The organism is Bremerella sp. P1, assembly GCF_028748185.1.
Lineage (GTDB): Bacteria > Planctomycetota > Planctomycetia > Pirellulales > Pirellulaceae > Bremerella.
Genome location: NZ_CP118164.1, coordinates 864,306 through 921,976, shown reverse-complemented (window position 1 = coordinate 921,976; position 57,671 = coordinate 864,306). Strand labels below are relative to the sequence as shown.

Here is a 57,671-nt window from a genome sequence, read left to right as displayed (position 1 = left end):
GCGTGTTTGCCAACCCGGCCACTGATGCCTCGCGCGAACGTTTAGAAGCATTTGCCGGAACAACCGATGGGTTCGAGTTGGCCGAAGTCGACTTCAAGCTTCGCGGCCCCGGCGACTTGTTTGGCTGGAAGCAACACGGCATGCCTCCACTTCGGATCGCGGACCTACAGCGCGATGGCGAGCTGCTGGCCAAAGCCCGCGAGGATGCGTTTTCGATCACCGATACCGATCCGAACCTGGCTGGCGCGAAGTGGGAAAAGCTGCAGAGGATGGTGCTCACCCGTTACGGCAAGTCGCTTGATATTGGTGACTTGGGCTAGGTGCCTCGCGCAAAGTTGAGTCCCGATTGAGAGCTGGTATACTGCTGGGATACCAGCATTTCCCAGGCACTGAGCTTCTTCCATGTCCAAAGCAATCTTCGCTGCTCTGGCAGCTTTTTTATCGATCACCACAGCCGTGCCTGCCGTGGCGGCGAAGCCGAACATCATTATCGTGTTGACCGACGATCAAGCACCGTGGGCATTTGGTTCGGCGGTTCGCTCGGGACAGTACCGCGAGGTTCCCGCCGCGGCGACACCGAACATCGATCGACTCGCCAGTGAAGGGGCTGTTTTTCGTAACTTCTTTTGCACGACGCCCGTTTGTAGTCCGGCTCGGGCATCGTTCATGACAGGGCGGTATGCCAGCGAATTGGGGATTCCCGATTTCATTCCTCAGCCAGGGCACAAGCTGTACGATCCCAACGACGAAGTTCGTTTGGACCCGGACAGTACGATGACGATCGCAGAACTTTTACAATCAGCCGGCTACCGCACGGGACTGGTTGGCAAATGGCACTTGGGAGACTGGACGGCACCAGGCAATGAGAAGTTTCATCCTACGAAGCATGGGTTTGACTACTTCATGGGACTGACTGGTGGCGGAACGACGCCTGATAATCCCACGCTGGAAGAAGACGGAGAAGTTCGCCAATTCGAGGGACTGACGACCGATATCCTGACTGACCGGGCGATTGATTTCATCCAGCGAAACAAGCATCGACCCTTCTTTCTTTGCCTGGCCACCAGGGCACCCCATGGCCGCTGGCTTCCCGTGGCGCCGGAAGATTGGAAGCCCTATGCCGAGTTGGATCCGACAATTCCAGACTATCCCGGCCTCGACATCACGCGGGTCAAGAAGATGATGCGCGAGTATCTCGCCAGCACGTCAGGCGTCGACCGAAACCTGGGGCGACTGCTCGATGCGTTGGATAAAAACCAGCTGGCGGCGAACACCATCGTGATTTTCACTTCCGATCATGGATTCAACATGGGGCACCATGGAATCTGGCACAAAGGGAACGGCCTATGGGCGACGAAGAAACAGCCCCCTGGTGAGTATCACAACGGGGTGCGTGTGATCTCCAAAAAGTATCGCCCCAACCTGTATGACGAATCTCTTCGCGTTCCAGCCGTCGTGCGTTGGCCCGGTGTCGTGGCTCCTGGTACGGTCGTCTTGAGAACCGCATCGTCGCTCGATGTGTTCCCCACACTGGCGGAAGTTGCCGATGTGAATGCCGATCCGAAACTGAAAGGGCGTAGCCTCTTGCCGCTGTTACGGGGCGAGCAGCCGGACAAGTGGAACAATGACGTCTTTGCCGAATATGATATGATCCACTACGCGACCGCTTCGCTGCGATGTTATCGGACCGATCGTTACAAGCTCGTACGCAATAGCCATAACGAAGGCTGTGACGAGTTCTTCGATTTGGTAGATGACCCCAGCGAGAATAACAATTTGATCAATGATCCACGGCCTGAGATTCAACAGAAGATTAAAGAGCTGGATACGTTGCTGAGGCAACAGGGTGCTGGCAAGTAACGCGGTCTACGTCGGGCAGTCGACATCGTCCCAGTCGGCATTCTCGAATCGAATCAGCCAGTTGAGTGCGACGCGGCGTTCTTGAATCACGCCGATGTCGAGTCCTGCTGGAGCTGGGTGGCCTTTCTGGTCCGCCTGACGGGCAATCCAATGCAAGCGAAAGTGCAGATCGACTTCGTCGAGGATTTCCTTCGTCGGACGCAGCTTGGCCTCGGCGATCATCTCGTCTCGATCGCGGTGCAGGATGTCGCCTGCGACTTCTGGCACGTCACAGATCGCGGAAGGAAAATGAAGCTCGTCGAAATGTCCAAGTGCCCACTGTAAGACGAACAAACACTCGTACCGCCAGGCATGATTGATGACCGACTGCTGGTCTGGCGAATCGTTATCCATGAATGCTTGTTCGACCGGCGTAAAAACCTCGAAGGCTTGGGGAAGACGTTCGCGAATTTCTGCGACTGGAATCGGTTCGCCCGAGGCCAGCCCTTCCGCTCGAACCGCCACCGCCATCAGTGCGATCGCTCGGCGGGCCACTTCTTTGGCCGATCTCAGGTCGACCTCGTTCTCGCCAATCACTGGGGGCAGCCCTTCGTATGGCTGCAACTTCAGGTCACTTAGATCCTGGGAAATCGCTTGTTTGCGATGATGGGCGTCTTCGGGGTAGGGGACCTGGGCTTCTGGATCGCTGCCACCATCTTCCGGCGAAACCAGCACGTTACCGTTGGGATCACACACCGATCCATCGGGCAGAAACACAATCGCATTGGCGTCCCACGCCCACGAGGCAAACGCATCGAGGTGATCGTCTTCGACTTCCAGGCTCAGGTGATTCTTGACACGCTCGATATGGCGATAAACGTGATACAGCGTTTGCGTCATCTCACGCTCACCACCTTGCATGATGAAACCGATTAACCCATTTAGGTGCTCGGCCAGTTCCGGATCCGAAAGGTCTCGGCTTCCGATCAAATCGTGAGGGAATTCCAGCGCAGGCGGATTGCGATGCGTGCAGTAGGCGTTGATCAGCATGGCAGCACGATGGGGCGAGGGTTAACAGACGAGATGAGAGCAATGAGCGAATTCTAACGAAAGCGAATCGCCAATGCGCTCAAAATCCAGGCTACTTGTCCTTCTTGCCTGAGCCAAACTTAATGGAGGGAAGCCTCCAGCCCTGTTTCTTTTCGTCCTGAGCCTCGGCATCTGGCTCAGCGGGTAGCGGTGCATCGGCCGCTTCATGCTCGGCAAGTTCATTGGCGTTGGGAACCTGCTCCTGTAGTTCTAGTTCGGCCTGATTTTGGTTCTCTTCAGCTTCCTTGGCAAAGAATTTCTCAAACTTTCCGACTGCCTTATCGACGAGATGGTCTCGGATCTCTTTCGCATTCGTCTTGTGGTAACGAACGGCTGCGATGTCGTCACCAGAGTTAGGCTGGCCGTCCGGACCATTCGAACGAACGACCACCTGGGTTCCGACGACGAAATCATTCTCTTGCAAAACGATTGCATTATCCCAAGCGTCGTGGTGACCAGAAGGACCAGGCACAAGGTCACCTTCTTTGTTCTCCAACTGCGCAATATAGGCATCGGCCAGTGCGTCAACTTGGTCCTGCGTTGTGACTGTGCGGGAGTGCTCGATTCCGCTGCGAATCAAAAACGTTAGGCCGACAGCGACAAATATTACGAATCCAATTGAGCAGATCACCGTCATGACGGGACCAGGTTCCCGTGAAGCCTTACGAGGTCCTTCACGGAAACGTTGCTTGGCCGGCGTAATTCCCTTGAACAATGCGAGGAGCAGAAGTTCGAAAAAGAATCCGACGATCTCACCCACGATTGTGGCAACCGCGCAAATGAGCCCAGCTAAGGCCTCGAAGAATGCCACCACTGGTGCAAAGAATAATTCAAACAGACCTTCCACAAGTGATGCTCCACATAGTTCCGGATGGGATGCATCAATTATGGGAACAATCTTGGTCGGGGGTCAACTTAACCCACTTCCAACGGTTCGCCTGTCGTCCACTCCGACATATTCTGCGGATCGCGAATCACGCGGTTGTAGACGGTGTCGCGTTCGACTGGTTCTCGGCCTGCTTCGACAATCAGACGCTGGATGTCTTCGACCGACATGACTTCCGGCGTGGTGGCGCCAGCGTCGTGGTAGATCAGTTCATGACGCACGGTACCGTCGATGTCGTCGGCTCCGTAAGACAGGGCCGTTTGAGCCGTGCCGATGCCGAGCATGATCCAGTACGCTTTGATGTGCGGGAAGTTGTCCAGCATCAGACGCGAGACGGCCATCGTTCGCAGGTCCATTACCACCGATGGCTTCTTCAGCTTTTTGAGTTCGGCCAGTTCTGTGTTATCCGGGTGGAAGGCCAGCGGAATGAACGTCTGGAAGCCGCCGCTGACGTCTTGCGTTTCTCGCAAGCGAATCAAGTGATCGACGCGGTGATAGGCGTTCTCGATGTGACCGTACAGCATCGTGGCGTTCGTCTTGATGCCCATCTCGTGAGCCGTGCGATGGATCTCGTGCCACTTGCCGGTGTCGGCCTTGTGTTCGCAGATCTGATCACGAACTTCGCGGTGGAAGATTTCGGCACCGCCGCCTGGCATGCTGCCGAGGCCTGCGTCACGCAGCACTTCCAGCACTTCGCGAACCGACTTCTTGGTAAGGAACTCGAACCAATTGATCTCAACCGCGGTCCACGCTTTGAGGTGAAGCTTGGGGAACGCGTCGTGCAGGATCTTCACGACGTTGACGTACCAGTCGAACTTCTTCTGGTGATGAAGACCACCAACGATATGCATTTCGGTGCAGCCATTGTCGACCGCTTCCTGACCACGAGCGAGAATCTGCTCGTCGCTCATCAGGTATCCGCGTGGGTCACGAAGGTCGGCGCGGAATGCACAGAAGTTACAGCGGTAGACGCAGACGTTGGTTGGGTTTAAGTGCGTATTAATATTGTAATACGCGTAGTTGCCGTTCTTCCGCTCGCGAACCATGTTAGCCAGCTCGGCGACTTCGTTCAACGGAACGTCGTCCTGGTACAGGAAGACCCCTTCGTCCAGATTCAGGCGTTCGCCATTCTCGACCTTCTTACCGATGGTATCCAACGAAATCTTGTCTGCTCGAGTCATTCCAGGTCGCTTGGCTCAGTAAAGGGGCGAATGTTCTTATGTTGTTGGAACCGCACTGCCGGCGCGATTCTTAACGTTTATGGTCGCGATTTGGGCGTCACGCCGCAAGGTGGGTCAATTCCAAAGGAGATCGATACTGGTAAATGCCAGAACTCCAATCCCGATGATCGTATTCACATTGAAAAACGCCAGGTTGACCTTCGATAGGTCGTTAGGGCGAACCAAAGCGTGTTCGTACAGCAGCAGGCCAGCCACCGCGGCTAATCCAATCCAGTAGATGATTCCCAGCGACGACGCCGTGAAGGGCAGAGCAGCGAATGCCAGCACAGCCAGAAAATGGCTGACCGCGGCAATCCGTAAAGCTCCTGGTACACCGAACTTAGCTGGTACACTACGAAGCTTGGCATCACGGTCGAATTCGGCATCTTGGCAGGCATAAATGATGTCGAAGCCGGCGACCCAGAACAGAACGCCCAGGCCCAGCATCAATGCTGGCAAGATATCGGCCGGATGGGCCAGAACCACTTCGCCGCGAATCGCGACCCAGGCACAAATGGGGGCAAGCATCAGCGAGATGCCAAGCCAATAGTGGGCCAGCGAGGTGAATCGCTTCGTGTAGCTGTATCCGCACAAAAACGCCAACACTGGCACCGACAACGCCAGCGGAAGCCAGTTGGGCCAGAACAATAGCGTAGAGGCCACAAAGCCGATGCTGCAAATGACCGTGAACAAAATGACGCTCTTCACCGAAAGGATGCCTGCTGGCAAATGCCGAGTGGCGGTCCGTGGGTTCTCGGCATCAATCTTCCGATCGACCAGCCGATTGAACGCCATTGCCGCGCTGCGAGCAAAGACCATGCACAGCACAATTCCCAGGCATGCTTGCCATGTGAGTGTGACCGTTTCGCTTCCCGGAGCCGGCAGGCACCAGGCCATGATCGTCGCCAATACGGCAAACGGCATGGCGAAGACCGTATGGCTGAAGCGGATCATTTCCAGAATATGACGAAGTCGCTCAGGCATCTTCTCCCCAGCGTTGCATCAAAGCGTGTGGTATTTCCAACTGATCTAAAATCCGGGCCACCATGAAATCGATCAGGTCGTTTAGTGAGTTCACCCCGTGATACCAACCCGGCATGGCCGGCATGACAACGGCACCTGCTTCGGTCGCCCGTTTCATATTATCGATGTAGCCCAAGGAAAGGGGCGTCTCGCGCGGAACGAGGATCAGCTTGCGGCGTTCCTTCAAATGGACTTCGGCCGCCCGCTGAATGAGATTGGTACACGTCCCACCGACAATGCCGGCCAAGGTGCCGCCAGAGCAAGGACAGACGACCATGCCTGCCGAACGTGCCGAACCACTCGCCATCGGAGCCATGAAATTGGCAAAGTGGAAATACTGGAAGTCGCCGGGCTTGGTCGCCTGATTGAGAGCAATCGTTTCCAGCAGTCGCCTATCTTCCGCGTCGACCGTCAGTGGAATGATCGTTTCGGGATCGAAATTGTCGAGTTCAAGCTGGATGCCCATTTCCTGCTGCAGCACAATCTTTCCCGAAGGACTGATCGAGAGCTGTACGTCGTAACCACTGTGGTGCAGCACGTTCAGAAGCCGCTGGGCATAGACGGCCCCGCTTGCTCCGGTGATTGCCACGACAACGGGCAGGCTCATTTCGTCCCCACGTACAAAGTTGCAACACCAAAGGTGAACGGCTTGAAGAAGACATCCTTCAGGCCTGCACCACGCATCCGCTCGGCCAATGCTTCCCCGTGGGGGAATTCACCGACGCTGTCTGGCAGGTACTTGTAGGCATCTTGTTTGTTCCTGGCCAGGGCCTGACCGACTCGGGGAAGAATGTTTTTGAAGTAGAACTGGTACACGCCTCGGAACGGCTGATATCGGGGCTGCGAGAATTCCAGCACGGCGACCTTGCCACCGGGCCGACAAACACGAGCCATCTCTTTCAGACCCAGATCGGTATCGGCGACATTCCGCAGACCAAAGGCGACCGAGACAATCTGAAATGTGTCGTCTTCAAAGGGAAGATGCTGAGTGTCAGCCTCTTGGAAGCGAACCTGACCGTTGATGCCGAGCTTCTGTTTCTTGACCTCGCCCACCTCGAGCATTTCGGGACAGAAGTCGGTCGCTTCGACTTGGACCTTACCGCCGGCGGCTTTGTAGTAAGCCAGAGCGAGATCACCCGTGCCCGTGCAGACATCCAAGATGGGGCTATCACCAGTCGGAGGGACGATCTTAACGGTTCGCCAACGCCAGTACTTGTCGATATTCATCGACAAGAGATGATTCATGCGGTCGTAGTTGCCCGCAATTTCCGAGAACATCTGCCGAACGCGTGTTCCCGATTTGTCGATCGCCATGCGTGCTTGGGCCTGAATTGTCTTAAGCCTAACGGGGTAAACTATTTAATTTACCGGAAATCGTTTCGCTTGGTAACATGCCTCCGGCGTCGATTTTCCGTGCGTCCCCTCGATTGGGATGCGGGGGCCAAGCTTATTCTACCCAGTGCAACACGTCGCGAATTACGCACCAGCGTGGTGACTCTTCGCTGGCAACTTGGCCGATAATCCACTTGTCGTAATGCCGGGAAAGGGTCCCGTTAGTCTCCTGGAGGGCCAGCCACGCATTGAAGAACTTCTCGAGTCCTCGCTCGTCCGATGGGATCGCGAAGGCCACGCTCCCTTTGAACTGCGGCTTGGGAATCGCCACGTCGTAGCCTGGATACAAGATGGTGTACGCTGATCCTCCTTCGGCGGTCATTAAGATCGCGTCGAACGGTTGTTTCGGCTCGTGAAAGAAATCGCGGGGTGAGTCGACATACACGACATCGGTTTCTGGCAGGTGGCGTTTGACATTCTGCGAAAGACGCCGGCCAGTGGCAGCCAGTCGAAATCCGTCGAGCTCTCGTAGATCGTCCCAGGTACCGACCGCGTCGCGTCGGTGATCCTCGATGACAATCGCAGCTGTGATGGTCATATAAGAATCAGTTAGTGCCATGCGGGCGAGCCGCTCCGGGGTCACCATCAGGCCGCCGATCGCGACATCGATCTGACCGCTCTTCAGTTGATCGTCGCGCGTTTCGTAAGTCCAGGGAATGAACTCCAGTTTCAGGTCGAGCGTTGATGCAAGTTCGTGCATCAACGCGACATCGTATCCAACCAGCTGATCGCTGTCGTTGAAGAAGCAGAAGGGGTACATGTCGGGGTGGTAACCGACACGCAGTACACCACGGTTCAGGATCTGATCCAGCCGTGATCCTTCGCCGGTGGTAGGTTCCGTCTCGTTGGCGATACGCAGAACACGCGTTTCGACATCGGACTTCACCTGCATCTGCATGAGTGTTTCTTGCGCGATGTCTGACTTGCCCATGATCGAACTGAACCCAACACGCGCGGCCAGCAATACGGCGACGGTCAGCACCGTTGCGGTAGTGCCCAGGATCACGCACTGACGCAGCTTGATCTTTAGGTTGCCTGTCGCGGCCGACGTGGCGATCAGGGTGAATGCGAACAGGTTCATTGTTGCCAGCAGCGTGGCGAACCATCCATTGACGACCCCAGTTACCACGTAAAGTTGATACGTATCCGAGGGGATTCGCATCTGATCCAAGAGAAACGGAAGGGCCAAGTCGACGCCGCCGAAAAGGGAGAAAAGCCCGAGGACTGAGAAGGTGGGGTACTCGGAGAATCCAACTTGGTTGCCGGTATACCAACCGGCGAACAGCACGAACGCAAGCGTCAGCAGTTTCCCCAGGTTCGGGAAATTAAACGAGACCGGAATGAGCACTTCGATGTAGCTGTCGGTATCGTCGGTCCGAAGTCCTGCGCGTTCAAACAGCATTTTTCCATGTTCGATCAGAAGTGGCAAAACGATGAACAAGTTTCCGGTTACGAAGCCGGTCAGCATTGCCGATCGCGATGCTCGCAGGACATCCCCAAATCGAAATGGCGTGAAGATCGCCACCATGGCTGGCATGACGAAGAAGGTAAGCAGCAGCGTCAGCAGGATGAACGAGCCGATATAAACCTGAAGACGTCCTAGTTCTTGAATGGTCATCGTTCCGGCCGCATTTGCGGCGATGGCGAAAAGCCCGAACGGAGCCAGGCGAACCACCAGCACGGCAACCCGGGTGAGCACCATCGACGCGACAGAAAGCAGGTCGAGTAGCACTCGTTTCTTATCGGTTTCGATACCAATTAGCGCGACGCCCACGACCACGCTGAATACGGCGACCGCTGGCACGATCGTTTCGGCCATCGAGCGAAACGGATTGATGGGAATGTAGAGATTGATGAAGTCGATCTCTTTCACTTGCGTCATGCTCGGGCTGAAGAACGAGCCTGCTTCCACCACGGGGTACGCCAAAGGGGCAAGAAAGACGCAGATGAACGCCAAGATCCACGATCCCAGCAGCACCAGGCCGGCGGTCAGTGCCAGGCGGATAGCCTTCGCGGCGACTAAGGTCCCAATGCCGCCGATCAGCGAAACCATCATGTAAGGGAGGATCGACATCTGAAGCAGCCCGACGTAGGCTCGACCGATTATGCCCAGCCAGGCACACGATTCGCCGAAAAAGACTCCACAGAGGATCCCCAGCGTCAGTCCGATCAGGATACTCGTCGAGAGATTTAAGCGGAACTTCCGTTTCTTCTTAGGTTGGGCATCTTCTGGCTTCGTGACGTTCGGCGATGTTAGTTCATTCATCAGCTGGGTCTTGGTTCATTTCCAGGACTTTATTGGGTCCCCTCATCTCCATTACGAGGGGAAGCCTCTCTTCACGTCTTTTGGGAATAGGCATAATGCATGCCGGGATGCCGTGGACGAGCCTCGCGAATAGATGCAAGTCTTTTATTACGAGTGGGTTGGAAAGAATAGTGGCGAGGTGGCAGCCGTGAAGAAGGATGCCGACAACATGGGCACTTTGCCTGTGGATGAAGCGAAAAGCGTGATCGCGAGGGAAAAAGCGCCTGGGTAAGGATTTAGCAGTGCTATCTGCGATTGCCCATTGTCGATGCCGGCTCTATAATCGTAGGTTTTCCAGCACATCAAGGGAACGGACCGGCGCAGGGCTCGTCCGCGAACTTGCCACGGAGTGAAGGTCAATGAAAGAAAACATCCATCCCAAATACAACGAAACCGTAGTGAAATGCGGTTGTGGCAACTCGTTCACCACGCGAAGCACCCGCAAGGAAATCGTGGTCGACGTTTGTAACGTGTGCCACCCTTTCTACTCCGGTAAGGAACGCTTCGTCGACTCGGGCGGCCGTATCGAGAAGTTCAAGAACAAGTTCGCCGGCAACTACGCAAGTCTGTCGAAGAAAAAGAAGAAGTAGCTTCTTCCATTTTGAACGCCATCATCACGCGAGTTTCCTGGCACTGGGGACTCGCGTGTTTTCGTAGAATCCCGCAATCGGCCTGACGTTGGAATCCATCGGTCAGGTTATCTCTCAGGACGAAGCCTCTCATGCGCGAGATTTTGGAAGAAAAGCTTGCTCGCTTCGAGTTTCTCGAAAAGCAAATGAGCGATCCGGACGTGTTGTCGAACTCGTCCCAAATGGCCAGCGTTGCCCGCGAACACGGTTCGTTGGCTCGTACCGCCACGCGCTATCGTCAGTTCAAGGACGTGGTTCGAGAGATCGAAGATGCTCGGGAACTGATGGAAGGGGACGATGCCGAGATGGCCGAATTGGCCGAAGCGGATCTCGTCGACCTCAAGGCAAAGCGAGAGAAAATCTGGCGCGACCTCTTGGACATGACCATCGGTGGCGAGGATGCTGACCGCGATAAGATTGTCCTGGAAATTCGCGGTGGTACCGGCGGTGACGAGGCAGCCCTCTTCGCTCGCGACTTGTATGAAATGTACAAGCGTTTCGCCGAATCCAAGAAGTGGAAATACGAGATCATGGAGTCCAACCCGACCGAGTTGGGCGGGTTCAAGGAAGTGATCATTTCGGTCCACGGCGAAGGTGCCTACCGCGAGATGCAATACGAAAGTGGCGGCCACCGCGTCCAACGCGTTCCGGAAACGGAAACCAAGGGCCGCGTGCACACCTCGGCGGCAACCGTCGCCGTGATGGCCGAACCGGAAGAAGTGGAATTCGATCTCAGCCCCGATAGCTACACGGTCGAGCGTTACGCGGCCAGTAGCGGTCCCGGCGGGCAGCATGTTAATAAGACGGCATCCGCCGTGCGTCTGATTCACCAGGAAACAGGCATCATCGTTCAGTGCTGTGAAGAACGAAGTCAGCACAAGAACCTGGATCGAGCTCTGCGTCTGTTGAAGACGAAGCTGTACGATAGCCAGCGTGAGAAGGAAGCCAAGGAACGTGCTGACGAGCGGAAGAGCCTCGTCGGGTCTGGTGACCGAAGTCAGCGTATCCGCACGTACAACTTCCCGGAAAACCGCATTACCGACCACCGTATCAATTTGACGTTATATAAGCTCGATCAGGTGATGGCCGGTCATTTGCAGCCAGTCATCGACGCGCTGATCGATCACGATCGTGAGCAGCTTCGTGGCGAGATGGGAGATCTCGACTAAGCCGCGAACTGCCGTCGGTCCCAACCCTTTCTTCAAGGCGAATTTGCCCGCATGTCGACTGCCGAACCATGGACGATTGGCCGTCTCTTGAATTGGACGACGGAGTACCTGGAATCGAAGGGTAGCGAAGAGGCTCGGCTCGAAGCTCAACTGATGCTAGGCCATGCCCTGAGTTGTCCCAAGATTCAGCTCTATGCCCGGTTCGAGGAAGTCGTAGACGAAGAAAAGCGTGCAAAGTTTCGAGAACTGGTCAAGCAGCGAGCCGCCGGCAAACCGGTCGCCTATGTGCTGGGGACCAGTGAGTTCTACTCGATGGAATTCATGGTCACGCCGGACGTTCTCATTCCGCGGCCTGAGACCGAGCACCTGGTGATCGAAACGCTTGATCTTCTCAAGGGGCGTTCGGCCGATCAGTCGGTCAGCATTCTCGATATCGGAACCGGTAGCGGGATCATCGCGGTCACCATTGCCAAACAGCTTAAGCACACAAGTTTGCTGGCAACCGACATCAGTGACAAGGCGTTGGCCGTCGCGAAGCTAAATGCCGAGAAACACGGCGTGAGCGAGCGACTCGAGTTTGCCGTCGGCGATCTGTTCCAGGCGGTGCCCAGTGGTTCCCGGTTTGATGTCATCGTCAGCAATCCGCCCTACATCGCCCAATCGGAACGGCCCTTGATGGATGCCCATGTGATCGAGCATGAGCCGCACGTTGCTTTGTTCGCTGAAGAGGAAGGCACCGCCGTTCTCAAGCGAATCTTGGAAGAAGCTGCCGGCTATCTGAAGCCCGATGGATGGCTGCTGTTGGAATTCAGTCCAATGGTTGCTAAACGCGTTGCCGAGATGGCCGAAGCGACCGGGTTCTACGAGAAGGTATCGATTGGTAAAGACCTGGCGAAGCTCGATCGATATTTGATTGCCAAGAAGGCCGCTTAACATCGCGATCTACTTGCCGATCGTAATGACCTTGTCGCGAATCTGATAGGTCGGCGGATCGATTGGCTTGGGGCCCTGGCCTTCGTCGATGAACGTGCGATTGCGGCCATTCTTTTTCGCCGTCCGCAAGGACGTGATCGCTCGCGTGAACAGCTTAGGGACGGTATCGTCAGGCTTAGCTTCCGTGACGCCGGCACTGACGCTGATTTCGAGTTCTTCGCCATCGTACTCAAAGAACGTTCCGTCAATTGTCTGACGAATACGTTCAACGGCGCTGGTTGCCCCGCGAGGGCCGACATCGCCGAAGAAGAGCATGAATCGTTGACCTTCCAGACGCATGGCATATTCAAAGCCGCGTTCTGTTCGCATGCAGTCGGCAAGGTATTTCCCGACCGAGCCGATGACCATGTCACCCACTTCCGTCCCGAGGCGTTCGTTTAACTTGCGAAACTCGTCGATGTCGACCGCGGCAAGGCTCAACGCGCGTTCTCGACGAATGTCATCTCGCCACCACTCAAAGATCTGGCATTCAAGGCCTGTGCGATTCTTCAAGCCAGTTAGCGAGTCGAACTTCATGCCTTTGTCGACCGTGCCCAGGCGCTTCTCGGCTCGCAAGACGGTGACGATCGTTTCGGTCATCTTGTCACGCAGATCATGGCATAGATCGACCAGTCGAGCGATTTCCAATACCAGCTTGCGACATACATCGTTCAGGTTGTCTTGGAAATCGATCTGCTGCAGGTTGCTAAGCGTGGTTTCGATTTGGGCCGTTTGCTCGAACAGCGTATCGCAGAGACGGCTGCCGATATCGCTATAGGCACCGAGGCCTGACTGGCTGTTGTCCAGGTGCTGGGCGGCTTCTGCTTGTTTGTCGAGCCAATCGATGTTGACCGTATCCAGCTGCTCGGCAATTTCGTGCAGGGCATCTTCGGTCGGTTGGTACCACGTCTCGCGAAGCTTGTTCTCAATTTCGATCAGCCGAGCTCGATACTTGCCGACTTCCAGGCGAAGAACTTGGGCTGACGCTTCGACCAGGCTGTTGGCGACGACGGACTCTTCTTCCAGGGCGGAAAGGTATTCGTATGGGATGACTTCTTCGGCTTCCGGCTGCGGTTGCTCTGGCTTGGCTGCATCGGTGTTCTCGTCAGCAGCCGCCTGGTTCTCGAAATCGTTGAGAAAGACTTCTTCGGTCTCGACTGCGACGATGGAAGGTTGGCTTTGGATCAACTGACGGACGCGCACGGCGGCGCAGAATCCGATCAACAGATTGGCTCCAATCATCAGCAGCAGAAACAGAAACATCCAGTCAGCCCCAGTGTATTTGTGTACCCCTTACCAACCAACCGTTGGATGGGTCACGTAAACGTAGGCTACGGTGAATGGTTGTCGAAAAACGCAGAAGAAATATTTTGACGACTATGACGGGTCTTCCGGTTGCGAGGGCAAATCCCCCCGATAGACACGTCGCCCAAACGGGTTGCTCTTAGGCACGAAGGGGGTCCCGTCATCCTGCTGCTGACAGGCCTTGGCCAGACGAAAGATGTTTCCGTCCAGTTCATCGGCCCAGTAGATCAAGTTGGCCTCCCAAGTCATGGGTGCCTTGGGGCTTCCATTGGCGGCCGTTCCTTGGTGGCTGAGAACCAGATGTTCCAAGCGAAGCAGCCACGGCGAATTGAGTTCAATGCCAAGATCGCGAGCAGTGTCTCGTACCAGGTCGCGTCCTAAAACGATGTGCCCTACCAACTCACCTTCCGGCGTATAGGCAGTGTTGGCAACCTCGCCATCCAACTCGGCTAGTTTACCGATGTCGTGCAGCAGGGCACCTGCGATGGTTAACTGCCGCGTGATCGGTTCGCGAAGCGAAGAATGCTGCCCACGGTAGGTATTCAGCAAGTACAGAACGTTTTGGGTCACGCTGTAGATGTGTTCCAGGAATCCGCCGGCATACGCATGATGGTGATGCAGGGCACCAGGCAGCGTTTCAATACGCTCGCGATTCGTTTCTAGAATGGTTGTGACTAGGGAGTGAAGCTCCGGAGTATCGATCTCTTGATCGACCAAATCCAACACGCGGTCGAACAACTCTTGGGTATCCGCCTCGGATGATGGTTGGCATGTCGCGGGATCGAAGCCACTTTCATGATCGCCTTGTTCCACGGGGCGAAGGAGCTTGATCTCGATCTTGCCACCGTGAATCGTCTCTTGGAACGTGCCTCGGATCTTGTAGAAGTGTCCGACCGTCCATTGATCGCGGCAAGCCGACTCGTGGCTTGAGCCTTCCCAGATTGTCGCTGCGATATTGCGAGAGCGATCCCGGAACTCGAGAAGATAGAAGGGACGCCCCTGTCGTGTCAGACGAAGGTCCTTCTGAAAAAGTTGAGCAAAGAAGTCGGCCTCTTGGCCATGCCGCAGCTCTGCTAAGCGATCGACCTGGTTCACTGGACGTCCCCCAAGTAGTCCTCTGGTGGTGGGTGGCTGGTCCCATCTTATTAGGGGGCTTGGCGGATTCCAACCAAATTACTCGGAACCGTAGATTTTCGATTCTTTGGAGAGTTCGGTCATCTTGGCCTGAAGACGGTCGCGTAGCTGCGACATGAGCGGATCTTCATCTCCCTTGGGGCGTCGTTCATCGGTGACCAAAATCGGTTCTTCGACGTCGATGATTACCTTTAACGCTCCATGAACGGTTGTGGTGTCCTTCAGGTCTTCTTCGTACCGCTCGACCGTTTCCAGCAGGCGATCGATGCTCGGATAGTCTCGCAGGTAATTGGGGATATAACACGAGATCTGCTGCGCGACGTAGATGTCTTCCAATTGCATCCAACGACGCGAACGCTCTTCAGGCGAGAGTTTCCCTTCGATCATATCCGGCAGCATGCGCGAGCGAAGGGCCTTGATTCGCGGCAAGATATTGCCAGTCGATTCGACCTTCAGCCACTCTTTCTCAAGTGGATGCAGGATGCAATCGATCAATCGCGACGTGCGAGTAGCCATATCGTCGCCTGAGTAGGCACGTCCCGCGTAACGAATTTCTTCCAGTGCGAACAAGCCTTCGCCCATGCGTTCGACGCGTTCGAGCAGGCGAAGTTCCTCCGAGGTTCGCCAGCCAAGCCGTTGTTCGATCTCGTGCAGCACGGGGCGGACCGTCGCATCGATGTCACCTTGAAAGACGTACTTAATGCCGATCGGATGGATCACCGTGTCGCCGCGCCCCTCCTTGATGCGTCGCTTGGCGGCCGAACGTGCGACGAAGGCTACTCCGTCCAAAAGCGCGTGCAGGTGATCGTTGGTGCGAGTCGTGGAGCCCTCGGGGAAAACGACCAGCGGACGATCGGCCTCGACCATGGCATCAACGGCTGTTGCCAGGGACTTTCGGTCGACCCCTTCGCGATAGATGCTGAAGCCACCCATCACGCGAATGGCCCACGCCTTGAACCATCCCTGGTTGAACAGGTGCCAACTGGCCATCGAGTAGAGGTTGCAGTCGACTTCTTTGGCCAGAAAGCCGAGCACCAACGGGTCGGACATGCGGGAATGATTGGGAGCCAACAGAATACCGTGCTTGGCATCCAGTGACTTCTTCAGTCGATCTGCGTTGCGGACCTCGTAAGACTTAACGCCTTCAAAGTGCTGGAGGTACTTTCCGTAGAGATTGAATTTTTGGATGAACGCAGGCCAGCGAGTTCCGCGATGCGGCGGAACAAATCGGTATGGCTTTTCAATGATGATATTCTGCATGGGTTCGCGGAAATCCTTTCGGACTCACCGCATTTCTGCTACTGGGCGAATCCGTGAGGATGCGATTGATGCCATCGCCAGGCAGTTTCAATCGTTTCGCGGACGTCCATGTACTTTGGCTGCCAATTAAGAATTCTATGGGCCTTATCGGCGTTGGCTACCAGGGCAGGGGGGTCTCCCTCGCGTCGGGGGCCAATTTCTGCAGGAATATCCATGCCAGTGACTTCTCGGCAGGCCTGAATGATCTCCTGAACGCTGACTCCGCGCCCCGTTCCCAGGTTGAGCTTCAGGCAATTGTCCGACGAAATCTGCTGCATGGCCGCCAAGTGAGCGTCGGCCAGATCGTCGACATGAATGTAATCGCGGATGCAGGTCCCGTCGTCGGTGGGGTAATCGTCACCGAAAATGCTAATCGACTTACGTTGCCCTAAAGCGACCTGCAAGACCAAAGGGATCAAGTGCGACTCAGGCGAGTGGTCTTCGCCAATATCCCCTTCTGGCGAAGCCCCTGCCGCGTTGAAGTAGCGAAGCGCCGCAAACGCCATCCCATAGGCATGGGCATAGTCCTGCAAGGCTTGTTCGATTGCCAATTTGGTGAAGCCATATGGGTTCACGGGTGCCTGCGGAAAGCTTTCGTCGATCGGCGAAGATGCCGGAATACCATAGGTGGCACACGTGCTGGAAAAAACAATCCGTGACACGTCAGCAGCCCGCATCGCATCGAGCAGGCTCAGCGTGCCGACCACGTTGTTTTGATAATACTTGGCTGGGTTGGTGACCGATTCGCCCACCAGGGCGAACGCAGCAAAGTGGATCACCGATTCTATGTTGTATTCTTTCAGGGTGGTGGTCAGCTTTTCGCCGTCGTGGAGGTCTCCGACCACCAGGGGAAACTTGCCGACTGCGCCGCGATGACCAGCGGACAGGTTGTCGAAGACCACAACGTCATGTCCCTCAGCCGCCAGTTTTCGGGCTGTGTGCGAACCGATGTAGCCTGCTCCGCCAGTGACAAGAACGCGCATCTTCTTTTCCTCGAATGCCTTAACCAAAAATGCCGGGACCGCATTTGCCACGATTCTGTCGCATTGCGTCCCTACGATCAATACGACCTGAATCTTCGTCAGCAACGTGCGACGGCCCCAGTCGAATGCCGAAAACACCTATACGGTGGATAGTCTCTCCTAAAAATAGCTTGGGATCTCGATGCCCCGAAAATTAAAACTAAAACTCAAACGGCCGCTGCCCCAACCCGAAGGGGAACGAACGGAACGGCTGATCGCGTCGATGGTGACGTATTTGACCACCGAATGTCATCTGTCGCCCAATACGATCCAAGCTTATTCGCGAGATTTACAACGATTTCGGACATGGCTGGGGCCCAAAAATCCCACCACGCTAACCATTGCCCAGCTTTCCGATTACGTGGCATGGCTCCACTCGCAAAACCTGGCTCCCGCATCCGTTGCCCGGCACATCATCTCGCTGAAGGTCTTTTTCCGTTACCTTCAGCTAGAAGGGGTCATGCAGGACAACCTGGCGGAACTGCTGGGCTGCCAAAAGCTATGGCAGAAGATCCCGTCTGTGATCCCTCCCTATCAGATCGATGACTTTCTGACGGCCCCCTGGAGCGAAGATCCTTACTGGCGGCGGGATCGGGCGATCTTGGAAGTCTTATATGCTTGTGGATGCCGAGCCTCCGAGATCGCGGGCCTCGATGCAAAGAACGTTCACCTAAACGAAGGGCATTGCCGGCTGCACGGGAAAGGGAACAAGCAGCGGATCGTTCCGCTTGGCAAGAAGGCGATTGCTGCCTGTCGGCTCTACCTAGAAAAAGAACGTCCCAAGCTGGCTGCCCGAGGCTTCGACTCGCCAGCGTTCTTTCTGACCCGAACGGGTCGGCCCTTGCGGCGTGAAGCGATCTGGGAACTGGTGAAGAAGTATGCCCGCCGTGCCGGGATCGACCCAGCCGTCAGTCCGCATACACTACGGCATAGCTTCGCCACCCATCTGCTGGCCGGCGGTGCTGATCTGCGGCAAGTTCAAGAACTATTGGGGCACGCGAGCATCGCGACGACCCAAATCTACACGCACGTCGATCAGACGCGCCTAAAAAAAGTTCACGCCGCGTTTCATCCGCGAGCGTGAACTTTGCGTGCGTCTAGTTGCGAGGCGAGGCGATTTAACCGCCAGCCCCGGGTGCGAACTTGATCTTCTCGATCAGCTTCTGCACTTCGCCAGTCTTGGGGTCAATCCGACCAGTGACGGCGGTAATGGCTTCAATGACGTAGGTGTATTGAAGTTGGTAATCGGCATCGATTTCGATTTCCGATTCTTCCTGTGCCGAGCTGGGGCCATCTGCGACACCGATTTGCTCGACGATGGCATCCTGCAGTTGGGCAAACTTTTCTCGGGCACTTCCATTGAAGGACGTGTTGTTGAGTGCCACCGATTGCAGGGCACCATTCGGACCGGCACGCAGCTTCAGCTTCATAGGAACCTGAAGGCTTGTGCTCGGGGCACCTGCCGCTGCCTGTGGCATGTTGATGTTGAAGTCCCCTTCCATCGCGACGATTTTGAACGTCATGATAAAAAAGACGAGGAGCTGAAACACGATGTCAATCATCGGTGTCATCGGCACGTCGATCTTTTCGCGTCCGTGGACTTCGTTCTTGCGAAGTTTCATGAACCTAACCGTATACCTTAGTTGGGAGCTTCTTCTTTAGCCCTGAGGGCGAACTTTTCAAAGCCGACATCCTGGCAAAGCTTGATCATCTCTTGCACTTTGCCGGTCGCCACTCGGCCGTCACCACGAATGATAACAGTCACACTCTTGGCACCACCTATGTCGGCTTTGAAGTCGTCGGCAATTTGCTTTTCGACGACCAACCGTTGCCGCAGCGCATCCATGGTGTAGTCGTTGCCATCGAAATATGCCAGACCATCCTGGTACATCTGCAGGGTAATGGCGTTTTCGAAGGGAACTTCCGGCGGCTTCGCCAGTTCACTCTGCGGGAGCTGAATCTTTTTGTTCTGATCGGCCTGGGTAAAGTTGATCAGCACCATAAAGAATGCGATCAACTGAAACGTCATGTCGATCATCGGGGTAAGGTCCCCCTCGAGCATCTCCCGTTTCTTCTTCTTGATCTTCATTAGCTACATCTTTTCGCGAAAGAGATCACATGGAAATGAGGGAGCTTACTTGCCGACGTTTTGGAAACGGCTCATCAGGCCTTCGCCGGTGATACCGACTTCCAATGCCAGGCGATCGACTCGATTGCGAAGGATGTTGTAGGCGGCAATCGCAGGAATGGCCAATGCCAAACCAACGAGCGTGGTGAACAGAGCGGTCGAAATACCGTTGGCAAGCTGCGAGGCGTCCGGCGTACCACCACTACGAGCGATCACGCTAAACGACTTGATCATCCCGTCGACCGTACCGAACAAGCCAATCATCGGGCTGAGCGTACCGATCAGGGCCAAGTAGCTCAGGCGATGGTCAAGCTTCATGTTTTCTTCTTCGCCCACTTCCTGCATCGCTTCAATGGCTTTGTCGTAGCCCTGCGAGACCTTTTCCAGGCCAGCCGAAAGAACCTTGCCGAGGAACGACTCGTCTTCCTTTGCCATGTCGTAAGCCTCTTGGACCTGGTTTTCTTCCAGGCAGGCCTCAAAGCTTTCCACCAGGGCCAATGGAACCACGTTTTCGCGGCGGGCGTTCATGATGTTCATCACCAGCAAGGCAACGAACACGATGGAAATGATCATGAAGATCCAGAAGTAATAGCTCAGCGAAGTGTAAACCCATTCGAAGACCGTCTTGGGGGCTTCAGCTGGAGCGGCTGTTTCTCCATTTGCAGCTGGTTCCGCTGCGGCGGGTTCGGCAGCAGCTGGCTCGGCGTCCGCCGCCGCATCTTGAGCGGTGACTGCCTGAGTGGTCAGAAAAATACCCAACATCAAGGCCACAGAAGCCACGCAGAGGGAAAGGGAAAACGCTTGAGATCGACGCAACATTGGGTTCTCCAGACTTTGGCGAATATCTGAGCTATGTCTTGGTGGTTTGGTTAAGCAATAAGAAACGAGTTTGACCTGCTCTTGTACCCACAAACGAGTGAAAGAATAGGTCTTGTTTCGAGGGGAAGTCGGACGAGATCGACTCGTATTTTAGTTGGGTAAATTCCCCGCGAAAAGCATCTGCACGGTGAGTTTGCCGACGTTTTTGGGCAAACTCTCCCTTTTAATCGCACCAACCTGGGTGAATTATTGCCGATTAGCCCAAATGCTGCCGGGGTAGCGGTCATTGAGCAGGTTTCGTGCATCGGTGGCCTGATCGGGATCGTTCAGGTCCTTCCAGATATTGGCGAGGTAATACAACGCTTCCGCGTGGATTTCCGGGTCGGTGTAGAAAAGGATATCGGTGTGCAGGTAAGCCAACAACGCTTCCTTCGCATTGCTCTGTTTCAGATGGCACAGCCCCAGTGCGTTGTAGGCGCGACCGAACAGTTCCTTATCATCTGGGTCGGCGTTATCGACCACTTTCTGCGCGAGCGTAATACCTTCGGCAGGCTTGCCGCTGGCTGCCAGGGCTTTGGCTTTGCCGACAGCGGCGAAGCTCTTCTGGCGAGCAGCGCCCGAAACGGTTGCGTTGGCCGCCATGACTTCATCGAAGTTAGCGATGGCTTCAGCCGTTTTGTCCTGGGCCAGCAATGCACGTCCCGCAAGGACTTGGGCGGACATGCGGTAATCGGGCCAAGGAGCCGATTTCAGACCACCGTAATACTTGGCCGCCGAAGCATAGTCGCCACCACTCACGGCGAGATCACCCAGCATCCGGGCAACATCGTAGAAGTGGAAGCTGTTAGAAGAACTGGTCGCAAAACCCAGCAGTGCCTGAGAGGCCTTGTCGCGATCGCCCGAACCAGCCAAGGCCAGCTTACCCATCGAGTAAGCCCGCAGGAAATCGATTTCCTGTTTGACCAGTTCGTTGTTGCCACCTTCGACGCCTTGCAGTTTGTCGATCGCATCGGCGAACTGACCGTTCTGAACCATACGGCGGGCAGTCTTCACGTCGAACGGTTCTGCGTCGAGCGAGATTTCAACGATCTCGTTCGTGGGAATCTCAACATTCGAGCCTCCCTTGCTCAGTTGGACGGCATCCTTGGTTGCGCCAACAATGGTGCCCGTTTGAGCGCCGCTTTCGGTGCGAACCGAATCGGCCAGCAGCGGTCCACCGGCGATGAGCGCCATGGTGACGGCTTGGAAGAGAATCTGACGCATTGTTTATCACTCCTCGAGTAGATCGATTATTTACGTGAATAGTTTGGGAAAAGAGATCCTGATGTACCGAAAAGCCAAGGCTACGACTTTTCCAGGCCCTTGGCCTCACCGGTCAGGTCCTTTTGGATCTTTCGCATGAGCGTATCGAATTTCTGGAACCACTCGTCGCCGCCCAAGGTGGGGTCAAACGATTGGGTCGAGGTAATATCCTTGGCGGCTGCGGCCAGGTATTGATCCTTCTTATCGTTGCTCGATTGAGACAACGCGAATTGGTATCGGCAGGCTGCCAGGTAATAGCGACATTCAAAGAACGTTTCTTTGAACGGCGAAGGATCGGCACCTGCTTGAGCGTAGCGTGCCAAAATGGATTGTAAGCGACCCCATCCCCAGATCACATTCTGCTTGGTTTCTGGATTGGGTTCGGCCCCCATCAGCGATTGATAGAACGTCTTCGAGTCTCCTCCGTTGAGGCCCCACATGTAGTAGGTCTTTGCGGCTTCGACTTGAACGTTGACCATCATGTTCTTTTCCTTCAGCACATCCGTGAAGGTTGCGATGGCTTGTTCGTACTCGCCGATTTCACGCTGAGCCATGGCGATACGAACTCGAACTTGCTGGACCAGGGCTGGGTTCAGCGAACCGCTGCCAGACTTGTCGATAATCTGCTGAAAAGCAGCGATCGCCTTGTTGTAGAAGCTCTTGGTGTCTCCAGTGAAAGTTGGATCTTCCGAGAAGCTCTGTCCCAAGTTGTAGAACGTTTCGCCAACCCAGTTCAGCACGTTCGGCTCGTTGCTCGATTCGGCGACGCGATTGAGGAACTTCTCGAACGCACCTGCCAGTGCTACCTTCGAGTTCGGGTTCGCATTATCGAGCTGGGTTTTCAGATCGTTGGCCAGCGAGATGTAAATGGCAACCAACTGCTTCTGGCTATCGGCATCGTTACCAACCAGGCTTTTAAGTTGAGCCATGGCCTTCTCAGCGTTAGCCATTAACGCTTCGGTCTTGGAAGAATCGGTCGTATTGGGAAGTGCCGAGATGTAGGCACGAACGGCTGCCTTGTAGATCAACTGGTCGATGCCAGGCCGTGTGGCGGCTGGGTTCTTATTCTCGACCAGCCCCATCAGGCCGACGTCCTTCTTTTCCAGTAGCGCTACCGCCTTTTCAGGTTCGCCGATGTCGGTGTAGACCTGGATCAGGGACAACGCCCCGAGGACATAGCTGAAATCGGGGTCATCACCTTGGTACGAATCGACACCAGCCGAGAGGATACTCTGCGTTTTATCCTTGATAGCGGTCAGTTGTTCTTCAGTAGGAATGCCCATGGCATCTGGATTCTCTTTGGCTTCGCGGCGTAGTGCGTTGCCGCGTAGAAAGAGATTCCAGTACGTTTGCCCAACCTTCAACTGAGCATCCGCTTTCGCCGCCGTTCCGTCACCAATTTTGGCGACTGACTTTTCGGCGGCTTCCAGCATGGCTTTTTGTTGTTCCCAGGAAAGCTCTTTGGAGCCGGCTTGTTGCAATTGGAATCCAATCAACGCCAGCAATGCCTGGCCGGCTTCTTCGGAATCAGGCCATGTTTTGACCATGAAGTCGGTCGTGTTTTGAACCAGGCCCAACTCGAATGCACGATCGTCGGCCGGCGCGTCCTCGAACAATCGCAGAGCACAAGCCAAAGCCATTTTGGAACATGGTCTGGCACTAGGGCTGTTCGGATAACGCTGAGCGACAAAGGAAGCCCGAGCGTAGGTCTGCCAGTAATCACCATCCTGGAAGCCCAGGAACGAGAGGAAGTACTGCACGCCGTTCACTTCGTCGGATGGCGTATCGCGATCGGCCAGTTGCAGGGCCTGTTGAAACTTGCTTTCCGCCTGGTTGAACGTGTCTTGAACGACTTTCTGTTCCGCTTCAATCTGGCTGGCCAGCTGATCTTTGGTGGCCTTGTCCTTGGCGGCCTTCATGTCGGCCTCCATCTTCTTCACAGCGAAGCTTTGCGTATTGGCTTCGTTGATCAGGTCGCGGCCTGCGGTAACGGCTTCCTGGAAGGTTTTGGCTTCCGTTTCATCTTGGGCAACGGCATCTTCCCCTTGGAGGTCGGTCCGAATCTGCAAGGCTTCCTTCTGGAACTCGCTGGGGTACTTGGCAACATCGACGGCCAGCTTCAATGCCTCGCGGCGATTTTCGCCCCGCTTCTTATCCTTGTTGTCTCGCCCGTCAGCATCCTTCTTGTAGGCCTTGGCGACGATCAACTTGATGTTCAGCCAATCTTCGTCACGTTCCTGGTTGGCTCGCAGTTGTTGATCTGCCAGCCACGGTGCGATATCGCTGAGGACTTTCGCTTGTTCGTCTTGCGCCATCCAGATCTCAGCCAAGCCGATTGCCGCTTTGAGCTTGACTTGGCGGAACTGCTCAGGCTGATCGCCTAACAGCATCAGGTCGTCGACGTAGATGGAGATGGCTTCTTTCTGTTTGCCCAAGGCTTGCTGAGCCTGAGCTTCATACAAGCGAGCATACAAGCCGGCTAGACGCGACTTGTACTTACTGTACGTTTCGCCGAATTCCTTCGCCGCTTGTTCCAGTTGTTTCTTGCGATCGGGGTTATCTTCGGGAAGGGTCTTAGCCATCTCGAAGAGGCAATTGGATGCCAACAACTGCGTTTGAATGTAGGAGGCTCGCATTTCATCACGGAAGGTGATTTTCGCAGCGTCCTTAGAAGGATCGAGCACCTTGGGCAAGGCGGTCAACGCTTCACGAATTTGCTTGTTGGCGTCTTCAAAGACTTTTCGTGCTTCTTCATAGCGTGTGTGGGCCGTGTCCAAAAAAGGCTTCTTGTCGGCCGGCTTTTCTTCGCGACGTGCTCGGGCTTCGGCCAAGCGAGCCTGGTCTGACAGGACGTTGCCGCGTTGGATGGTCGCATCGATCACGCGATCGCTCTGAGGGCTGGCTTTGAGGAACTTGGCCAGGTTATCGCCGGCGGCAACCAGCAGTGCTTCCCGCGAGTCTAGATTCGCACTACGGCGAGCCGATTCGATTTGAGCAAGTGCTTTGCGATAGTCGAGCGTCTTTTTGACGTCGTCCGACAGACCTGGATTGTCGGCCATCGACTCGATGTACCAGATCGCTTGTTCGTGGTACCCGCGCTGCAAGAGCCCATTAAAGAATTCGTCGAACGGTTCTTTGGCCGTCGTCACCGACGAGAACGCCAAAAGAAGGCCGGTAGCGAGCAAAATCTGCTTGGTAATCCGCATTGATGTTATCCTCAAAGACAAGGCGAAACCTCTACCCGGACGAAGACTTCTCGGCGGTAACCGATGCCGACAGGCAAGCTCGATTGTGAAGGCGAAAAGGCTGATTGTCCACATCCGATGCGGGCGCGAAGCCTTGCTTGGCAGCGATCGCATGGATGCTCTCAAGAAGAGATGGGGGAGGAGGTGCTGTTCCTTTTGTCAAATGATCGGCTCAACCATGATGCATCAAGGTTGGCCGTATTCGGGTGAACTCCCATCCTGACCTAATCCTGCAGGCTCGGCAACAGGACTTCCAGTCGAGGATAGCTCGCATGTTGCCGGATTGCAGGATTCAAGGAGGAAGTCCAACTATCTAACTCATCGATCGTGTTGCCACGTCGTCGTGAAAAGTACGATTTCTGGTGTAAAGCCAGGCACTGCTGGGTAAGTTGTGCGGCTTGCAGCGATAGGGGAGAAGCCTGCCAAGACGGAGCAAATTGCAGGCGACTCACTTTTTGTGCCGACTTATGTTGCTTGCCCTTGGTGTCGTTCCAGGTCAACTCAATTGTCGCGATATCGTTTGGTCCGTCCTCTGGGAGAACTAATTCAAACAACAGCGTACCACTTTCAAGTGCATGAAACTCGCGTGTGTCCGAAGTGGATACAAAATGACCACCCACAGGTTGATAACCAATCAGTCGATATTGGGCGACCGACTTTTCATTCCAATTCACGCGCACATTCGGATTGGTGCCGATCAGGGTCGTAGCCCCGTAAATTTGCTGGTTGAGAATTCGGCCGAGCTTTTGCAGCGAATTAGTTACCAGCCAATCACCCATCCCCTTTAGTGCCGGCGGGGCAGGGACAAGAGATGTATAGTTCTCATCTTCGAGTTGGACCCATGTGAAGGCGATGTCTTGCTGCGAAGCATTCTCAATCAGGGGGCGAAGTTGCTGGTTCGTCGAAGCATCAAGCGCCGGGAAGCGGTCGGAAAGCACGACCAGCGAGCGACGGATATCGCCAAACCCAGCTTTGGTGAGTGCGGTGGCCGAGGCAAATCGAATTCCTTCGGCAAGATTTGACGGACTGCCAGGCTTGACCCGGTCGAGAGCGGCAAACCATTCATCGCGATGTTCGCTGGTCGCATCATCGATCAAGACATAAGGAACGTCGGACATGACGACCAGGGTAACGCTGTCGTGCGGGCTGAGTTGTTCGATCATCTCACGCAAGGCAATCTTGACCGGCAGCCATGTCAGTCGAGCATGTTGTTCGGACTCGGGAGGCGTGATTGCTACGGTCAAGTGAACCGGGGCGCGATCCGCTGGATCGGTCGAACCAGCGACGATCCCGATTTCCAAGAGCTGTGTGCCTGCTCCGGCGAATACGGCCGGGCCGGCTGCCGTGCGCAGTTCGATCTGGTTCGGTTGAGCCGGGACGTAAAACTTGCCCATTGCCGCGAGCCACTCTTCCGAACGAGCATTTTCCAGTACCTCTGGCGAAAGAGGGTTCTCGGAGAACAGGCTATTCTCGAAGCTCTTCTCGGATGCCGTTACTGAGACGCTCGTGGACCGCATCGAAGGATGCTGCGTGGAAGCAAACGGCTGGGAGGACTCTCGCAGCAGGAACTCGCGATCGTAGGCCAGGGACTCAGGGAAATAGGAAACGGAACTGGCCGACGGCAAGAGCAACTGCGGCCGGCCGTGCATCGAGTCGATCATCGGATTGGCACCCAGGGGCTGCCAACGCATGAGAAACGTATTGGCCAGAAGATCGTCCGGCAATTCTTCTGAGAGGGATTTGATTCGAGGTGTGTCCGCGTCTGCGACCTTCGTTTCTGGCAGAGAGACTTCCGTGATTGCCGGCAAAAAGGATTGCGTTTCCGCCAATGGGCTTACGCCGGGCAACTCGGCCTGGGCTTCGATATCGGCACCGGTCGGGCCAAGCCATTCCAGTGCCAGGGTTTTCTCCGAAGGACTGACAGGGGCCGGGATGACCGATACCGGGTCGTTCTTCGCAATATTCGTGTTCTGGTCAATCTGCCAAATCAATCCGATGCCAAACGCAACGAGCACGGTTGCGGCAATTGTCCAGGCAACGGCAACCCAAGTGAGCGGGGAAGACTGACGACTAGCAGCACTACGTTGACGAACGTTACGCGTGACCAGCGTTTGCGATGCCGAGATTTCGTGAAGTTGCTCGGTCAGGCCGGCGGGAACTTCGACGGTAGACAACTCACGATCGAGGGCTGCGTCAATCTCAGCAGCCTCAGGGATGCACTTGAGCCGCGCAACGAGATCAGTCGGCATAGCGACATCTCGCAGTTGTTGGTCAAGTTCGTGATCGTGGTCGGAGGAATTCACGGTAGTGTTGGTTGGTGTTTTGGCAGTTGTGGGTGGCCGTGCTGACAAATCAGGACGACAATCTTGTGGATAATTCTAGATGAAGTTTCTTGCGAGCACGACTGACACGGGAAAGGACTGTCCCCAGAGGAACTTGCAGCAGGTCTGCGGCTTCCTGGTGAGTCAGCTCACCGACGACCACCAACAGAATTGCCTCACGAAGTTCTTCCGAGAGACACTGTAGGGCAGCCTGCATCTCGTCGCTGAAGCCTTGTTCCGGTTCAACGGGGGCGACCAATTCTGGCGTGGTCTCGTCGTGGTCGGAAAGGGGCATTGGCTGTTTTTTGCGCCGCCACCGGTCGACAACGCGGCGACGGAGTATGGCAATCAGCCACGCACGCTCTCCCTTTTCGGCGTCGAATCGATCGCGGCTGTCCCAAACCGATCGGAAGGCGTCCTGAACCACGTCCTCAGCATCATGGCGATTACCCATCAAGCGATAGGCAACGCGATAAAGCGTCGGACCGTGCTGGTCGACCAATCGATGAAACTGCTCGGCGGAAAGAGCCAACGCAAACTCCACGGAAGAACTGAATGAACGATTCCTGCTGGGCCGGAGCCAAGCAGTGGCTGTCAATCAACTCCTCCTTACTAAACCATTCGTAGCTAACGAATTGAATTATTCCCAGAAAGAGGAGCGTATTTCGAGATAAAACCCATGATACCATAGAGTTCAGCAAAGGCGCGAGGTATGCATCGGAGGCGGCATGAGTTTTTGCCGTGTTGCCGTATCTCTTTTCTAAATCTAGATTTAAGGGGAAGTCCGGCTTGCTCGTCAGTTTGGCTTGGCTGGTCGCTCGGCAGCACGTGTTTAGCCGTAGTGCCGTGAGTTGCTCCACTCAATGCGTATAATTTGAGACATGTCCCAAGTTACTCCTGAGTCATCGAAACCTAGTCGAAAACCTCCGCGAAATTACTTTGCGCGAGGTGAGCAGTTGCGTCTTATGATGCTTGTCGGCTCGCTGGGGTTGGTGATTGTCCTCATGATTCGAGCGGCCGATCCGGAGACTTGGCGTTGGATTGCTCCGGATGAGGCATCCGAGGAAGTCGCACCTGATGACCCGACTCGCGTCCCCCGAGACCAGATCGAGGTGCCTCGCAAGGCAGTCGCCGGCGACAACGGTACCGAAGGGGAGTTTCGGGTCGTCGAGAATCGTCGCCCGGCCACACCGTATACCCTTGGCGAAAAAGGTAAGGTCAGCGCCGAAGAGGCTCGCAATCGAGTTTGGGCCAATACTGACGCATTGGCATCGGTCGAGGACAGCAGTCCCTTTCGTGCTTCCGACTTCGAGGCGTGGTCGCAAATCTTTGACAACATGCGAGATGCGACGGCCCAGGATCTGTCAGCCGAGCACGCTCCATTGGTGCAGTTCGGGCAATTATTTCAGCAGTCGAAACTCTATCGCGGGAAATTGGTGACCATCCAGGGAACCATCCGGCGGTGTGTCAAGCTTCCGCCGAATCCGCTCGACGAACGCGCCGGCAATTTGTGGCAGTTGTGGGTCTTTTCGGGAGGGGATAACTCGCCCATTGTGATCTACAGCATGAACCTGCCGGAAGGCTTTCCGGTTGGCAACGAGATTCACGAACCAGCATCGCTTCAAGCCGTCTACTTTAAGAAGTGGGTGTATTCGGCCAAAGGGGGCACGATGACGGCGCCGCTTCTTTTGGCGAGAAATGTGAATTGGCAAGCGTCGGCTACCGTCAACCGGGAGATCACCGCTCTCGAGATTGCCATCGGAATTGGTTGCACGTTGCTCGGGGCGATGGCTGTTGTTGGTTTTATCTGGTGGAATAACCGCAACCGTGATTCGCAAGTCGAGAAACTGGTGCGCAGTCGTAATCGAAAGCAGTTTGAAGAAAACGCTGCGGACATTTCGGTTGGCGAATCGGTACGCGATCAACTGGGTGCCTTGTCGGCTCAAATGAAAAATCATCCGTCGTCTGAAGAAACTGATGGCCAGCCAACTGAATAGCCTCCATTTTCTGCGTCTCTTGCTGCTCGTGATTCTCTTGAGTGCGAGCGGCTCCCTGAATGCCCAGGATGTTTCGGAAAAGCCACCGATGGGCGAGAGCGAGGCATCCGAAAGCGAAGGGAAGCCGTCTGGAAATGCCACTCCCGATTTCGACAAGATGTCGGCACGTGAATTCTTCGCGCTGATTGACTTTGGTGACAGTTACCTGCAGATGTTCTTCGATGGGCAACCGCTCGAAGAGGGAGAGCAAGAGGCAGTCATTCGCGCGCTGACGAGGATTCGGCGTCTTCAGCCTCATCGAATCACGCGCTGGCTTAAGCTCGAGACGCCCTGGAAAGACCTCGAAGAGAATCCCCAAGAGCACCGACTGGATATCTTCTTGCTTACCGGAAATGTCGAAGCCATTCGCGAGTTGATCGTGCCCAAGGAAGCGGTTGAGAGCGTCGGTTTGGATAACTACTACGAAGTGGATGCCATGCTCGATACGCCCAACGGAAAGGTACTCGGCACGATCGTGGTGGAAGACATTCCGCATCCCTGGAAGGTCACGCTTAATCCCGAAAAGAATCTTGTGGGGGCACCGATTAGTTTTCCTGGTGTTCTTCTGAAGTCCTTCAAGGCTGACGATGATCGCCAAGGCTTTGTGTTTGCTACGCCAAAGATCTCATGGCATCCCACCGAGCCCAATAGTGACCTGGGCGTCACAGCCGATCAGGTTCGATTGGCGGAGCAGGGGATGGACATCGGCGAGCTTTCTCATGTCAAAGATCGTGTCAAGTTCGAGGGACTCGAGCGTGAGCCCTTTTATCAAATGATGGCCGCTGTCAAACGCATGCCGCTCGATCAGCAAACGGCAATGAGCGATCAAACCGTTTCTCAATACCTGACCGAGCCCACGGAGGGCTTGATGGTTGCCCCGGCAATGTATCGTGCCAAATTCATGCGGCTTACCGGGCTCTGCCGGCGTATCACGAAGATCGAAGTTGATGATAAAGATATTCAGCAGCGGCTGGGCATCGACCACTACTACGAGCTATCGGTCTTCGTGCCCATTGCTAACCCGATTGTGTCACAGCGTGCGGGTGATGAATCGACACGAAAACAGTTTACGAACGACTATCCCGTGCTGGTTTGTGTGCCTGAACTACCCCCAGGGCTTTCGGTAGGAGAGGATCTACACCAGTCGGTCGCCGTGACGGGGCCGTTTTTCAAACTGTGGGCCTATCGAACGCCGTTTATGTCTCAGGAAGATTTCACTCGGCGGCAGATCAGCCCGCTGTTTATCGCCGCGAACGTCGAGAAGTATGCGGCTCCCAGTAACCCACAGACCAACCAGTTCGTACTTGCCATGTTGGTTGTTTTGGGCGTTGTGGTTGGCGTGGGCATTGCGTTTGGCGTCGTCTTCTCGCGTAAACCCGCATCTCGCCGACGTTAAATCGCGGCGAACCTTCTGGAAGATCGACGATAGGCCGTCAAGCCCTCTTGATAATCGCTGGCGGCGCGCCCATATTCAGCTTCTGAACGGCCTTATGCTTCTTAACAGCTTTAGGCGATTCATCTTGCGGACACGTCATCAACCATTAATCCCAGCGGCTGCTGGGCTTTTGAGGAGAACATTCTCATGAAACGAGCCAAGATCACGATTGTCGGTGCCGGTAACGTGGGGGCCACTTGTGCTCACTGGTGTGCAGCCGCTGAACTGGGTGACGTTGTCCTGCTGGACATTCCGCAAACTGAGGACATGCCCAAGGGTAAGGCCCTCGACCTGATGCAAGCCTCGCCGATCGTTGGCTTCGACAGCAACATCGTGGGCACCACCGACTATGCCGATACGAAGGACAGCGACGTCGTTGTTATTACGGCTGGTATTCCTCGTAAGCCTGGCATGAGCCGTGACGACCTGTTGGCGACCAACGCCAAGATCGTCACCGCCGTCACCGAACAAATCAAAGCGACCAGCCCCAACTGTGCGATCATCGTGGTCAGCAATCCGCTGGATGCCATGGTTCAACAAGCCCTGAAGGTTAGCGGTTTCCCTGCCAACCGCGTGATGGGTCAAGCTGGTGTTCTGGATACCGCTCGTTACCGCACGTTCATCGCCATGGAACTCGGCGTGAGTGTCGAAGACGTTTCCGCCATGCTGATGGGCGGCCACGGCGATACGATGGTTCCGATGCCGTCGTGTACTTCGGTGGGCGGTATTCCTGTTACGCGTCTGATGGACGAGAAGCGTCTGGAAGAAATCGTCGATCGTGCTCGCAAGGGTGGTGCCGAGATCGTTGGTCTGTTGAAGACCGGTAGTGCTTACTACGCACCAGCAGCAGCCACGGCTCAAATGGTCGAAGCGATTGTTCGCGATAAGAAGCGTCTGATTCCTTGTGCTGCTTACTGCGATAGTGAATACGGTGTGGGTGGCTACTACGTTGGCGTTCCTGTCATTCTGGGTTCCGACGGTGTTGAAAAAGTCGTCGAACTCGATCTGACTGAACAAGAAAAGGCGGACTTCCAAAAGAGCGTCGACGCAGTCAAGGGATTGGTCGAAGCGATGGACAAACTCTTAGCTTCGTAAGCAAAGGTTTTCCGACTGGGAGACAAGCAAAGCGATCGATAAATCATGGCCCATGCATTTTTTGGGCCATGAAATTCGCAAAGAAATTTCAACGATTATCGGCATCGCTAGCAAGATTGTTTCCCTGGATCATTCGTGTTTCAATGCTTGTTCCAACGGGGCGACAAGGAAGTCGCGCAGGACGCTAGAAAACGATTTCTCAGCGTTGGCATTACTCAAGCGAAGTGGATCAGTCAAAAAGATGGTGAGGCTGATCTTGACCCATTTGGCGAACATCGCCACATTTGGGCTTCGCTCTCCGAACAACCAACACCGAGAGTCTGCAGAACGTCTTCATGAAACGTTTAGACACGCCAGCGTTACCAACGAACCATTCGTCCAATCTGAGCGTCCAGCAAAGCAAGGTTTACGAATTTCGCATTCGGCGAGATTCCAACCAAACTTGCCCGCTGGAGCTGTTCACTCCGCTGCACTACGAACCAGGCTACGCGTATCCGCTGATCGTCTGGTTGCACGGTGCGTTCGACAACGAGTCCCAATTGCGGCGAATCATGCCGCTGACCAGCACGCGTAACTTCGTTGCCGTCGGTCCTCGCGGTACTCGACGTCATACGCGTAACACCGGCAGCGAGTTTGCCAGCTACTATTGGTCGCAAGACGAAGGTTGTATCGATGCCGCTTCGCGTCGCGTAGAAACAGCGATCGAGTCGGCATCCGAACAATTCAACATTCATCGTCGCCGTGTTTTCCTGGCCGGTTACCAGGATGGAGCGACGATGGCTCTGCGATTGGCCCTGCAAAATCCAAACGATTACGCCGGCGTCATCTCCATCAACGGTCCATTTCCAAACGGGCATGCCCCGCTGCGAAATCTGGGAATGTGCGAGCAGCTTCCGATCCTGCTGATGCACTGCCACGAGAGTACCTACTACACCGAACAGCAGCTTTGCGGGGACATCCGCCTGGGCCACAGCGCCGGGCTGAAGATGGATGTACGCGAGTATCTCTGCGGCGATGGCATCATGACCGATATGCTGGAAGATATGAACGGCTGGGTCATGGGGCAGGTTTTGAAATAATGCTCCCGGAGTTGGCGTTAGTCCTTCCTTGAAAGCATTGAGAAACCCTCGCATCGGCGAGGGTTTTTCTTTGGCTTCCCGTCAATCTGCCGGGCATTTTTGCGTAAAAGATTATCGTCCCGGTCGCAAATATCACATGCCGGCACTGCTGTCACTTCTCAGCCCAAAGGTGGAAAAGGCCGAGGCTAATCGTCTGCGACAGAAGATCTTAACGATCCTGTATTGACCCGTTTCCAGGCATTTCTGTACATATTGTGCCGCGAAAATCCGCGCGGGCGTGTGCGCTCGCGCAAACTCGCGATTTTATTGAAGCGAAGTCGGGAAAGTTCAGTGTAAACCTTCCCAGTTTCGATATCGGCTTGAGCCACTTGGGAACTTGAGAACAATTTTCGATGTCGACGGAATCTGGCCAAAACGATGCTCCTGAAACGCCTGAGGGAACTACTCCTCACGGTCGTTTCATGGACATGCTGGGCAATCGGATCTTTCTGATTGTTGGCGCTGTCGTTGTGGCGGGACTTATGTCGGGAATCTCTTGGGTGCTACTTCGTGGCGGAGAGGGAGAGGATAGAACTTTAGCTGGGGCGATCGAAGCGTACGAAACAGGCGAAGTCACCAAGGCACGCGACGTTGCTCGCAGTCAAGTCGACAACCTTCACGTCGAGCAGCCCTATCAAGGTGCCGCGCCTTTTCTGTTGGGGATGATTCTGCACGACGAAGCGAAAGGGTTTCTCAATCCTAAAGATCGCGAGACGGTCTATCGCGTCGCAGTTCAACATCTAGAAACGGCTCGAGATCGAGGATTCCCGCCTGAGTACGAGATTCGTGGCGAGTACCTGCTTGGTATTAGTCAGATGGAATCGAAACAGTACGAAAAGGCGATTCACTCACTCACCAAGATCTACGCTGACTACCCATTGCATCAACTCGATATCGAAAACGCATTGGCCGATTGCTATTTGGCCATCAAGCCCACGACACCAGACAATCTACAACAGGCTTTGAAGTGGAGCCGGTTGTATGACGCCCATCCTGTTCTTACGCCAGAACAAAAGTCCGAAGCTCACATTCGCCTAGCTCGTATTCAATTCGAACTGGGTCAGTTGGATGAAACGTTAGAGACGATTCTCGAGATCCCACCCACCTCGCCTAGCTATGTCGATGGTGTGATTGTTCAAGGTTTGGTGGCCCGTCGTCGTTATCACGATCATCTGGCAGCCGGTGAAAACGAGCAGGCTCAGGATTCGCTTAACACGGCGATCCGAATGTTTCGTAAGGCTGCGAGCAATCAGTTGGTTGCCGCCGACTCGACGCGTAAGGCTTCGTACCTGTTGGCAGTCATGCTGCGAGCCAACGAGCAGTTGGACGAAGCCATGGAGCAGGCTTCGCGGACACGCAAGATTTACTACCGAACACCAGAAAGCGTTGCCGCAGGCCTGGAAGAAGCGGAATTGCTTCGCGCGGAAGACAAAGACGAAGAGGCGGTCGAGATCTATCGCCGAGCACTACGCGAAGCAGCGCTTAATGGCGAGTACGAAAACCCCTGGGTGAATGAAGTCGAGTTCCGCCAGCGCGTGACGCGAGCGATCGATGCCTGGAAATCGGAAGAAAAATTCGCCCCGGCAGTTGAGGTCGCTCAGGCACTTCGCCCCTTGTTCCCCGCGGATCAGGCCTTTCAGATTGAAGCCGATGTGCAGCATGCCTGGGGAGACTACCTGGAGCATAAGGCCGATAAAGTTCCCTTCAACCAATCACTCGACCTGCGTGCGAAGTCGCGTTTTCGCTTCCGCAGTGCTGGCAAAGTTTATCTCGACCTGGCCGAACACCGGTTCGCTACGGCCGAGTATACGAATGATCTCTGGAATAGTGCTTCGGCTTACCTGCGAGGGCAAGACTTCAGTAAGGCTGTCGAGATTCTCGCCGAGTATCAGCGATACGAAACTCGCGAACACCAGCCGCGTGCCTTGGTCGCGACGGCTCGAGCACTGATCGCCCTTGATCGAGCGGAAGATGCCCTGAGCCCAATCAACGAGTGCCTGGAATTTTATCCGAAAGATCCCTCGGTTTACGAAGCTCGTGTGCTTGGTGGCGAAGCCTACATGGAACTCGGCAAGCTGGCCGAGGCAAAGAGTGTCCTGACAGCGAATCTCGACGATGGACGCCTCGAGCCAAGCAGCCGTGAATGGCAAGATTCGCTATTTGCCCTCGGGCAGGTGCTGCATCTCGAAGGGGAAATGTATGAAGCTCAGGCCCGCGTGAAAGGGGCTCTGGAAGCACCGGAGAGCATTCCTCGCGAGGCCTTTCAATTCCTGGAACAGAGCAACGAGAGTTACAAGGGGGCGATCAAGTACCTGCATGCGGCCGTTCGGCGTTACCCGGATGATCCTCGTTCGGTCAGTGCTCGTTATCTGATTGCCGAGTGTCATCGACGTTCGTCCACGCTGCCCAAAAAGAAGTTTCGCTTGGTGAACATCGAAACACAGCGGATCAAGTTCGACAAAGAAGTGAAAGATCACCTCGAAAGTGCGATCGAGATCTACAACGACCTGGAATACGAACTGACAACCAAGCTCGAAATGCAAGCCGACCTCCATCCGGTTGAAGCGAAGATTTTGCGGAACTGCTACTTCGCTCAGGGGGCGGCGATGTTCGAGTTGGCACGCTACAAGGATGCGATCGAGGCCTATTCGACCGCTTCCAACCGCTATCAAACGGAAGCCGTTTCGCTCGAGGCATTCGTTCAGATTGCCCACTGTTACCGGTACATGAATTTGTCGACCGAAGCCCGCGGCACGGTCGAGCAGGCCAAGATTGTGCTGTCCCGTCTGGCCGATGGAATCGATTACTCGGAGACGACCCACGGTTCGCGGGACGACTGGCAAAACTACCTCGATTGGTTAGGGGCCACCCTTTAACTGGAAAGCTGATTTGTATGCCTTGCGTTGAGGAAACCGATCAACTGGTTCAGCTTATTGATCAGAAGCACGAAGTGCTGACGCAATTGCTGACCCTTTCGCAATACCAACTGAGATTGGCCGGGCACAGCGACTACATCGACGACTTGATGCGGGTGTTGGTTGCCAAGCAGACATTGATTGAACGACTAACCCATATCGATCGCACTATGGATCCCTTCCGCCAGCAGAATCCGGATGCTCGTGTTTGGCGAAGTGCCAGCGAACGCACGCAGTGTTCGCAAAAAGCCAAGCACTGCGAAGTGCTGCTGACGGAATTGAAGCAGTTGGAACAAAAGAGCACCGAGATCGTCACGACGCATCGCGATGAAATCTCGAAGTTGCTCCAAGAGACGCACACCGCCGCCGACTCCGCTTCGGCATACAACGATATGAACGCCCCCACAAGTCGCGGCTTTGACTTAACCGCTGAGTAAGAAAGGTCCCCAAATCATGACCTCTCCCAACGAAGAACCAATGATGTCCGATACCAATCGCCTCTGGAATCTCTCGGCAGGCGACGAGTCGATCGATCTGCGCGAACTGCTTTCATGCTGGGACAAAGCCACAGCCAGGTTGCAGGAAACGCACGAATCGCTTCGCAAAGAAGTGACGCGGCTGACCGACGAATTGGAAGTCAAGAATCGCGAACTGGCTCGCAAGAATCGCCTGGCCGATCTCGGCTTGGTGGCATCGCATATTGCCCACGAAGTACGTAACGGCCTGATGCCGTTGACGCTCTACACAGGGCTACTCAAGCGAAAGATCGATGGTGACCCGGAAACGAAGCGGATTGTCGACAAGATCGAGTCGGGATTGACCGTGCTCAATACGACCGTCGACGACCTGCTGCACTTCACGGCCGATCGTCAGCCGAATCAGGCCTATGTGCCGACATCGCAAATGATCCGCGAGATCTGCGAAGACCTGGCACCGCAGTTTCAAGCTCAGAACGTGCAGGTACGTTTGGACCTGACCGAGCAGGAGATGCTGCTGGCCGACAAAGACATGCTCAAGCGGGCGTTTCTGAATCTGATTCTTAACGCCTTGGATGTGATGCCCAGTGGAGGCATCCTGACGATCACCTCCCAGGCTAACTTCGGTCACCTGGAAATCGAGTTCGCGGACACCGGCTGTGGAATTTCCCACACCGACGTGCGACGCATATTTGATCCATTTTATAGCACCAAGAGCACCGGAACCGGTCTCGGCCTGGCAATCGTCCAGCGAGTCGTGGAAGTCCATCAGGGGCAAGTGTCAGCGATGAACTGCCCCGACTTTGGAGCCGCATTTACGCTCATGTTCCCGATGAAATCCCTGAAGGCAGCTGCATGATCGACGCCATGAAAAAGACCACGCCAAGTCATTCCGTACTGATTGTCGACGACAATCCGCATTCGCGCGAAAGCCTTTGCGATGCCGTTTCGATGATTGGTTATCAAACGGCAAGTTGTGGAAGCGGTCGTGAGGCCCTCGAACGGCTGGCCAAGCAGGCCTTCGATGTCGTTGTGACCGACCTGCAAATGCCAGGAATGGATGGCCTGCAACTGGTCCGGGAAGTTCGTGCCCAGCACGAAAAAACACAATTGGTCATGGTCACCGCCCATGGAAGCATCCATACGGCCGTGGATGCGATGCGATTTGGTGCACTCGACTACTTGGAAAAGCCAGTCCAGGTCGAAGCCCTGGAATCGGCGATCCAGCGGGCCATCGAGTCGACCAGTCGCGGCGATCGTGCGACGGCGATTCCTCCGGGTGGCGATAGTGACTCGGTCGTGATGATTGGCAATAGCCTGGCCATGCAGACCTTGCGTCAGCGGATTGCCCTGGTAGCCCCGACCGACGAGACGATCTTGATCACCGGCGAAAGTGGTACCGGAAAGGAACTGGTTGCCCGGTCGATTCACCAGGCCAGCCGTCGTAGTGCCCAGGCGATGATCAGCCTGAATTGCCCTGTCCTTTCAGCCCACCTGATGGAAAGCGAACTGTTCGGTCACGAGCGAGGTGCATTCACCAGTGCCGATCATGCCCGAATCGGACGTTTTGAGCTGGCCGACAAGGGAACCATCCTTCTTGACGAAATCACCGAGATTGATCTGCCGCTGCAGGCCAAACTGCTTCGGGTGCTGCAAGAGAAGCGATTTGAGAAAGTCGGCAGCAGTGCAACGGTCGAAGCTGACGTTCGCGTGCTGGCAACCTCCAACCGCGATCTGCTGGCTGAAGTGGCTGCCAGTCGTTTCCGTCAGGACCTTTACTATCGACTCAACGTGGTCCCGATTGAATTACCTCCGCTTCGCGATCGTACCGAAGACATTCCGATGCTGGTCGATCACTTCCTGAATGCGGCCGTGGTTCGAGTCGGTCGCGAGATGCTGACAGTTGCCGATTCGGCGATGGACCTGCTGCAAAGCCATCCTTGGCCAGGCAACGTTCGCGAACTGGAAAACATCATCACGCGAGCCGCACTGCTGACGATCGGCCACGATTTGACCCCTGAACAGATTCGACCTTGGCTGACCGAGAATAGCCAGGAGTCGATTTCGCTGCAGTCGACCGGCAACGTTTCCGTGGTGGGAATGCGGCTGGAAGATATGGAGCGGCAGCTGATCGAACAAACACTCGAACACTACGAAGGGCATCGTGAAAAGACCGCAACCGCCCTTGGGATTAGTGTGCGAACGTTAAGTAACAAGCTGCGAAGTTACGGCCTGGCCCCCCGGGCTCGTACCTTTGCCCATGTTTAAGGACTTGGTGCTGGATGTGCTATCGGCAAAACATTCCGGAAACGGATCGGCAAGAATTGCCGGTTGCAGATACGGAAAAGTGGGTCCGAAAGTGGATTGCCGCAAGATTTGCCGAAGCAGGCAAACTTTGCGGGCATGCTAGAAGTGATCGACGCCAGCAGGCTTAGATCGGCACACCCTTTGCAATATATCAGGCGACAAGCGTAAGGAAGCCAATCATGGAAAACTCGATCTTCAATGCGAACACCGTTCCTGTTCTCGAACAGGTCGTTAACTTCGCGCAGAAGCGACACTCCATTTTGGCGACCAACATCGCCAACCAGCGTGTGCCTGGTTACAAAGGCCGCGACCTGAACGTCGATCGCTTTCACGAAGTACTTTCCGAGGCGATCGAACGAAAGAATAACCCGAACGAACCAATCTCGCCGGGGCTCGTCCACACCCAGGACGGCGACCCGATGCGAGAAGTAAAAGACTCGCTCAACGGCATCTTGTTTCACGACGAGAGTAACCTCGACATCGAAAAGCAAGTCGCCGAACTGTCCAAAAACCAGACGATGCACAACACGGCCTTGGCGATCATGGAAAGCCAGTTTCGTTTGTTGGGCGTCGCCATTAGCGAACGCGTTTAACCCCCCAACGGATTTAACTTAGTCAGGAAAGGATGTCCTCATGATTTCCGCTTTGGATATCAGCACCAGTGGGCTCATCGCACAACGCGAACGCCTGACCACGATTTCGCAGAATATTGCGAATATGTCGTCGCTACGTGACGCCAACGGCCGCCTCGGTCCTTACCGGGCCAAGCACGTCATCCTGGAAACCGACCACGAATTGGCAACCACCAGCGGTGCCGCTGGGGTGAAAGTTGCCGAGGTTCGTGAAGATGCGGTCGAACCGAAGCGGCGATGGCAACCGGACCACCCCCTAGCCATCAAGGATGGCAAGTGGAAAGGGTATGTCGAGTATCCCAACGTCGACATGACCGAACAGTTTGTCGATGCCTTGGAGGCAAGCCGAGCCTACGAATCCAACGTGGGTGTGATTGAAATGACCAAGAACATGACGAGCCAAACGCTCCGTATTTTGGCGTAATTGATGGAACTTCCCCCCGATGGCATCCATTAACGCAATTCAACAGCAGCTGAACATTCCTCAGACCCCCAATCCCTTGCCTGGCAAGCCGGAGAATGGGCCTGAGTCGTTCGGGAAATTCCTTCTCGAAGGAATTCAAGAAGTAAACCAGATGCAACAGGACGCCGACCGAGCGGTCGAGTCGCTGTTCACCGGCGGCGATGTTAACCCGGCCGAGGTGTTAACCGCTGTTCAGAAAGCCGACATGTCCTTCAAAATGATGCTGCAGGTTCGCAACAAGATGATGCAAGCCTACGCCGAAGTGAAAGACATTCGCGTTTAAGAGAGATAACGTAACGGCCGAAGGATTCGGCGGTTGCCAGGTAAAACTAATCCACTCGATTCCGCAGCTTGAAGGGTCCAAGGATGGACTTTTTGAACAAAGCGTTTGAACAAGTCAAAGACCTGTTTGTCTCGATGACACCCGGTTCCCGGATCATCGCAGGCCTATTGGTCATTGCCATTGTTACTAGTGTCGCTTTTCTGTTTCAAAGCAACATGTTCCAAAAGGACGTCCCGATTCTGTCGGGCGCTCCGATTGCTCCGGCCGATCAAAAGGCCATTCTCGCCGCGTTTGCTTCCGAAGCACTCGACGACTATGAGGTCGTCGGTAGCCAGATATACGTGCCGCGTAGCCGCCGCGTCGACTACATCGCCGCACTGGTCAAAAACAACGCGATTCCGCCAGACTTCCACGACAGCATGGTCGGCGCTGTCGAACAAGCAAGTCCATTTGAATCGGAAGCCCACCGCGCTGACCGGCAGAAGGTTGCTCGCGAGAAGGAGATGGCTTTGGTGCTGCGCAACATGCGTGGTATCGAGTACGCGTCGGTCCAGTACGACATCGAAGACAAGGGTGGATTTCCTCGTAAGAAGGTATACACGGCTTCGGTGGTTGTGCGTCCGAGTGGCTCGGAAGAGATCGATGCCAAGACCGTCAAAAGCGTTCAAAACTACATCGCTCACTCGATTGCAGGCCTCGATGCTGAACATGTTTCCGTGACCGACTTGAACACGCGGAAAACCTTTAGCGGGCTGGACAATGACTTGGCTTCGGTCAATGACGACCCTTACGCAGCACGCAAGAAATGGTTCGAGGACCACTGGACCGAAACGATCGACAACGCCCTGCGATTCATCAGCGGCAACAACGTGACGGTCAATGTCGAACTTGATCCAGAGATGAACCGCATCGAAAAGGGAATTAAGTACGATCCACGACCGACCCCGTTGGCTTCGATGGCAGAGAAATCATCCGAGATACGCCGGACGCCAACCAATTCGGGTCGGCCAGGTTTGGAGCGCCAAGGACCGAATCAGCCCACCTCAGTCAGCTCGAATCCGATGCGCGAAGAGACCTCGGAATCGAATCGAGAAGAAACGCTTGCCGTCACCAACCAGGACTACACCCAGAAACAGTTGGCATCGCTCACGCCGAAGCGAGTCACCGTTTCGGTCAGCATTCCTAGTCAGTACTACGTCGATGTCTGGAACTCGCGTAACCCTACGCCTGTCGGTCAGCAGCCGAAGACTCCAGATCCGGGCGAACTGAAGAAGATCGAAGACGAGACCAAAAAAACGGTGGAAACCACCGTGGTGACGTTGCTGCCAGAGCAAGCCAAGGGGGACGATCCTTATCCCCAGGTATATGTCTGGACGGCTCCTCAACTTCCCGAAACACCAACGCCTGAGCCTGCGGTGGCTGATACAGCCATGGCTTGGTTGGCAACCAATTGGCAAACCATGGCGACGATTGGATTCGCCGTTGTCGGACTATTCATGCTTCGTGGCATGCTGAAAAGCGGTGCCGGTGCATCCGATCAAAACGAATCCTTCAAGCTGGAAGACCCAGCGGCGACTCAAGCCAAGGAAGAAAAAAAGGAAGAGCTGCCCGAGGGATCGATGCAAGGGCTGCTGAAGAAACGCTTTGCCCAAGGTAGCGGTCCTAACTTGAAAAACGAATTGGCCGACATGGTTCGTGAAGACCCTGATACGGCTTTGGGAATTCTGCAAACCTGGATCGGAAGTCCCAACTAAGTGCCCCTAAAGGTTGTTGCACTTTTTAGAGAAACATCATGAGCACGTCCCCTGAAACAATTCGCAAAGCCGCCATCGTCATCGCCAGCTTAGATGAGGCCTCGGCCGATAAGCTTCTCGAGAGCATGCCGGAAGAGGTCGCCTCTCAGATTCGCTGGATGTCGATCGAGTTGGAAAATGTATCGGATGAAGAACGACAGACCGTTCTCGATGAATTCCTGCGTAACTCAGGTCGACAACTGCCTGCTGAAGATCCCGGCGTCGAGATGGAGTTCACTTACCAAGAACCGGAAGGTGTCCCCGCGGTAGAGTCGTCGGCGTCCACGCCTCCGCCGTTTGCCTTTTTGAATGATGCCCCCAGCGAGATGCTGGCGCCATTCTTCGAGCAAGAGCACCCGCAGGTCACCGCTGTAGTAATGAGCTATCTCCAGCCAGAACGGGCGTCGGAGATCTTGCGGCAACTACCTGCTCGCCTGCAAGCAGACGTCGTGCATCGCATCACGCAGTTGGACGAGCCTTCGCAAGAGATCGTGGCCGAGATTGAATCGCGAATCAAACAGATCGTTTCGCGTCAGGTGTTGGCATTCGAGCGTCGCCGTATGGGAATGGCCGCTGCTCAGGCAATCCTCAATGCTTCGTCCGGCGATCAAGCCGAACAACTTCTGGCCGAATTACGCAGTCGTGGTTCGCAGCTTCCAGGTGAATTGGAATCGCTCAAGGGTGCCGAAATCGAACGTTCGATCATCAAAATGCCCATGCCTCAACCGGCGGCCGTTTCGCTGCCACCTGTTCCGGCCAAGCCTGAACCGAAAGTGGAACCAAAGGTCGAAGCGGTTGTAGAAGCTCCCCGACCGGCACCCAAGAAGGAAGCCGTTCCGCGAGAACTACCACAACCCAAGTTCCCGTTTGAACGCTTTGCCGTGCTGGACGATACGTCACTGGCCAAGGTCTTGCATCAAGCGGGCCCTAAGGTCGTGCTGTTGGCTTTGTGCGGTGCTTCGCCGGCGGTGATGAAGCGGATCTCTCGTGGTCTCGGGGCAGGGGACGTGAAGCTACTGGAACGAAAGATTCGTGAAATGCAGCCGGTCTTGCTGGCCGATATCGACCACGCGAAACGGCAAATGTGCCTGGCAGCGGATGCGTTGCTTGTGGCTTCCCAGGCTCCGACAACGAGCCGACTTCAGGCAGCCGCATAAGGAGAACGCAGCATGGCCGTCATCAAATCCGGAAAACTTGAGCACGAAGCCCACACGCTGTCGACCGTCGCTTTTAATTTGAACGACGTATCCGACAAGGCGCAAAGCGACTTAAACAATGTGAAGCTCAAGGCCGCCGACATCATCAAGCAGGCCCAAGAGCAAGCCAAGCAGATACGTGCCAAGGCCGAAGCCGAAGGGCGTCAAGCCGCCGAACAAAGAGCCCGCCAGTCGCTTAAGGCCGAAGTCGATCAGCATGCCGCGACGCTGCTGCCGGCACTGCGAACCTTAGTACAAGACCTGACGACCGAGCGGCAAAACTGGCTCAATCAGTGGGAAAAGATCGGCCTTCAGGTCGCCGTCGCGATCGCGGAAAAGGTTGTCCGTCGCGAGCTAGCCAGTGATCCTCAGATCTCGGCCTCGCTCGTCCGCGAATCGTTGCAACTGGCGTCAGGATGTGGCGAGATTCACATTCGACTCAATCCTCAAGACTTAAGCAGCATGCAAAGTGGCGAAGCGATGCTGTGCGACGAGTTGAAGAAGCTTGCCTCGACGCAGATCATTGCCGACCCTGCCATCAGTCGCGGCGGCTGCATTGTGGAAACCCCATTTGGGGCAATCGACAATCGCATCGAAACGCAGCTGTCACGGATTGCTGACGAGTTGGGAGGTGCCACATGATTGCTGCTCTCAAGAGTCGACTCAATCAGGTCATGCCGACGGCGGTTACCGGAAGTGTCGTTGAAACCTTCGGAACCACCACCGCCGTTGCCGGGTTCCCGGTGCCAATTGGTGCGGTCGTGGAAGTCGAACGGCAAGTCGGGCCGCCGATCCCTGCGGAAGTCATTGGCTTCAAGGGCGAGCAAACGCTCATCTATCCACTGACTGGCGTACAAGGAATTCGGCGCGGGAACCGCGTTCGCCTGACTCATTCGTTCCGTACGGTGGGTGTTGGAGAACAACTCCTTGGCCGGGTGCTGGACGCTCATGGAAACTGCGTCGATGACCTGCCTGCAGCGATTCCTACGGATCGAGTTCGTTTAGACCAAGATCCCCCCAACGCGATCAACCGACCACGAATCGACCAAACGATCTCGACCGGTGTTCGAGCCATCGACGGCATGTTGACCTGCGGGCTGGGCCAACGCGTGGGGATCTTCGCCGGCAGTGGTGTCGGCAAGAGTGTCACCCTGGGGATGATGGCCCGCTACACGTCGGCCGATGTGAATGTGATTGCGTTGATCGGCGAACGAGGCCGTGAAGTGAACGACTTCATCGAACGCGACCTCGGGCCAGAGGGGATGGCACGGAGCGTTGTGGTCGTGGCGACAAGCGATCAGCCAGCCATTCAGCGGATGCAAGCGGCAATGGCCGCGACCAGCATTGCCGAATCGTTTCGTGCAAGTGGCAAGAACGTGCTCTTCCTGATGGATAGCGTGACGCGTTTCGCCATGGCACAGCGTGAGATCGGCCTGGCCGCCGGCGAGCCTCCCACGACCAAAGGATATCCACCGTCCATGTTCGCGATGCTGCCTCGCCTGGTGGAGCGAACCGGACGCACACAGCAAGGAAGTATCACGGCGTTCTACACCGTGTTGGTCGAAGGGGATGACACGAATGAACCGGTGGCTGACACGGTGCGTGGTTTACTCGACGGGCACATTGTGCTGTCGCGAAAGCTCGCCAGCAAAGGTCACTACCCAGCGATCGACATTATGCAAAGCATCAGTCGTTTGATGAACGACCTCGTGAGCGAGGAAGTTCGTGCCGGGGCGATCGTGATTCGCGACCTGATGGCAACCTATGCCGAGAACGAAGACCTGATCAACATTGGAGCGTATCGCCAAGGTTCCAATCCGCGAATCGATATGGCCATTCGCTTGAAGGACGAGATTGATCGATTCCTTCGTCAGCGTGTTGATGAACAGGCAAGCGTTGAGTCTGCCCAAGAGCAGTTGATGGCCCTGGTTCGTAAGTGCAGTATCGCCCAACCTAACCTTCAGGCCGCCGGTGGCCCGAAAATCGCCGCCCGGTAACTAGGAAATAGATCGTCATGTCCAAGTTCCGCTTCCGACTCGAGACCTACCTGCGGCTAAAAATCGCTGCACGGGATGAGCGTCGCGCGGAACTTGCCGAAGTGCTGCGAGCTGAAGAGCAGCTCAAGGAACACCAGGCGGGGATCGAAAATGACATTGAAGACCAACACGCCTACATTCGTGGTCTGACCCAAGCCGGGACCCTGAATGTCGACTTGATCACCGCTTCGCAGCGTGAGGTGGTGTTTTTGAAGGCGTTACACGTCGAGAAGCAGCAGTTGATGCTCAAGCTTCAACCGCACATCCAGCAGCGACGCCAGGCATTGATCGATGCGGACCATGAAGTGCGAACGCTGGAGAAGCTCAAAGAACAAAAGCACGAGCAGCACCTACAGTTGGAAGCTGCGACGGAAGCGAAACAAATAGACGAGATCGCCCTGAGCGGTTTCATGCGTAAAGGAGTATAGCCGTGGCTTTGGTACGAATGGCGGGAGCGTTTTTCGCCTACCTGTGTGTGGCAACTGTGTTGGCGCAGGTGATCTGTGTCGCCGTGTTTGCCAACTCAGGGACATTCTCCAAAGACCGCTTTTACTCGTTGATGGCCATTGTGTATGGGATCGATGAGGATGCCATCCGAGAAGAAGTTCAGAACAAGGATGAGCCTGCGGAAGACAATGAAGAGCCCGATATGCAGCAGATCATTGACGAAAGAGCCCAGCGTCACTTGGCGCTCGACTTTCGCTTGCAGGCCTTGGATACCGGGATTGAAAACCTCCGCAATATGCAATCGCGGCTGATGGAAGAACGTCGTCGTTACGACCAACTGAAGCAGGGATTCGATCAGCGTTTGAAGGCACTCGAAGACGGTGTATTGGACGAGGCGATTGTCGAAGTGCAACGGACCTTGGAGGCATTGGAGCCGCGGCAAGCCAAAGAGCAAATCTTGATGATGCTGCAGCGCGATGACGAAGCCATGATCGACGTGGTGAAGATCATCAAGGCGATGTCCACGGATAAACGTAAAAAGATTATGGGCGAGTTTCGCTCGGAAGAAGAGCAGGAAAAGCTTGCCGACATATTGGACGAGATTCGACGTGGTGTGCCAGATACGGAGATTCTGGGGGATGCCCGGGATCAACTTCAACAGTTCGCGCCGCCGTCCAACTAACGAGGGAAATCATGGAACCGTCATCATCAAACTCGGTGAATCCGACGCCCGGCTGGTCCGGTGGGACGCGGAACAATTCCGCGCCTGCTGCGGATCCGATGGCGTTTTTCGACTTGATCATGAAGTCTTCCCAGGCCATGGCATCTAAGGGCTCGAAGCCATTCGATCCAGTCGTGTCGACGGGGACCACGGCCGTAGCAAACGATCCGTACACGGCACCCACCGACGATCCCAACCTGCACGACGGTTACGATGATTCGTCCGCTTCGTACACCAGCGAAGCGCCCACAAGAGAAACGTCGAACGTTGATCCGCCTGCCGATTCACCGACAGACCAAGACGATACGGCCGCCGTGGTTGACTTCTCCGAGCAGCCATCCGCACGTGAAGAGGAATCGGGTGAACCCAATCAGGCGGCCCTGGAAACCGCTGCCGCGGCGACTCAGCAAGAGCAACTGTTAAGTGCTCCCGATACCTTAGCTGACACAGAGCAGGCCGAAGCTGAAGAGCAAGCTCCCGACGAGGTAATTCGCTCATCTGGTGAGAAGAAGGAAGCACCGCTTCCCGGCGAAGTGGATACCGACCAACCGCTTGATACGACAAAGGCATCCGAAGAACCCTCCAATGAGCAGCACGATTCGGCCGCCGAGACAACCATCCAGTCGGTCCGACGGAAATCGAAAGAGTCGGACGAGCAGACCTTTGCTGCCGCAGAAGAAGTCGCTGTCGAAGGCGTCGATACGAACCCAGGCGAAGAGACCAGCGAAGTTCATTCCCACGACAAAGGAAAGCTGAAGCTGGAATCGGTCGAGCAAGTCGCCGATGAAACGTCCGAAACCACGGTCGATTTAGAAACGGAAGACCAAGCGGGAGACCGTTCTTTCGATCGAAAACCAAAGAACACATCGTCGCAGCGAGCGGAGAATAATAAAGCCAAGTCTGTCGACATTGTGGAACCAACCCAGACTACGGCGCCTGATACATCGACGGTCGCTGCCGTGGCCAAAGCCAGCGAAGCACTAGCGGCGGCTGCATCCGGCAGTGCGGTACCGGCATCATCCTCCGCGGGCAGTAGTGCTTCTAATAACACCACCGGCGTGAACAACCTGGCCTCGCTCTTGCAGCGTGGATTTCAGCGGGGAACACTTCAGAAGTCTGAGGGAAGTCAGGCGCCCAAACTCGATCCCAAGCAGCAGATTCGCTTGATCAATCGAGTTGCCAGGGCCGTCGAAACGACGCCGCCAGGGCAGTCGATCAAGATTCGCTTGAACCCTTCCGAGCTCGGTCAATTGAAGGTCGAGATCAAGATCGAAAACGGCAATATGACCGCCAAGATCGAAGCCGAGAATGCTGCGACGCGGCAGGTCCTGTTAGAAAACCTTCCGCAACTGCGAGAGCGGTTGGCGGAATCGAATATCAACGTTCAACAGTTTGAGGTCGAACTGATGGGGCAGCAAACGCCTCAAGATGGTTCGGCATCGACTTTTGCTGATCAATCCGAAGGTCAAAGTGGTTCGCAAACTTCAAGCCGCCAAGGCGTCGAGAGTAGTAGCGAGGAAGAGTCTCCTTCGGGGCCACGCGAGACCGTCAACAAGGATGCCGAACGCGATAGTCGCAACTTGAATGTGACCATTTAAAAGTACGCGTAAGACAGACTTGAGTAACAACAAAATAAATTAACCGCAGTTCACTTTCCTGTGAGCGAATCATGTCAAGAATCGATTCTAGTTCGTCGACCAATAGTTCCAGTTCTACCACCAAGCAGCCTACGGACTTGCGTGAGTTGAACATGGATCACTTTCTGCAATTGATGATCACCGAATTGCAGAATCAGGATCCACTCGATCCGATGGAAAACTCGGAGATGCTGCAACAGATCAGTCAGATTCGCGAGATCGGAGCGACCGATCAACTCCGCGAGTCGCTCGAATCGATGCAGCAGAGTCAAGGCATCTCGACCGCGAGTGGCTTGATCGGGAAGCAAGTCCAGGCACTGACCGACGACGGGTACGTTCTGTTTGGCGTGGTACAGAGCGTCCAGTTGGCTCCCAACGACGATGGGACCCGCGAGATGACGTTGAAGGTCAATACCGGCGATCAGACGGTCGACGTGAACATGGATGACATCTTCACGATTCTGCCAGCAAATACTCAGACTCCTCCAACCGGCGGAACCGACGGCACGGGAGGAACTGGCTCTGGGGATGACTCAGGAGACAGTACCGACGGCGGTGATGATTCCGGTGACGAAACAGAAGAAACGACTACCTAAAACAACCACGCTCTCCATGGACTTGGAGACGTTTCCTAAATTGCAAGGAGCATAATCATGGGTCTAGCATCTGCATTATCGACCGCTCTGACCGGGATGACGGCGGCCGAAACACAAATCGACGTCACCGGTAATAACCTGGCGAACTCGCAGACGGTCGGTTTCAAGGCATCGCAGGCAACGTTTGCGACCCAGTTTCTGCAGACACAAAGTCTCGGTTCTAAGCCGACGTCTTCCAATGGTGGTACCAACCCACGTCAAACGGGTCTGGGTACGAAGGTCGCGGAGATCACGCCCAACTTCACTCAGGGTACGATTGAAGTCAGTAACAGCCCTTCCGACCTGGCTATCCAGGGGGACGGGTTCTTTATCGTGGAAGGGGGCAACGGCGAAACGTTGTATACCCGTAACGGTATCTTCAAGACGAATTCGCAAAACGAACTTGTCACGATTACCGGCCAGCGCGTCCTTGGTTTTGGTATCGACGAAAACTTCCAGATTCAACGAACGCAATTAGTACCGCTCACGATTCCGCTTGGTGCCAAGAGTGTCGCCAAAGCGACTGAAAACGTTTACCTCGAAGGTACGCTGACCGCGACCGGTGACCTGGCAACGCAAGGTCAGGTGATCGAGAGTGCGATCCTGGGTAACTCCAATGTGCCTCGTCCCGATACTTCGGCTACCAACGTGGGTGTTACGACGCAGCCAAACATTACCTCTACGACGACCGCTTCAGCGATCACTCCAGGGGTAACGACCACAACCGATTCACAGGCTGAAGGTGCTGGTGGTTCGGTGCCTGATGGTACGTTCAACTATCGCTTTACGTTCTCGAATGCTGGCCTTTCGGGCGAAACGCTTGCTTCGGCTGACTACGCCGTGACCCTGGCCGATGGTAATGCTTCGGCGAACGACAACACGGTTACCTTCACCAATCCGCCGCAGTCGAGTTCGTTCTCGCAGGTCAATATGTACCGCAGTAACGACGGCGGTGCGACCTACTTCCTGGTCAATTCGACCGCGATGGGTTCTCCGGTGACCGATACTGCCGCAGCACCAACTGCCACTCAGCTAGGGGCAGCGATGATCGGCGGTACGGGCGTCGACGGCACGCTCAATGGTGGTGACGTCTATCAATACCGCTACACGTTCATCGATGGTTCGGGCAACGAAACGGCTCCTTCCAATGCCCACACCGTTACGGTTTCCGGTAGCCCGGCCGATGGCAATGGCTACTCGGTGGTTCTGGACAGTCTTCCTACCAGCCCGGACTACGATTCGGTGCGAATCTACCGAACGGCCGCTGGTGGTAGTGATTTCTACGAGTTGGATACTTTGACGATGGCCGCCGCCGCGACGCCGTATGTCGACGATGGCAGCACGCCGCTGACAACTAATCAGCTCGATGCCCAGACGATCAACGGTAACTATACCTATCTGGTCACCTATGCTCGTGCGGGTGAAGAAGAATCGCGTCCGTCGTTGGCCATCGGTCCTCAGAACGTGGTGAATGGTCGTATCGAACTTTCCAACTTGCCACTTCCACCGACTCCACCGCCGGAAGGTGGTTTCCCGGCGTACGACAAAGTCCGTATCTATCGAAACCTTTCGACTGACTCGTCGAGCTTCTTCCTGGTGGAAGAGCTTGATCCAGGCGAAGACTTCATTGATATGACACCGGACTCCGAGATCTCTGACTTGTCCATTCCTGGCAACAAGACGATTGACTTGGACGGTCCCAAGATCGACTCGAATACGCTGCTGGTCGACGTGGTGAAGCGTGACGGGCTGAACTTCGAGAATGTCTTTGAAGTCGGCGAACTCAGCTTTACCGGCTACAAGGGCGAACGCAAACTCGACGAGAAGACCTTCACGATTACTGATACGACCATCGTGCAGGAACTGCTAGAGTTTATTCAGTCCTCGACCGGTATTCAGCCGTCGGTGAACGGTAATGCGAACCCGATTCCTGGTTCGACCAATTCGATTCCTGGCGAATCGGGAACATTGTCGCAAGGGATCTCGATCGACGATGGTCGCATCCGCATCGTCTCGAACAACGGTACCGACAATGCGGTCGACATTAAGCTGTCGTCGTTCACACTGGACGACAACAGCGGTGTGCTCCAGAACCCCAACCTTAACTTCGGTACGGTTCAGGAAGCGGTGGGACAAAGTGCCGTATCTGACTTCGTGGTCTACGATACGCTGGGTATTCCTGTGAATGTCCGCGTGACCGCCACCCTGGAAAGCCGAGATGGAACGAACACGGTTTACCGCTGGTATGCCGACTCGCCGGACAACGATGCGGCTATGGACACTGGCGATATCGGCGAAGCCGAAATTGCTGTAGGTACCGGGCTCATCTACTTCGATGGTGACGGTAACTTTGTCGGTACCGACAACAACACCGTCACGATCCAGCGTCGTGACATTCCATCGCAGTCGCCACTGGAATTCGACCTCGACTTCACTCAGCTGTCAGGTCTGGCCGCCGACGAGCCTACGCTCAATGCCTCGCGGCAGGACGGTTCCGGTACTGGTACGCTCAATAGCTTCATCATTGGTGAAGATGGTGTGATTCGTGGTGTGTTCTCCAACGGTGTCGACCGTGACCTGGGCATGCTTCAGTTGGCACGCTTCGGTAACCCGACTGGTTTGGAACAGCGTGGTGAAAACCTGTACGCCACCGGCGTGAACTCCGGTCTGCCGGTTACCGGCGATCCGGGCGCAGACGGCCTGGGCGACGTCATCGCTGGTGCCGTGGAATTGAGTAATACCGATATCGGTGGCAACCTGATCGACCTGATTCTGGCTTCGACGCAGTATCGAGGTAGTTCCCGGGTGATCACGACTGCCCAGCAGCTGTTTGACGAACTTTTGAACCTGCGGCGATAAAACGCTAGCACGTCCTAAATAGTGACCTACGGTTGAAAGCCTAGTGCGCTAATCAAGCGCACTAGGCATTCCGTGCTTCGAATAGGAGCGGCCTGGATGATCAAGTTGACCCGACTCGGTGGCGAGCCGTTCGTCTTAAATGCCGAGTTGATTCGGTACGTAGAAGCCAATCCCGACACGTTTATTACCCTCACCAATGGGGATCGGATTGTCGTTCAAGAGGGAACTGACGTTGTCGTAGATCGCGTAATCGAGTACCACCAACGCAAAAATTTGTTACCCCCAGGATTTGCCCGGCCAGACGCCGGGGAAAAATAGAATAAAACGCCATGGATATCGCATCCGTCGTCGGACTTTTGGCTGCGATGGGACTGATTCTCGTAGCCATTTTGATCGCGCCAGGTTCATCCCTGATGGCGTTCGTCGACGTACCGTCGTTACTGGTGGTTTGCGGCGGGGCGTTGGCCGCGTGCATGATCGCATTTCCGCTGAAATCGATGCTCGGGATGCCCATGTCGCTCAAAGTTGTCTTTCTAAACAAGGCAACCGACTACGGTGCACTGATCAAGCAAATCGTCAGCCTGGCTGAAACGGCTCGTCGCGATGGCCTTCTCGCTTTAGAGAACCGGGTGAGCGAAATCGATAACCCGTTCATCATCACAGGTATTCAAATGGCCGTGGACGGCACTCGTCCGGATGCCATCGAAGATATCATGCGAACCGAAATGGATGCCGTGGCGACGCGGCACCGGGATGCCAAGGCCGTTTCTGACCAGATGGGGCGATTCGCTCCGGCTTACGGAATGATCGGAACGCTGCTCGGGCTGATCATCATGCTCGGCAATATGAGCGATCCCAGCTCGATTGGTTCTGGTATGGCTGTCGCGTTGTTAACGACGCTTTACGGTGCCATTGTCTCGAATGTCTTTTTTCTGCCGTTTTCCGAGAAGTTAGGCTTCCTGAACAAGCAGGAACTGCTCGGGATGGAAATTGTCATTCGCGGCATCATGGCGATTCAATCCGGCGAGAATCCACGAGTCATCGAACAAAAGCTACGCACGTTTCTGCCGCCGTCGGTTCGCGCTAAGCTCGACGCCGAGAAATAAGGAAGGCATGCCATGGACGATGAAGACGATGCTGGCGGTATCCCTGAATGGGTCGTAACCTTCGGCGATATGATGTCCCTGTTGCTGACCTTCTTCATCATGCTCGTTTCGATGAGCGAGATTAAGAAGGAAGAGCAGTATCAGGCACTCGTCGAGTCGTTTCGCCGGCAGTTCGGTCACGACAGCTCCATGGAAAGCGTGATCGCTGGAAACGCGAAGCCGCGCAATTCTAACCTGGCCAAGCTGGCGACGATGGGGCGTGCCAAGCGTTTCTCGACCCATGCTGGCGGTGACAAAGTCAAAGCTCCGGTTGGCGATAGCCCGCAAGTTCGGATTATCCGGCCTGGATCGAAAACCGCAGTTGGAACGGTTGTCTACTTCCCCGAAGACAGCGCGAAGCTTGACCAGACAGCCATCGAAGCGCTTCAGGCCCAAAGCTTGGAATTCGGTGGGAAACCACAAAAGATCGAGATTCGCGGCCATACTTCGCTCCGGCCGCTTCCTCCGAATAGTCCCTACAAAACGCACTGGGACCTGGCCTATGCCCGTTGTATGGCCGTTAGGGAGTATCTTGTGTCGCTGGGTATCGACGAACGACGCATTCGTGTCTCGGTAGCCGGGAAAAACGAGCCGTTTCATATTGGGACCGACCCGCTGCTGTTGAAGCAAAACCCGCGTGTCGAAGTGTTTCTGCTGGATGAAGTGATCGACGATCTGGTCGGTACGGCCCAGGAGCAAGCCAATCGGCGGGCCCCTCCGATAGAGGCACCAGGAAACTAGCTGCGTGCGCGCCAGTACATGCTACGTTTGTGCAGTAGTATGTTCGAGATAGTCTCGCGAGAAGCAGATTTCCATGGCTGATTCAGCATCTAGCACCGCGTCGCCTGACGTAGCAAAAGGACCTCCCATGAAAGCAAAATTGCAGATTATGGGAGGGATTCTCGTCTTGGTTCTTGTGGAATGCGTGGTGGCATACCTCATCATTCCTAGTCCGCAGGACGTGATTCGGGCCGCGGAAATGCAAGCTCAGTCAGGACAGACGGACGGCACCATGATGAAGCAGGAGCTTCAGCCGTTGTCCGCTGACGAAGAGACTGTCGAGGTTGATCTGGGCAAGCCATTTGGCATCACCGCCTACCGCCCACTGAGCGAATCGACGATGCGAATTGACTTCCATCTCTACGCAACGATTCGGGCCAGCGACGAGGCCGACTTCACCGCTTCGATGGAAAAGAACGAGAACCGCTTTCGCGAACAAGTGATTGTGACGGTCCGCAGTAGCGACGAAGGAGAGCTAACCGATCCCAGTTTGGGGTTGCTCAAGCGGAAGATTTTAGAGAAAACCAACAACATCTTGGGCAAACCGATGGTGCATTCCATCGTGTTTAGCGAGTTTTCCTTCGTCGAGCAATAATCGACGACGACCTCTCATCTGGAATGGAATCCGATGACTGACGATCAAATGGGACAGGACGAGATTGAAGAGCTGCTCCGTAAAGCCCAATCGGGTGAGGTGGGTGCTAGCGGTCCTGCCCCTAAACAACAGGAAGATCTCGAGGCCCTCGACCAGAACGATATTGAAGCCTTGTTTCAAAATCCTGGACCTCCGGCAAGTTCTCAGCCAAAGCAGCAACAGCCTGCCGCTGCCACCGCTACGCAGCCGACGCCGCAAGCGTCTCAGGCAGCTACCGGCGAAGGTGCCTCCGACATGGAGTACCTGCTCAATCAAGCCGAAGCCGCGATCGCTTCGCTGAATTCACCGAACGAAAACATGCCCGCTGGCATCGCTCCGTTCACCCTCCGCGACTTTGGCGGCTCCCCGGCGAGCTCTGATAAGACAACGATCGACCTGGTTCGTGATGTCGAACTCGAGGTGAAGATCGAGCTGGGACACGCGGACATGCACCTGGAAGAAGTCCTGCAGATGCAGAAAGGCTCGGTTGTGCCGCTGGATAAGCTGGCCGGCGATCCGGTCGATATCTTCGTCAACGGACGGCTCATTGCCCGCGGGGAAGTGCTGATTCTCAACGACAACTTCTGCGTGCGTATCACCGAGCTGATCGTGGGTGATTCGGTCGTCTAATAACAGGCGTCTGCTAGCACGCAATTGCCCAGTGTTTCGCCTGATTCGTCTTGAGCCGAGACGGCCCAGTTTCTAAGATGCCTCACCCGCAATTATTGTGTGGGAGATGGGATGCGGCAGGAAGCTAATTCCCCACTATCTTTTTCGGCCTAGTCGCCTTCGCGACTTGAGTGAAAATCAGGAAGACTTTCATGCGGAACGGAATCCTTGCTGCGAGCGTGTTGGCAATGACTTGGATCGTGGTTGCACACGATGCGATGGCCAACGACTACTCGGGCTCGCAAGTGCCACCCAATCAGCCGCTGCAGATCCAAAACGAAGCTCCACCCGCCATGCCTCCGCTGGCTCAAGCACTGCATGTTGAAGCGGTGCCGGAAGTAGGCGGCAACATGGCTAATCCTGCCGTCGCTCAGCCTGCGGCAGCAGTCGAGCCGCTGAAGCTTCCGCCCCCGAGCAAGGCTAAGGACGAAGGCGTCTCAATGCCGGTCTTCAACTTCCAAGGCAATCAAACGGCCAGCATCGCTGCGAGCCTGTTCGTAGTGGTCGGCTTGTTTCTGATGTTTGCCTGGGTCGGTAAGAAGAATATGAAACCAGGCGGCGGCCGGCTTTCCAAAGAGATTATCCAGGTTCTGGGTAAGAGCCAACTCAGTGGTAAGCAGCAGTTGGAATTGGTTCGCGTCGGTCAGAAGCTCCTGCTCTTGTGCGTTACGCCCAACAGCGTCGAAACACTGACCGAGATCACCGATCCTAGCGAAGTCGAACGCCTGCTGACGATTGTTCGTCAAGATTCACCCGGCAGCATGACGGCCACGTTCCAAGATGTGCTGAGCCAAATGGGACACAAGCCAGCACGTGGATTCCTGGAGGCCTAGTTGATGCACTATTTGCGAAACCTTGCTTGGGCCTTGATTGCGCTGGCGGTTGCCATCCAGCCGCAACTGGCGATCGCGCAGCAAGCCACTTCCATCCCAGAGACGCTTATCGAGTCGTCACTCGATCGGCCGATCCAGAATGAAGTGGAAGACCTGAGCGATTTCGTCAAGGCGGGTCCCGAGCATTGGACCAGTCCCCAGGGGCTGTCCAGCACGATCCAGATCATGGTGCTGTTGACGGTCATCAGCCTGGCTCCAGCGCTTTTGATCATGACGACCAGTTTTATTCGCATTACGATCGTGCTCGGTCTGTTGCGACAAGCGATCGGCACACAGCAGCTTCCCCCGAGCCAGGTGATCACCGCGCTTGCCATGTTCATGACGTTCATGGTGATGCATCCTTACTGGCAAGAGGTTTACCAGGAAAGCATCGGGCCTTACACGCGTCAGGAAGTGAATCCTGAAACAGGGCAACCGTTTAAGCTGTTTGCCGAGGAAGATCCCGTTACGGGCGTTACCGGTCCAGACGAAGCCTGGGAACGAGGTGTCAAACCGATCCGGCAGTTTATGGCTAAGCAGATCGATATCGCTGGCAACAGCGACGATGTGTGGATGTTCTACGAGTTCCTACCTAAGAAAACACGGGAAGAGATTGGGGAGCCTCAATCGTACGACGACGTGCCACTACAGGCGTTGGTTCCGGCATTCATGCTCAGTGAATTGAAAACAGCATTCCTGATCGGCTTCCAGATTTATCTTCCGTTTCTGATTCTCGACATCGTGATTGCCAGCGTGACGATCTCGATGGGCATGATGATGTTGCCGCCGGTGATGATCTCGCTGCCGTTTAAGATTTTGCTCTTCGTGCTGGTCGATGGTTGGACGTTAATCATCGGCATGTTGATGCAGAGTTTCGCTCCCAGTCTCTAGCCTTAGGCACCACGCATGAATGCGCAAACGACAATTGATCTTACGCGACAGGCCATGATGATGTGCCTGATGATTGGTGCCCCGGTACTGGTGGTGGGCATGGTCGTCGGTCTGTTGATTGGTTTCCTGCAAGCGTTGACGCAGGTTCAGGATCAAACGGTCTCGTTCGTTCCCAAGATTCTGGCGATGGCCGTCGCGTTGGCGTTTACGCTTCCATGGCTCTTTCAGAAACTCGCCGGCTACACGGTCGAGTTGTTCAGCAATATACCCGACCGGATCGCTGGTGGTTGATCACTAGCTAGGGGGCACACTTCATGGAACTGCTTCGGTACTTGGAACCGAACCTCGAGCAACTGCTGATCTTCGCGGCGATCGTGACGCGAATCGGCGGACTCGTGGCTACGGCTCCGGTGCTAGGAGCGAACTACGCCCCGGTTCAGGTTAAATCGTTTCTAGCGGTCGCCATTTCGCTGATGCTGACGCCTGTCTTTTGGGACTACGACTTCCCCGAGCCTGGCAACGCGGCGAACCTGATCATCGTGATGGGATCCGAATTGATCATTGGCCTATCGCTTGGGCTGGGGATCAAAATCTTATTTGCCGGCGTGCAGATGACGGGGCAACTATTGGGGCAGATCGGTGGTCTCTCGATTGCCGACGTCTTCAATCCGGCCTTCGACGATAATGTCCCTATGCTGGCGGTCATCTTCGACCTGGTTGTGCTGGCCGTGTTCCTGGTCATTGGTGGCCATCGTTTTCTGATGTCAGCCCTGCTGCACACGTTCGCCGAGATACCACCAGGCGTTGCCGCTATCGATGTGCAATTGGTGCATGTCATTCGTGAAACCCTGGCCAATTCGCTGATCTTGGGCGTTCAGGCAGCTGCCCCAGGTACGGTGGCGCTGTTGGTTGGCGTGTTGGTGATGGGTGTGATCAGCCGTACGCTCCCGCAATTGAACTTGATGGCCATTGGTTTCAGTATGAACACGATGCTATTGATGGCCTTTGTCATGCTGACCATCGGCAGTGTCGTGTGGATCTTCCAAGGTTCGGTTGAACCGACCGTCGATAACATTCGATCCATGTTTCATCGCTCAATCGAAACGGCCCAGAATTAGGCGATGGCAGATCAAGAAAAAACAGAAGAAGCAACCCAGCATCGCCGCGAGCAAGCGCGCGAGAAGGGTCAGGTGCCCAAGAGCCAGGACCTGGTATCCGCTGTGATGCTGGCCGTCGCACTGGGTTCGCTCATGTTTTTCGGTCGCGACCTGGTCGACTTTCTGGGGCAACTGACCCGCGATGAACTCGGCTCCGTGCCACCGTTGAACCCTTCCGACCTGTGGGCCACCAATCATACGGCTACCGTGTTTTGGCGACTGGCCATGGTCATGCTGCCGATTCTGGCGGTGCTGTTCTTGGCGGCGGTCGGGATCAATATGATGCAGTCCGGGGTGATGTTCCTGCCCGATAAGCTGGGCTTCGATTGGAACCGCGTGA

Annotated in this window: 55 protein-coding genes (2 of these 55 cut by a window edge); 37 read left to right on the top strand and 18 right to left on the bottom strand. The window is 55.3% G+C overall.

The window, feature by feature from the left end; genetic code table 11:
• Positions 1 to 320 carry the 3' end of an ATP-dependent DNA helicase RecG gene (gene recG, locus PSR63_RS03865; protein WP_274330900.1) on the top strand. It extends 1,777 nt beyond the left edge of the window, so only the last 320 of its 2,097 coding nucleotides appear in the window; the start codon falls outside the window, past its left edge; it ends in the stop codon at positions 318 to 320.
• Positions 321 to 402: 82 nt separating this feature from the next.
• Positions 403 to 1,860 carry a sulfatase family protein gene (locus PSR63_RS03860; RefSeq protein WP_274330899.1) on the top strand — a complete coding sequence of 486 codons (1,458 nt, stop codon included), beginning with the start codon at positions 403 to 405 and terminating at the stop codon, positions 1,858 to 1,860.
• Positions 1,861 to 1,866: 6 nt separating this feature from the next.
• Here the strand turns inward: PSR63_RS03860 and PSR63_RS03855 are convergent, their stop codons facing one another.
• The 7 genes from PSR63_RS03855 to PSR63_RS03825 all read right to left on the bottom strand — a co-directional run bounded on the left by PSR63_RS03855 (position 1,867) and on the right by PSR63_RS03825 (position 9,715).
• Positions 1,867 to 2,889 carry a DUF4272 domain-containing protein gene (locus PSR63_RS03855; RefSeq protein WP_274330898.1) on the bottom strand — a complete coding sequence of 341 codons (1,023 nt, stop codon included), beginning with the start codon at positions 2,887 to 2,889 and terminating at the stop codon, positions 1,867 to 1,869.
• Positions 2,890 to 2,980: 91 nt separating this feature from the next.
• Positions 2,981 to 3,775, bottom strand: a complete 795-nt coding sequence (locus PSR63_RS03850; protein WP_274330897.1) for a hypothetical protein — start codon at positions 3,773 to 3,775, stop codon at positions 2,981 to 2,983.
• 68 nt (positions 3,776 to 3,843) lie between these two features.
• Positions 3,844 to 4,995 (bottom strand): aminofutalosine synthase MqnE, encoded by a 1,152-nt coding sequence (gene mqnE / locus PSR63_RS03845; RefSeq protein ID WP_274330896.1) that lies wholly within the window; start codon positions 4,993 to 4,995, stop codon positions 3,844 to 3,846.
• A 114-nt stretch (positions 4,996 to 5,109) separates the two neighbouring features.
• Positions 5,110 to 6,018, bottom strand: a complete 909-nt coding sequence (locus PSR63_RS03840; RefSeq protein WP_274330895.1) for a UbiA-like polyprenyltransferase — start codon at positions 6,016 to 6,018, stop codon at positions 5,110 to 5,112.
• Entirely contained in the window at positions 6,011 to 6,664 is a 654-nt protein-coding gene (locus PSR63_RS03835; RefSeq protein WP_274330894.1) for a UbiX family flavin prenyltransferase, read from the bottom strand. The genes PSR63_RS03840 and PSR63_RS03835 overlap by 8 nt, the downstream gene beginning before the upstream one ends.
• Entirely contained in the window at positions 6,661 to 7,371 is a 711-nt protein-coding gene (gene ubiE / locus PSR63_RS03830) for a bifunctional demethylmenaquinone methyltransferase/2-methoxy-6-polyprenyl-1,4-benzoquinol methylase UbiE (RefSeq protein WP_274330893.1), read from the bottom strand. Before ubiE ends, PSR63_RS03835 begins: the two co-directional genes overlap by 4 nt.
• Before the next feature lie 133 nt (positions 7,372 to 7,504).
• Positions 7,505 to 9,715 carry a cation:dicarboxylate symporter family transporter gene (locus PSR63_RS03825; RefSeq protein WP_274330892.1) on the bottom strand — a complete coding sequence of 737 codons (2,211 nt, stop codon included), beginning with the start codon at positions 9,713 to 9,715 and terminating at the stop codon, positions 7,505 to 7,507.
• Between the two features lie 133 nt (positions 9,716 to 9,848).
• On the opposite strand from PSR63_RS03825, the gene PSR63_RS03820 reads away from it, so the two are divergent.
• From PSR63_RS03820 to prmC, 4 genes are all read left to right on the top strand, one after another.
• Complete coding sequence (locus PSR63_RS03820) at positions 9,849 to 9,986, top strand: hypothetical protein (protein ID WP_274330891.1); 138 nt, start codon at positions 9,849 to 9,851, stop codon at positions 9,984 to 9,986.
• Positions 9,987 to 10,113: 127 nt separating this feature from the next.
• Positions 10,114 to 10,344, top strand: coding sequence for a 50S ribosomal protein L31 (gene rpmE, locus PSR63_RS03815; protein WP_144971358.1), 231 nt, complete (start codon positions 10,114 to 10,116; stop codon positions 10,342 to 10,344).
• 131 nt (positions 10,345 to 10,475) lie between these two features.
• Positions 10,476 to 11,552, top strand: coding sequence for a peptide chain release factor 1 (gene prfA / locus PSR63_RS03810; protein ID WP_274330890.1), 1,077 nt, complete (start codon positions 10,476 to 10,478; stop codon positions 11,550 to 11,552).
• 51 nt (positions 11,553 to 11,603) lie between these two features.
• Positions 11,604 to 12,485, top strand: a complete 882-nt coding sequence (prmC, locus tag PSR63_RS03805; protein WP_274330889.1) for a peptide chain release factor N(5)-glutamine methyltransferase — start codon at positions 11,604 to 11,606, stop codon at positions 12,483 to 12,485.
• Between the two features lie 9 nt (positions 12,486 to 12,494).
• On the opposite strand, the gene PSR63_RS03800 is transcribed toward prmC, so the two are convergent.
• From PSR63_RS03800 to galE, 4 genes are all read right to left on the bottom strand, one after another.
• Entirely contained in the window at positions 12,495 to 13,787 is a 1,293-nt protein-coding gene (locus PSR63_RS03800) for a GGDEF domain-containing protein (RefSeq protein ID WP_274330888.1), read from the bottom strand.
• A gap of 114 nt (positions 13,788 to 13,901) precedes the next feature.
• Positions 13,902 to 14,924 (bottom strand): 3'-5' exoribonuclease YhaM family protein, encoded by a 1,023-nt coding sequence (locus PSR63_RS03795; protein WP_274330887.1) that lies wholly within the window; start codon positions 14,922 to 14,924, stop codon positions 13,902 to 13,904.
• A 78-nt stretch (positions 14,925 to 15,002) separates the two neighbouring features.
• Entirely contained in the window at positions 15,003 to 16,223 is a 1,221-nt protein-coding gene (locus tag PSR63_RS03790) for a 1-acyl-sn-glycerol-3-phosphate acyltransferase (protein WP_274330886.1), read from the bottom strand.
• Positions 16,224 to 16,261: 38 nt separating this feature from the next.
• A complete protein-coding gene (galE, locus tag PSR63_RS03785) occupies positions 16,262 to 17,245 on the bottom strand; it encodes a UDP-glucose 4-epimerase GalE (protein ID WP_274330884.1) in 984 nt (327 codons plus the stop codon).
• 181 nt (positions 17,246 to 17,426) lie between these two features.
• On the opposite strand from galE, the gene xerD reads away from it, so the two are divergent.
• Entirely contained in the window at positions 17,427 to 18,368 is a 942-nt protein-coding gene (gene xerD, locus PSR63_RS03780; RefSeq protein ID WP_274330882.1) for a site-specific tyrosine recombinase XerD, read from the top strand.
• A gap of 34 nt (positions 18,369 to 18,402) precedes the next feature.
• Here xerD and PSR63_RS03775 read toward each other — a convergent pair whose 3' ends face one another.
• The 7 genes from PSR63_RS03775 to PSR63_RS03745 all read right to left on the bottom strand — a co-directional run bounded on the left by PSR63_RS03775 (position 18,403) and on the right by PSR63_RS03745 (position 27,697).
• Positions 18,403 to 18,906: an ExbD/TolR family protein gene (locus PSR63_RS03775; RefSeq protein WP_274330880.1), complete on the bottom strand. Its 504-nt coding sequence runs from the start codon at positions 18,904 to 18,906 to the stop codon at positions 18,403 to 18,405.
• Between the two features lie 17 nt (positions 18,907 to 18,923).
• The gene (locus PSR63_RS03770) at positions 18,924 to 19,373 is read right to left on the bottom strand and encodes an ExbD/TolR family protein (protein ID WP_274330879.1); all 450 of its coding nucleotides are present in this window, start codon (positions 19,371 to 19,373) and stop codon (positions 18,924 to 18,926) included.
• Positions 19,374 to 19,418: 45 nt separating this feature from the next.
• Positions 19,419 to 20,231, bottom strand: a complete 813-nt coding sequence (locus PSR63_RS03765) for a MotA/TolQ/ExbB proton channel family protein (RefSeq protein WP_338000663.1) — start codon at positions 20,229 to 20,231, stop codon at positions 19,419 to 19,421.
• Positions 20,232 to 20,477: 246 nt separating this feature from the next.
• Positions 20,478 to 21,494 carry a tetratricopeptide repeat protein gene (locus tag PSR63_RS03760; RefSeq protein WP_274330877.1) on the bottom strand — a complete coding sequence of 339 codons (1,017 nt, stop codon included), beginning with the start codon at positions 21,492 to 21,494 and terminating at the stop codon, positions 20,478 to 20,480.
• Between the two features lie 80 nt (positions 21,495 to 21,574).
• Positions 21,575 to 24,739 carry a tetratricopeptide repeat protein gene (locus PSR63_RS03755; protein WP_274330876.1) on the bottom strand — a complete coding sequence of 1,055 codons (3,165 nt, stop codon included), beginning with the start codon at positions 24,737 to 24,739 and terminating at the stop codon, positions 21,575 to 21,577.
• A gap of 263 nt (positions 24,740 to 25,002) precedes the next feature.
• Positions 25,003 to 27,081, bottom strand: coding sequence for a VWA domain-containing protein (locus PSR63_RS03750; RefSeq protein WP_274330874.1), 2,079 nt, complete (start codon positions 27,079 to 27,081; stop codon positions 25,003 to 25,005).
• Positions 27,082 to 27,130: 49 nt separating this feature from the next.
• Complete coding sequence (locus tag PSR63_RS03745) at positions 27,131 to 27,697, bottom strand: RNA polymerase sigma factor (RefSeq protein ID WP_274330872.1); 567 nt, start codon at positions 27,695 to 27,697, stop codon at positions 27,131 to 27,133.
• 367 nt (positions 27,698 to 28,064) lie between these two features.
• Between PSR63_RS03745 and PSR63_RS03740 the strand changes: the two genes are divergently transcribed.
• The 30 genes from PSR63_RS03740 to flhB all read left to right on the top strand — a co-directional run.
• On the top strand, positions 28,065 to 29,096 hold the full coding sequence (locus tag PSR63_RS03740; protein ID WP_274330871.1) for a hypothetical protein: 1,032 nt from the start codon (positions 28,065 to 28,067) through the stop codon (positions 29,094 to 29,096).
• Positions 29,077 to 30,531 (top strand): hypothetical protein, encoded by a 1,455-nt coding sequence (locus tag PSR63_RS03735; RefSeq protein WP_274330869.1) that lies wholly within the window; start codon positions 29,077 to 29,079, stop codon positions 30,529 to 30,531. The genes PSR63_RS03740 and PSR63_RS03735 overlap by 20 nt, the downstream gene beginning before the upstream one ends.
• Before the next feature lie 186 nt (positions 30,532 to 30,717).
• Positions 30,718 to 31,665 (top strand): malate dehydrogenase, encoded by a 948-nt coding sequence (gene mdh, locus PSR63_RS03730; protein WP_274330868.1) that lies wholly within the window; start codon positions 30,718 to 30,720, stop codon positions 31,663 to 31,665.
• Positions 31,666 to 32,000: 335 nt separating this feature from the next.
• A complete protein-coding gene (locus PSR63_RS03725) occupies positions 32,001 to 32,744 on the top strand; it encodes an alpha/beta hydrolase (RefSeq protein ID WP_274330867.1) in 744 nt (247 codons plus the stop codon).
• A gap of 392 nt (positions 32,745 to 33,136) precedes the next feature.
• Positions 33,137 to 35,659 (top strand): tetratricopeptide repeat protein, encoded by a 2,523-nt coding sequence (locus tag PSR63_RS03720; protein ID WP_274330866.1) that lies wholly within the window; start codon positions 33,137 to 33,139, stop codon positions 35,657 to 35,659.
• 17 nt (positions 35,660 to 35,676) lie between these two features.
• Positions 35,677 to 36,135, top strand: coding sequence for a hypothetical protein (locus tag PSR63_RS03715; protein WP_274330864.1), 459 nt, complete (start codon positions 35,677 to 35,679; stop codon positions 36,133 to 36,135).
• A 16-nt stretch (positions 36,136 to 36,151) separates the two neighbouring features.
• Positions 36,152 to 37,033, top strand: a complete 882-nt coding sequence (locus tag PSR63_RS03710; protein ID WP_274330862.1) for a sensor histidine kinase — start codon at positions 36,152 to 36,154, stop codon at positions 37,031 to 37,033.
• A gap of 8 nt (positions 37,034 to 37,041) precedes the next feature.
• Positions 37,042 to 38,442: a sigma-54-dependent transcriptional regulator gene (locus PSR63_RS03705; protein WP_274330860.1), complete on the top strand. Its 1,401-nt coding sequence runs from the start codon at positions 37,042 to 37,044 to the stop codon at positions 38,440 to 38,442.
• A 218-nt stretch (positions 38,443 to 38,660) separates the two neighbouring features.
• Positions 38,661 to 39,074 (top strand): flagellar basal body rod protein FlgB, encoded by a 414-nt coding sequence (locus PSR63_RS03700; protein ID WP_274330858.1) that lies wholly within the window; start codon positions 38,661 to 38,663, stop codon positions 39,072 to 39,074.
• Positions 39,075 to 39,114: 40 nt separating this feature from the next.
• A complete protein-coding gene (gene flgC / locus PSR63_RS03695; RefSeq protein ID WP_274330856.1) occupies positions 39,115 to 39,537 on the top strand; it encodes a flagellar basal body rod protein FlgC in 423 nt (140 codons plus the stop codon).
• 19 nt (positions 39,538 to 39,556) lie between these two features.
• Positions 39,557 to 39,859: a flagellar hook-basal body complex protein FliE gene (gene fliE, locus PSR63_RS03690; protein WP_144971380.1), complete on the top strand. Its 303-nt coding sequence runs from the start codon at positions 39,557 to 39,559 to the stop codon at positions 39,857 to 39,859.
• 83 nt (positions 39,860 to 39,942) lie between these two features.
• Positions 39,943 to 41,613 (top strand): hypothetical protein, encoded by a 1,671-nt coding sequence (locus PSR63_RS03685; protein ID WP_274330853.1) that lies wholly within the window; start codon positions 39,943 to 39,945, stop codon positions 41,611 to 41,613.
• Between the two features lie 38 nt (positions 41,614 to 41,651).
• The gene (locus PSR63_RS03680) at positions 41,652 to 42,809 is read left to right on the top strand and encodes a FliG C-terminal domain-containing protein (RefSeq protein WP_274330851.1); all 1,158 of its coding nucleotides are present in this window, start codon (positions 41,652 to 41,654) and stop codon (positions 42,807 to 42,809) included.
• Positions 42,810 to 42,821: 12 nt separating this feature from the next.
• The gene (locus tag PSR63_RS03675) at positions 42,822 to 43,490 is read left to right on the top strand and encodes a FliH/SctL family protein (protein WP_274330849.1); all 669 of its coding nucleotides are present in this window, start codon (positions 42,822 to 42,824) and stop codon (positions 43,488 to 43,490) included.
• The gene (locus tag PSR63_RS03670) at positions 43,487 to 44,845 is read left to right on the top strand and encodes a FliI/YscN family ATPase (RefSeq protein WP_274330847.1); all 1,359 of its coding nucleotides are present in this window, start codon (positions 43,487 to 43,489) and stop codon (positions 44,843 to 44,845) included. Before PSR63_RS03675 ends, PSR63_RS03670 begins: the two co-directional genes overlap by 4 nt.
• A gap of 17 nt (positions 44,846 to 44,862) precedes the next feature.
• Positions 44,863 to 45,312, top strand: coding sequence for a flagellar export protein FliJ (locus PSR63_RS03665; protein WP_274330846.1), 450 nt, complete (start codon positions 44,863 to 44,865; stop codon positions 45,310 to 45,312).
• Between the two features lie 2 nt (positions 45,313 to 45,314).
• Complete coding sequence (locus tag PSR63_RS03660) at positions 45,315 to 46,013, top strand: hypothetical protein (RefSeq protein WP_274330845.1); 699 nt, start codon at positions 45,315 to 45,317, stop codon at positions 46,011 to 46,013.
• Positions 46,014 to 46,024: 11 nt separating this feature from the next.
• Positions 46,025 to 47,650 (top strand): flagellar hook-length control protein FliK, encoded by a 1,626-nt coding sequence (locus tag PSR63_RS03655; protein ID WP_274330843.1) that lies wholly within the window; start codon positions 46,025 to 46,027, stop codon positions 47,648 to 47,650.
• A 71-nt stretch (positions 47,651 to 47,721) separates the two neighbouring features.
• Entirely contained in the window at positions 47,722 to 48,285 is a 564-nt protein-coding gene (locus PSR63_RS03650; protein WP_274330842.1) for a flagellar hook assembly protein FlgD, read from the top strand.
• 57 nt (positions 48,286 to 48,342) lie between these two features.
• On the top strand, positions 48,343 to 51,183 hold the full coding sequence (locus PSR63_RS03645) for a flagellar hook-basal body complex protein (protein ID WP_274330841.1): 2,841 nt from the start codon (positions 48,343 to 48,345) through the stop codon (positions 51,181 to 51,183).
• Between the two features lie 96 nt (positions 51,184 to 51,279).
• A complete protein-coding gene (locus PSR63_RS03640) occupies positions 51,280 to 51,501 on the top strand; it encodes a flagellar FlbD family protein (RefSeq protein ID WP_274330839.1) in 222 nt (73 codons plus the stop codon).
• An 11-nt stretch (positions 51,502 to 51,512) separates the two neighbouring features.
• Positions 51,513 to 52,289, top strand: a complete 777-nt coding sequence (locus tag PSR63_RS03635) for a motility protein A (protein ID WP_274330837.1) — start codon at positions 51,513 to 51,515, stop codon at positions 52,287 to 52,289.
• A gap of 12 nt (positions 52,290 to 52,301) precedes the next feature.
• The gene (locus PSR63_RS03630; RefSeq protein ID WP_274330836.1) at positions 52,302 to 53,069 is read left to right on the top strand and encodes an OmpA/MotB family protein; all 768 of its coding nucleotides are present in this window, start codon (positions 52,302 to 52,304) and stop codon (positions 53,067 to 53,069) included.
• Positions 53,070 to 53,196: 127 nt separating this feature from the next.
• Positions 53,197 to 53,703 carry a hypothetical protein gene (locus tag PSR63_RS03625; protein ID WP_274330835.1) on the top strand — a complete coding sequence of 169 codons (507 nt, stop codon included), beginning with the start codon at positions 53,197 to 53,199 and terminating at the stop codon, positions 53,701 to 53,703.
• Positions 53,704 to 53,736: 33 nt separating this feature from the next.
• Positions 53,737 to 54,372 (top strand): flagellar motor switch protein FliN, encoded by a 636-nt coding sequence (gene fliN, locus PSR63_RS03620; protein ID WP_274330833.1) that lies wholly within the window; start codon positions 53,737 to 53,739, stop codon positions 54,370 to 54,372.
• Between the two features lie 191 nt (positions 54,373 to 54,563).
• Positions 54,564 to 55,244 (top strand): FliO/MopB family protein, encoded by a 681-nt coding sequence (locus tag PSR63_RS03615; RefSeq protein WP_274330832.1) that lies wholly within the window; start codon positions 54,564 to 54,566, stop codon positions 55,242 to 55,244.
• A 3-nt stretch (positions 55,245 to 55,247) separates the two neighbouring features.
• The gene (locus PSR63_RS03610) at positions 55,248 to 56,174 is read left to right on the top strand and encodes a flagellar type III secretion system pore protein FliP (RefSeq protein WP_274330830.1); all 927 of its coding nucleotides are present in this window, start codon (positions 55,248 to 55,250) and stop codon (positions 56,172 to 56,174) included.
• A gap of 15 nt (positions 56,175 to 56,189) precedes the next feature.
• A complete protein-coding gene (gene fliQ, locus PSR63_RS03605) occupies positions 56,190 to 56,465 on the top strand; it encodes a flagellar biosynthesis protein FliQ (RefSeq protein ID WP_274330829.1) in 276 nt (91 codons plus the stop codon).
• A 23-nt stretch (positions 56,466 to 56,488) separates the two neighbouring features.
• The gene (locus tag PSR63_RS03600) at positions 56,489 to 57,292 is read left to right on the top strand and encodes a flagellar biosynthetic protein FliR (RefSeq protein WP_274330827.1); all 804 of its coding nucleotides are present in this window, start codon (positions 56,489 to 56,491) and stop codon (positions 57,290 to 57,292) included.
• Between the two features lie 3 nt (positions 57,293 to 57,295).
• Positions 57,296 to 57,671: the beginning of a flagellar biosynthesis protein FlhB gene (gene flhB, locus PSR63_RS03595; RefSeq protein ID WP_274330825.1), read on the top strand. It continues 734 nt past the right edge of the window; 376 of the gene's 1,110 nt are visible here — the first part of the coding sequence; it begins with the start codon at positions 57,296 to 57,298; its stop codon lies off the right edge, out of view.

Bases quoted from the DNA above. Each gene is read 5' to 3' on its own strand.
- PSR63_RS03860 (WP_274330899.1), top strand. From the start codon at position 403: ATGTCCAAAGCAATCTTCGCTGCTCTGGCAGCTTTTTTATCGATCACC.
- PSR63_RS03855 (WP_274330898.1), bottom strand. From the start codon at position 2,889: ATGCTGATCAACGCCTACTGCACGCATCGCAATCCGCCTGCGCTGGAA.
- mqnE (WP_274330896.1), bottom strand. From the start codon at position 4,995: ATGACTCGAGCAGACAAGATTTCGTTGGATACCATCGGTAAGAAGGTC.
- PSR63_RS03840 (WP_274330895.1), bottom strand. From the start codon at position 6,018: ATGCCTGAGCGACTTCGTCATATTCTGGAAATGATCCGCTTCAGCCAT.
- PSR63_RS03835 (WP_274330894.1), bottom strand. From the start codon at position 6,664: ATGAGCCTGCCCGTTGTCGTGGCAATCACCGGAGCAAGCGGGGCCGTC.
- ubiE (WP_274330893.1), bottom strand. From the start codon at position 7,371: ATGGCGATCGACAAATCGGGAACACGCGTTCGGCAGATGTTCTCGGAA.
- PSR63_RS03825 (WP_274330892.1), bottom strand. From the start codon at position 9,715: ATGAATGAACTAACATCGCCGAACGTCACGAAGCCAGAAGATGCCCAA.
- PSR63_RS03820 (WP_274330891.1), top strand. From the start codon at position 9,849: ATGCAAGTCTTTTATTACGAGTGGGTTGGAAAGAATAGTGGCGAGGTG.
- rpmE (WP_144971358.1), top strand. From the start codon at position 10,114: ATGAAAGAAAACATCCATCCCAAATACAACGAAACCGTAGTGAAATGC.
- prfA (WP_274330890.1), top strand. From the start codon at position 10,476: ATGCGCGAGATTTTGGAAGAAAAGCTTGCTCGCTTCGAGTTTCTCGAA.
- prmC (WP_274330889.1), top strand. From the start codon at position 11,604: ATGTCGACTGCCGAACCATGGACGATTGGCCGTCTCTTGAATTGGACG.
- PSR63_RS03800 (WP_274330888.1), bottom strand. From the start codon at position 13,787: ATGTTTCTGTTTCTGCTGCTGATGATTGGAGCCAATCTGTTGATCGGA.
- PSR63_RS03790 (WP_274330886.1), bottom strand. From the start codon at position 16,223: ATGCAGAATATCATCATTGAAAAGCCATACCGATTTGTTCCGCCGCAT.
- galE (WP_274330884.1), bottom strand. From the start codon at position 17,245: ATGCGCGTTCTTGTCACTGGCGGAGCAGGCTACATCGGTTCGCACACA.
- xerD (WP_274330882.1), top strand. From the start codon at position 17,427: ATGCCCCGAAAATTAAAACTAAAACTCAAACGGCCGCTGCCCCAACCC.
- PSR63_RS03775 (WP_274330880.1), bottom strand. From the start codon at position 18,906: ATGAAACTTCGCAAGAACGAAGTCCACGGACGCGAAAAGATCGACGTG.
- PSR63_RS03770 (WP_274330879.1), bottom strand. From the start codon at position 19,373: ATGAAGATCAAGAAGAAGAAACGGGAGATGCTCGAGGGGGACCTTACC.
- PSR63_RS03765 (WP_338000663.1), bottom strand. From the start codon at position 20,231: ATGTTGCGTCGATCTCAAGCGTTTTCCCTTTCCCTCTGCGTGGCTTCT.
- PSR63_RS03760 (WP_274330877.1), bottom strand. From the start codon at position 21,494: ATGCGTCAGATTCTCTTCCAAGCCGTCACCATGGCGCTCATCGCCGGT.
- PSR63_RS03755 (WP_274330876.1), bottom strand. From the start codon at position 24,739: ATGCGGATTACCAAGCAGATTTTGCTCGCTACCGGCCTTCTTTTGGCG.
- PSR63_RS03740 (WP_274330871.1), top strand. From the start codon at position 28,065: ATGATGCTTGTCGGCTCGCTGGGGTTGGTGATTGTCCTCATGATTCGA.
- PSR63_RS03735 (WP_274330869.1), top strand. From the start codon at position 29,077: ATGGCCAGCCAACTGAATAGCCTCCATTTTCTGCGTCTCTTGCTGCTC.
- mdh (WP_274330868.1), top strand. From the start codon at position 30,718: ATGAAACGAGCCAAGATCACGATTGTCGGTGCCGGTAACGTGGGGGCC.
- PSR63_RS03725 (WP_274330867.1), top strand. From the start codon at position 32,001: ATGAAACGTTTAGACACGCCAGCGTTACCAACGAACCATTCGTCCAAT.
- PSR63_RS03720 (WP_274330866.1), top strand. From the start codon at position 33,137: ATGTCGACGGAATCTGGCCAAAACGATGCTCCTGAAACGCCTGAGGGA.
- PSR63_RS03715 (WP_274330864.1), top strand. From the start codon at position 35,677: ATGCCTTGCGTTGAGGAAACCGATCAACTGGTTCAGCTTATTGATCAG.
- PSR63_RS03710 (WP_274330862.1), top strand. From the start codon at position 36,152: ATGACCTCTCCCAACGAAGAACCAATGATGTCCGATACCAATCGCCTC.
- PSR63_RS03705 (WP_274330860.1), top strand. From the start codon at position 37,042: ATGAAAAAGACCACGCCAAGTCATTCCGTACTGATTGTCGACGACAAT.
- PSR63_RS03700 (WP_274330858.1), top strand. From the start codon at position 38,661: ATGGAAAACTCGATCTTCAATGCGAACACCGTTCCTGTTCTCGAACAG.
- flgC (WP_274330856.1), top strand. From the start codon at position 39,115: ATGATTTCCGCTTTGGATATCAGCACCAGTGGGCTCATCGCACAACGC.
- fliE (WP_144971380.1), top strand. From the start codon at position 39,557: ATGGCATCCATTAACGCAATTCAACAGCAGCTGAACATTCCTCAGACC.
- PSR63_RS03685 (WP_274330853.1), top strand. From the start codon at position 39,943: ATGGACTTTTTGAACAAAGCGTTTGAACAAGTCAAAGACCTGTTTGTC.
- PSR63_RS03680 (WP_274330851.1), top strand. From the start codon at position 41,652: ATGAGCACGTCCCCTGAAACAATTCGCAAAGCCGCCATCGTCATCGCC.
- PSR63_RS03675 (WP_274330849.1), top strand. From the start codon at position 42,822: ATGGCCGTCATCAAATCCGGAAAACTTGAGCACGAAGCCCACACGCTG.
- PSR63_RS03670 (WP_274330847.1), top strand. From the start codon at position 43,487: ATGATTGCTGCTCTCAAGAGTCGACTCAATCAGGTCATGCCGACGGCG.
- PSR63_RS03665 (WP_274330846.1), top strand. From the start codon at position 44,863: ATGTCCAAGTTCCGCTTCCGACTCGAGACCTACCTGCGGCTAAAAATC.
- PSR63_RS03655 (WP_274330843.1), top strand. From the start codon at position 46,025: ATGGAACCGTCATCATCAAACTCGGTGAATCCGACGCCCGGCTGGTCC.
- PSR63_RS03650 (WP_274330842.1), top strand. From the start codon at position 47,722: ATGTCAAGAATCGATTCTAGTTCGTCGACCAATAGTTCCAGTTCTACC.
- PSR63_RS03645 (WP_274330841.1), top strand. From the start codon at position 48,343: ATGGGTCTAGCATCTGCATTATCGACCGCTCTGACCGGGATGACGGCG.
- PSR63_RS03640 (WP_274330839.1), top strand. From the start codon at position 51,280: ATGATCAAGTTGACCCGACTCGGTGGCGAGCCGTTCGTCTTAAATGCC.
- PSR63_RS03635 (WP_274330837.1), top strand. From the start codon at position 51,513: ATGGATATCGCATCCGTCGTCGGACTTTTGGCTGCGATGGGACTGATT.
- PSR63_RS03630 (WP_274330836.1), top strand. From the start codon at position 52,302: ATGGACGATGAAGACGATGCTGGCGGTATCCCTGAATGGGTCGTAACC.
- PSR63_RS03625 (WP_274330835.1), top strand. From the start codon at position 53,197: ATGAAAGCAAAATTGCAGATTATGGGAGGGATTCTCGTCTTGGTTCTT.
- fliN (WP_274330833.1), top strand. From the start codon at position 53,737: ATGACTGACGATCAAATGGGACAGGACGAGATTGAAGAGCTGCTCCGT.
- PSR63_RS03615 (WP_274330832.1), top strand. From the start codon at position 54,564: ATGCGGAACGGAATCCTTGCTGCGAGCGTGTTGGCAATGACTTGGATC.
- PSR63_RS03610 (WP_274330830.1), top strand. From the start codon at position 55,248: ATGCACTATTTGCGAAACCTTGCTTGGGCCTTGATTGCGCTGGCGGTT.
- fliQ (WP_274330829.1), top strand. From the start codon at position 56,190: ATGAATGCGCAAACGACAATTGATCTTACGCGACAGGCCATGATGATG.
- PSR63_RS03600 (WP_274330827.1), top strand. From the start codon at position 56,489: ATGGAACTGCTTCGGTACTTGGAACCGAACCTCGAGCAACTGCTGATC.